The 57,671-nt window shown below is 63.3% G+C and carries 46 protein-coding genes and 4 tRNA genes (1 of these 50 running past the window's edge); 30 read left to right on the top strand and 20 right to left on the bottom strand.

The genetic code is table 11. The features are described from left to right. Nucleotides 1-2,359, bottom strand: the 5' portion of a protein-coding gene (locus KO538_RS23490; protein WP_219329809.1) for a di-heme oxidoredictase family protein. Its footprint begins 857 nt before the window's first position; 2,359 of the gene's 3,216 nt are visible here — the first part of the coding sequence; the start codon lies at nucleotides 2,357-2,359; its stop codon lies beyond the left edge, outside the window. A 317-nt stretch (nucleotides 2,360-2,676) separates the two neighbouring features. Between KO538_RS23490 and KO538_RS23485 the strand changes: the two genes are divergently transcribed. The 8 genes from KO538_RS23485 to KO538_RS23450 all read left to right on the top strand — a co-directional run bounded on the left by KO538_RS23485 (nucleotide 2,677) and on the right by KO538_RS23450 (nucleotide 15,814). Further along, nucleotides 2,677-4,017, top strand: coding sequence for a winged helix-turn-helix domain-containing protein (locus KO538_RS23485; RefSeq protein ID WP_257620535.1), 1,341 nt, complete (start codon nucleotides 2,677-2,679; stop codon nucleotides 4,015-4,017). Beyond that, a complete protein-coding gene (locus KO538_RS23480) occupies nucleotides 4,014-5,006 on the top strand; it encodes a DUF2804 domain-containing protein (RefSeq protein WP_219329808.1) in 993 nt (330 codons plus the stop codon). Before KO538_RS23485 ends, KO538_RS23480 begins: the two co-directional genes overlap by 4 nt. A 106-nt stretch (nucleotides 5,007-5,112) precedes the next feature. After that, nucleotides 5,113-7,779: a bifunctional acetate--CoA ligase family protein/GNAT family N-acetyltransferase gene (locus KO538_RS23475; RefSeq protein ID WP_072454757.1), complete on the top strand. Its 2,667-nt coding sequence runs from the start codon at nucleotides 5,113-5,115 to the stop codon at nucleotides 7,777-7,779. A gap of 115 nt (nucleotides 7,780-7,894) precedes the next feature. Further along, on the top strand, nucleotides 7,895-8,527 hold the full coding sequence (locus KO538_RS23470) for a hypothetical protein (protein ID WP_219329807.1): 633 nt from the start codon (nucleotides 7,895-7,897) through the stop codon (nucleotides 8,525-8,527). A gap of 202 nt (nucleotides 8,528-8,729) precedes the next feature. Then, complete coding sequence (locus tag KO538_RS23465) at nucleotides 8,730-11,309, top strand: DUF349 domain-containing protein (RefSeq protein WP_219329806.1); 2,580 nt, start codon at nucleotides 8,730-8,732, stop codon at nucleotides 11,307-11,309. Further along, on the top strand, nucleotides 11,306-11,779 hold the full coding sequence (gene moaE / locus KO538_RS23460; RefSeq protein ID WP_072454755.1) for a molybdopterin synthase catalytic subunit MoaE: 474 nt from the start codon (nucleotides 11,306-11,308) through the stop codon (nucleotides 11,777-11,779). The genes KO538_RS23465 and moaE overlap by 4 nt, the downstream gene beginning before the upstream one ends. Before the next feature lie 121 nt (nucleotides 11,780-11,900). Then, entirely contained in the window at nucleotides 11,901-14,507 is a 2,607-nt protein-coding gene (clpB, locus tag KO538_RS23455) for an ATP-dependent chaperone ClpB (protein ID WP_219329805.1), read from the top strand. A 185-nt stretch (nucleotides 14,508-14,692) separates the two neighbouring features. Next, nucleotides 14,693-15,814 (top strand): polyamine ABC transporter substrate-binding protein, encoded by a 1,122-nt coding sequence (locus tag KO538_RS23450; protein ID WP_034755057.1) that lies wholly within the window; start codon nucleotides 14,693-14,695, stop codon nucleotides 15,812-15,814. 84 nt (nucleotides 15,815-15,898) lie between these two features. On the opposite strand, the gene KO538_RS29515 is transcribed toward KO538_RS23450, so the two are convergent. From KO538_RS29515 to ppk1, 3 genes are all read right to left on the bottom strand, one after another. Further along, nucleotides 15,899-16,027 (bottom strand): hypothetical protein, encoded by a 129-nt coding sequence (locus tag KO538_RS29515; protein WP_256267160.1) that lies wholly within the window; start codon nucleotides 16,025-16,027, stop codon nucleotides 15,899-15,901. A 198-nt stretch (nucleotides 16,028-16,225) separates the two neighbouring features. Continuing rightward, entirely contained in the window at nucleotides 16,226-16,684 is a 459-nt protein-coding gene (gene sixA / locus KO538_RS23445) for a phosphohistidine phosphatase SixA (RefSeq protein ID WP_034755059.1), read from the bottom strand. A gap of 25 nt (nucleotides 16,685-16,709) precedes the next feature. Further along, complete coding sequence (ppk1, locus tag KO538_RS23440) at nucleotides 16,710-18,803, bottom strand: polyphosphate kinase 1 (RefSeq protein WP_219329804.1); 2,094 nt, start codon at nucleotides 18,801-18,803, stop codon at nucleotides 16,710-16,712. Nucleotides 18,804-19,074: 271 nt separating this feature from the next. On the opposite strand from ppk1, the gene pstS reads away from it, so the two are divergent. The 15 genes from pstS (at nucleotide 19,075) to KO538_RS23365 (ending at nucleotide 33,444) form a co-directional block, all read left to right on the top strand. Next, nucleotides 19,075-20,124, top strand: a complete 1,050-nt coding sequence (pstS, locus tag KO538_RS23435) for a phosphate ABC transporter substrate-binding protein PstS (protein ID WP_070304181.1) — start codon at nucleotides 19,075-19,077, stop codon at nucleotides 20,122-20,124. A 199-nt stretch (nucleotides 20,125-20,323) separates the two neighbouring features. Beyond that, nucleotides 20,324-21,295 (top strand): phosphate ABC transporter permease subunit PstC, encoded by a 972-nt coding sequence (gene pstC, locus KO538_RS23430; RefSeq protein WP_235194289.1) that lies wholly within the window; start codon nucleotides 20,324-20,326, stop codon nucleotides 21,293-21,295. Then, a complete protein-coding gene (pstA, locus tag KO538_RS23425) occupies nucleotides 21,292-22,179 on the top strand; it encodes a phosphate ABC transporter permease PstA (protein WP_034755067.1) in 888 nt (295 codons plus the stop codon). Before pstC ends, pstA begins: the two co-directional genes overlap by 4 nt. Nucleotides 22,180-22,217: 38 nt before the next feature. Next, nucleotides 22,218-23,000 carry a phosphate ABC transporter ATP-binding protein PstB gene (pstB, locus tag KO538_RS23420; protein WP_373631409.1) on the top strand — a complete coding sequence of 261 codons (783 nt, stop codon included), beginning with the start codon at nucleotides 22,218-22,220 and terminating at the stop codon, nucleotides 22,998-23,000. Nucleotides 23,001-23,042: 42 nt separating this feature from the next. Next, the gene (gene phoU / locus KO538_RS23415; RefSeq protein WP_034755071.1) at nucleotides 23,043-23,753 is read left to right on the top strand and encodes a phosphate signaling complex protein PhoU; all 711 of its coding nucleotides are present in this window, start codon (nucleotides 23,043-23,045) and stop codon (nucleotides 23,751-23,753) included. A gap of 5 nt (nucleotides 23,754-23,758) precedes the next feature. Next, nucleotides 23,759-24,448: a response regulator gene (locus tag KO538_RS23410; RefSeq protein ID WP_034755074.1), complete on the top strand. Its 690-nt coding sequence runs from the start codon at nucleotides 23,759-23,761 to the stop codon at nucleotides 24,446-24,448. Between the two features lie 11 nt (nucleotides 24,449-24,459). Then, a complete protein-coding gene (gene phoR / locus KO538_RS23405) occupies nucleotides 24,460-25,776 on the top strand; it encodes a phosphate regulon sensor histidine kinase PhoR (protein ID WP_034755076.1) in 1,317 nt (438 codons plus the stop codon). 77 nt (nucleotides 25,777-25,853) lie between these two features. Beyond that, a complete protein-coding gene (gene senA, locus KO538_RS23400) occupies nucleotides 25,854-27,050 on the top strand; it encodes a selenoneine synthase SenA (RefSeq protein WP_257620534.1) in 1,197 nt (398 codons plus the stop codon). A 35-nt stretch (nucleotides 27,051-27,085) separates the two neighbouring features. Then, nucleotides 27,086-29,032, top strand: coding sequence for a UvrD-helicase domain-containing protein (locus tag KO538_RS23395; RefSeq protein WP_219329803.1), 1,947 nt, complete (start codon nucleotides 27,086-27,088; stop codon nucleotides 29,030-29,032). Nucleotides 29,033-29,125: 93 nt separating this feature from the next. After that, nucleotides 29,126-30,040: an NAD-dependent epimerase/dehydratase family protein gene (locus tag KO538_RS23390; RefSeq protein WP_219329802.1), complete on the top strand. Its 915-nt coding sequence runs from the start codon at nucleotides 29,126-29,128 to the stop codon at nucleotides 30,038-30,040. Between the two features lie 108 nt (nucleotides 30,041-30,148). Continuing rightward, nucleotides 30,149-30,430: a hypothetical protein gene (locus tag KO538_RS23385; RefSeq protein ID WP_175560504.1), complete on the top strand. Its 282-nt coding sequence runs from the start codon at nucleotides 30,149-30,151 to the stop codon at nucleotides 30,428-30,430. A gap of 2 nt (nucleotides 30,431-30,432) precedes the next feature. Then, nucleotides 30,433-30,816, top strand: a complete 384-nt coding sequence (locus tag KO538_RS23380) for a LiaI-LiaF-like domain-containing protein (protein WP_034755139.1) — start codon at nucleotides 30,433-30,435, stop codon at nucleotides 30,814-30,816. Next, a complete protein-coding gene (locus KO538_RS23375) occupies nucleotides 30,806-31,621 on the top strand; it encodes a LiaI-LiaF-like domain-containing protein (protein WP_219329801.1) in 816 nt (271 codons plus the stop codon). Before KO538_RS23380 ends, KO538_RS23375 begins: the two co-directional genes overlap by 11 nt. Before the next feature lie 6 nt (nucleotides 31,622-31,627). Next, complete coding sequence (locus tag KO538_RS23370) at nucleotides 31,628-32,704, top strand: sensor histidine kinase (RefSeq protein ID WP_070304186.1); 1,077 nt, start codon at nucleotides 31,628-31,630, stop codon at nucleotides 32,702-32,704. 11 nt (nucleotides 32,705-32,715) lie between these two features. After that, nucleotides 32,716-33,444 carry a LytTR family DNA-binding domain-containing protein gene (locus tag KO538_RS23365; protein WP_070304187.1) on the top strand — a complete coding sequence of 243 codons (729 nt, stop codon included), beginning with the start codon at nucleotides 32,716-32,718 and terminating at the stop codon, nucleotides 33,442-33,444. Here the strand turns inward: KO538_RS23365 and KO538_RS23360 are convergent. The 3 genes from KO538_RS23360 to KO538_RS23350 form a co-directional block, all read right to left on the bottom strand. After that, on the bottom strand, nucleotides 33,430-35,694 hold the full coding sequence (locus KO538_RS23360) for an ATP-dependent DNA helicase (RefSeq protein WP_219329800.1): 2,265 nt from the start codon (nucleotides 35,692-35,694) through the stop codon (nucleotides 33,430-33,432). The two genes, KO538_RS23365 and KO538_RS23360, sit on opposite strands and share 15 nt — an antisense overlap. After that, a complete protein-coding gene (locus KO538_RS23355; RefSeq protein ID WP_219329799.1) occupies nucleotides 35,691-37,343 on the bottom strand; it encodes a VRR-NUC domain-containing protein in 1,653 nt (550 codons plus the stop codon). Before KO538_RS23355 ends, KO538_RS23360 begins: the two co-directional genes overlap by 4 nt. 86 nt (nucleotides 37,344-37,429) lie before the next feature. Further along, entirely contained in the window at nucleotides 37,430-38,134 is a 705-nt protein-coding gene (locus KO538_RS23350) for an SMI1/KNR4 family protein (RefSeq protein ID WP_070304190.1), read from the bottom strand. A gap of 156 nt (nucleotides 38,135-38,290) precedes the next feature. Here KO538_RS23350 and KO538_RS23345 point away from each other — a divergent pair, with 156 nt between their 5' ends. Beyond that, nucleotides 38,291-39,520: an MFS transporter gene (locus tag KO538_RS23345; protein ID WP_219329798.1), complete on the top strand. Its 1,230-nt coding sequence runs from the start codon at nucleotides 38,291-38,293 to the stop codon at nucleotides 39,518-39,520. Nucleotides 39,521-39,651: 131 nt separating this feature from the next. Here KO538_RS23345 and phaP read toward each other — a convergent pair whose 3' ends face one another. The 4 genes from phaP to KO538_RS23325 form a co-directional block, all read right to left on the bottom strand. Beyond that, the gene (phaP, locus tag KO538_RS23340; protein WP_070304192.1) at nucleotides 39,652-40,263 is read right to left on the bottom strand and encodes a TIGR01841 family phasin; all 612 of its coding nucleotides are present in this window, start codon (nucleotides 40,261-40,263) and stop codon (nucleotides 39,652-39,654) included. Nucleotides 40,264-40,371: 108 nt separating this feature from the next. Continuing rightward, nucleotides 40,372-40,566, bottom strand: coding sequence for a hypothetical protein (locus tag KO538_RS23335; protein ID WP_034755105.1), 195 nt, complete (start codon nucleotides 40,564-40,566; stop codon nucleotides 40,372-40,374). A gap of 46 nt (nucleotides 40,567-40,612) precedes the next feature. Then, nucleotides 40,613-42,853: an ATP-binding protein gene (locus tag KO538_RS23330; RefSeq protein WP_219329797.1), complete on the bottom strand. Its 2,241-nt coding sequence runs from the start codon at nucleotides 42,851-42,853 to the stop codon at nucleotides 40,613-40,615. 102 nt (nucleotides 42,854-42,955) lie between these two features. Further along, entirely contained in the window at nucleotides 42,956-43,384 is a 429-nt protein-coding gene (locus KO538_RS23325) for a helix-turn-helix domain-containing protein (protein WP_070304194.1), read from the bottom strand. A gap of 116 nt (nucleotides 43,385-43,500) precedes the next feature. Between KO538_RS23325 and KO538_RS23320 the strand changes: the two genes are divergently transcribed. Continuing rightward, nucleotides 43,501-44,352, top strand: a complete 852-nt coding sequence (locus KO538_RS23320; RefSeq protein WP_219329796.1) for an SDR family oxidoreductase — start codon at nucleotides 43,501-43,503, stop codon at nucleotides 44,350-44,352. 91 nt (nucleotides 44,353-44,443) lie between these two features. Here KO538_RS23320 and KO538_RS23315 read toward each other — a convergent pair. The 4 genes from KO538_RS23315 to KO538_RS23300 form a co-directional block, all read right to left on the bottom strand. Beyond that, nucleotides 44,444-44,528, bottom strand: a tRNA-Leu gene (locus KO538_RS23315). Nucleotides 44,529-44,603: 75 nt separating this feature from the next. Next, nucleotides 44,604-44,688: transfer RNA gene (locus KO538_RS23310), tRNA-Leu, on the bottom strand. A gap of 69 nt (nucleotides 44,689-44,757) precedes the next feature. Continuing rightward, nucleotides 44,758-44,842 (bottom strand) — tRNA-Leu (locus KO538_RS23305). Between the two features lie 301 nt (nucleotides 44,843-45,143). Beyond that, nucleotides 45,144-45,228, bottom strand: a tRNA-Leu gene (locus KO538_RS23300). 388 nt (nucleotides 45,229-45,616) lie between these two features. On the opposite strand from KO538_RS23300, the gene rnr reads away from it, so the two are divergent. From rnr to KO538_RS23280, 4 genes are all read left to right on the top strand, one after another. Next, on the top strand, nucleotides 45,617-48,178 hold the full coding sequence (gene rnr / locus KO538_RS23295; RefSeq protein ID WP_219329795.1) for a ribonuclease R: 2,562 nt from the start codon (nucleotides 45,617-45,619) through the stop codon (nucleotides 48,176-48,178). Between the two features lie 14 nt (nucleotides 48,179-48,192). Next, entirely contained in the window at nucleotides 48,193-48,936 is a 744-nt protein-coding gene (gene rlmB / locus KO538_RS23290) for a 23S rRNA (guanosine(2251)-2'-O)-methyltransferase RlmB (RefSeq protein ID WP_034756912.1), read from the top strand. A 194-nt stretch (nucleotides 48,937-49,130) separates the two neighbouring features. Further along, nucleotides 49,131-49,880, top strand: coding sequence for a serine O-acetyltransferase (gene cysE, locus KO538_RS23285; RefSeq protein WP_034784004.1), 750 nt, complete (start codon nucleotides 49,131-49,133; stop codon nucleotides 49,878-49,880). 10 nt (nucleotides 49,881-49,890) lie between these two features. Then, on the top strand, nucleotides 49,891-50,601 hold the full coding sequence (locus KO538_RS23280; RefSeq protein WP_219329794.1) for a YceH family protein: 711 nt from the start codon (nucleotides 49,891-49,893) through the stop codon (nucleotides 50,599-50,601). Between the two features lie 15 nt (nucleotides 50,602-50,616). On the opposite strand, the gene KO538_RS23275 is transcribed toward KO538_RS23280, so the two are convergent. Next, nucleotides 50,617-50,997 (bottom strand): tetratricopeptide repeat protein, encoded by a 381-nt coding sequence (locus tag KO538_RS23275; RefSeq protein ID WP_219329793.1) that lies wholly within the window; start codon nucleotides 50,995-50,997, stop codon nucleotides 50,617-50,619. Between the two features lie 312 nt (nucleotides 50,998-51,309). On the opposite strand from KO538_RS23275, the gene udk reads away from it, so the two are divergent. After that, complete coding sequence (gene udk / locus KO538_RS23270) at nucleotides 51,310-51,954, top strand: uridine kinase (protein ID WP_070303044.1); 645 nt, start codon at nucleotides 51,310-51,312, stop codon at nucleotides 51,952-51,954. 12 nt (nucleotides 51,955-51,966) lie between these two features. Here the strand turns inward: udk and KO538_RS23265 are convergent, their stop codons facing one another. From KO538_RS23265 to KO538_RS23250, 4 genes are all read right to left on the bottom strand, one after another. Continuing rightward, complete coding sequence (locus tag KO538_RS23265) at nucleotides 51,967-53,136, bottom strand: HlyD family type I secretion periplasmic adaptor subunit (protein WP_219329792.1); 1,170 nt, start codon at nucleotides 53,134-53,136, stop codon at nucleotides 51,967-51,969. After that, nucleotides 53,133-55,265 (bottom strand): ATP-binding cassette domain-containing protein, encoded by a 2,133-nt coding sequence (locus tag KO538_RS23260; protein ID WP_219329791.1) that lies wholly within the window; start codon nucleotides 55,263-55,265, stop codon nucleotides 53,133-53,135. The genes KO538_RS23265 and KO538_RS23260 overlap by 4 nt, the downstream gene beginning before the upstream one ends. Before the next feature lie 28 nt (nucleotides 55,266-55,293). Continuing rightward, on the bottom strand, nucleotides 55,294-56,565 hold the full coding sequence (locus tag KO538_RS23255; protein WP_219329790.1) for a TolC family protein: 1,272 nt from the start codon (nucleotides 56,563-56,565) through the stop codon (nucleotides 55,294-55,296). Nucleotides 56,566-56,701: 136 nt separating this feature from the next. Then, nucleotides 56,702-57,671 (bottom strand): hypothetical protein (locus KO538_RS23250; RefSeq protein ID WP_219329789.1); only part of this gene is annotated, 970 nt, incomplete at its 5' end.

The raw sequence follows: 57,671 nt of genomic DNA, 5'->3' as shown, positions 1-57,671 counted from the left end.
GCACGGGGCCTTCGAAGGCCAAGGTCGGCTTGCGCAGTTCGACCTGCGTGCCATCGGCCAGGGTACTCTTGCGTGTCGTAAAACCGCCCACGCTGACGCTGTTGCCCCAGTTTTGCGGCACGCCGGACGGCGACACGGCATTCATCTGGATCGCCGTGCCGTATTGCGGGTGCGGCACCTGCTGGCCCGCCGCATTGATGCTGGCGACGCGCACGGCCATCGTGTCGAGGCGCTGGTTCACGGCCATCGGCGCGGGGCTGCGGCCATTGTTGACGTGGCAGGCGATGCAGGCCGACTGGCCGTAGCGCTGTCCCTGCAGGCCGACGGCGGGCGCGTAGCGGTCGTTGCCGCCTTCGTTGTGGTCACCGGTGGTGAAGTTGGTGTGCACCAGGCGGCGGCCCTCGACAAAGCGCTGCATGTTCTGCATGCCGATGTTGTTGTGCGGCTGCTGGAACATGAACAGGGCGTTGTCCGAGTAGTTATACGACACGGAACCGAGGCCGCCGGACAGCGTTTCTTCCGGCAGGGGCACGCCATTGAGGCGCGGCTGCACGCCATACCACGGCCGCAGTCCCGCGCCCACCACATACGTCCATTCGTACGAGTAGTAGCGGATGCCGCCATCATCGCCTTTCGATGCCATTGACGCAGTGGTGGAAAACATCGATGGCGACACTTCGATGATGTCGCCAGCCGTCAGCGCGCGCGCCTTGACGTCGGTGCCATTCGGCATGCCGCCGGCATCGAGGCCGCCATGGCCCGGGTACTCCTTGATCAGCAAGGTGCAGGCGCCGTTGATGCCGTTGGCGTTCGTCAGCCTGTCGTTGGCCGGATAGGCCATCGGCTTGCAGACGGGGACGTTGCGGTCCACCAGTTCGCCGGGCGACATCCAGCCATAGCCCGTCACGCCGGGACGGTCGAAGCCGCGGAAGAAGGCCACGCCGCCGGACAGGAAATCGACGGTGGTGTACTGGTTGACGATCAGCGTAGGCTTGGTGACGCCGCGGACCTTGCTGTTGTCGATGATTTCCACGCCCCAGGTGCGGTTCTTGAAGTACTGCGGCACGAAAGTGAGGTAATTGCCCGGACCCTTGTCCTGCGGCAGGCCCGTGACGGGATCGACCGTTTCATTCGGACCGTAGCCGATCTCATTCCATTCCTCGCCCCGCTCGCGGCCATGGCGCGCCAGGCCGCGCGCGCCGAAGCGCGTCACCAGCGTGCCGTCGGCGAGCGTGAATTGCAGGCTTTCCAGCGGCTGCGCGGCGGCGGGCAGCGGCGTCCAGCCGGCGCCGTTGGCGGGGAATTTCAGCGCCGACGTCGCGGTCGACGGCAGGCTGTTGTCGCTACCCGGCGTCTTGAAGCTCACTTCCAGCAGCGAATAGCCATACTGCGTGGCGCGCGCCACGCCCTGCAGGCGGATGTAGCGGGCATGGATGCCCAGGTTGAAGAATTCCTCGGTGCCGCCGTGGCCATTGCTCACATAGCGCACTTGCGACCAGTTCTGCCCGTCGTCGGATACCTGTAGCGCGTATTGCTTGCCGTACGCGTTTTCCCACAGCAGTTTCATGTAGCCGACGGGCGTCTTCGCGCCGAAGTCGAACTGTATCCAGGCGCCGTCCTCGAACTTGCTGGCCCAGCGCGTGCCCGTCTTGCCGTCGATCGCCATGGCGGCCGACATGCCGGCGTTTTCCACGGGAGAGGAAGTGGCGGCCACGGGCGAGATGGCCACGCCGGGCTGGCCCGGATCGATGGTGACCGGGGGCGGTTCGGTGACGGGCGGCGTCACGGGCGGCAGTACGGGTGTGCCCGAAAATGCCTGGATTTCAAAGATGGAGTAGCCATACTGGCCCACGCGTTTGACGCCCTGCATGCGCAGGTAGCGTCCTTGCGCGTCGAACCCCGTGATGTCCTCGATGCCGCCCTTGCTGTCGCTGACGTTCTGGATGGTGGTCCAGTGCGTATTGTCGTCCGATACCTGCAGCAGGTAGGCGCTGGCGTGCGCGTTTTCCCAGGCGATATGCACGCGCGTGATGCGCTGCGAGATGCCGAAATCGAGGGTCAGGTATTCATTGTCGGAGAACGCGCTGCCCCAGCGCGTGCCGTCGTTGCGGTCGATCGCGGCGCTGGCCGACAGGTCGCCCCGTTCCGCCGAGCTGGCCGTGGCGGCGACTGGCGTCAGTGCCGTTTCGGCCGATGCCTGCGCCAGCAGGTGCTGGGCCATGGCGGGCGTGGCCGGCTTGTCGCTGCCACCGCCGCCGCATGCCGCCAGCAGCAGGGCCACGGCCAGCGGCAGGCGCCGCCTGGAAAAGTGGATAAAGCCGGCCTGGTGCTGCCGGGGCCGAAGCAGGGATGTGTGCATGCGATCTTCCTTGTTTTTATTGGTTATGCGAGATTGGTCAGACGGGCTACCTCCGCATCCCCGCCTATGGTGTTGCGCGTGCTTCACCGCCACGGCAGCGCCTTGCGGGGCAAAGATAGGGGAACAATTTAATTGCCTTATGGCAATATTATTCTTAAGTTATAGAAGCGCATGAGGCATGTCAAGAAGTCTCGTGCGCTTGTCATCAACTGTTCATATAGTCCGGTTTTTTTGCACTATGCTGGTGCGCAAGGTGAGTAAAAATGTGCGAAAGCATGAATAAAATTCAAGAAAAAAATGCATGGTGCGCGACGGGAATGCGGTATCTTCCTGAAATGCCTGCCGCCGACGCGTCCCCTTTTTTTGAGGAAGAACTGACCTTGCCGATTCCGCCCGCCGCACCGATACTCGCGCCCCTCTCCCTGGCCGCCGCGCGCGCCTTGCACCTGGCCGCACAGGGCTTGCTGCAGGCGCGGCGTAAAAAGGCCGTGAAGGCCGACGTGCTGGCCGCCATCCGCCAGATGGGCGTGCTGCAGATCGACACCATCCATGTGGTGGCGCGCAGCCCGTATCTGGTGCTGTGGAGCCGGCTGGGCGACTATCCGCAGCCGTGGCTCGAGCAATTGCTGGCCGAGGGCGCGCTGTTCGAATACTGGGCGCATGAAGCGTGCTTTGTGCCCATTGAAGACTATGGCTTGTACCGCCACCGCATGCTGGACCCGGCCGCCATGGGCTGGAAATACTCCGTCAAATGGATGGCCGAACAGGGCGAAGCCGTCGCTTCCGTGCTCGAACATATCCGCGCCAACGGCGCCGCGCGCTCGGCCGATTTTGAGCGCACGGATGGCCAGGCGGGCGGCTGGTGGAGCTGGAAGCCGGAAAAGCGCTCGCTCGAAGTCTTGTTTACCTCGGGCGTGCTGATGATCGCCAAGCGTCATCAGTTCCAGCGTTATTATGACCTGGCCGAACGGGTGCTGCCGGGCTGGCACGACGGCTTGCTGCCGCCGGAAGAACAGGTGCGCCGGCGCCTGCTGCTGGCCAGCGTGAAGGCGCTGGGCCTGGCGCGCGCCAGCTGGATCAGCGACTACTTCCGCACCAAACAGTCACGCGCCAGCCTGGCGCACGATTTGCAGGCGCTGGTGGACGAGGGCGCGCTGCTGCGCTGCACGGTCGATGGCTGGATGGACGCCGTGTACGTGCATGCCGATCACGCGGAACTGGCGTGTGCGGCGGCCGCCGGCAAGCTGGCACCCACCCTGACGACGATATTGTCGCCGTTCGACCCTGTCGTCTGGGACCGCCGCCGCGCCCTGGAATTGTTCGACTTCGACTACCGGCTCGAATGCTACACGCCCGCTGAAAAACGCCGCTACGGCTATTTCACCTTGCCGATCTTGCGCCGTGGCGCGCTCGTGGGACGCCTGGACGCCAAGGCGCACCGCGCGCAGGGGCGCTTCGAGATCAAGTCGCTGGCGCTGGAAGACGGCGTGCGCGTCAGTCCCCGCCTGGTGCAGGACGTGGCTGGCGCCGTGCGGCGCCTGGCGCTGTGGCATGCGTGTCCGCAGGTCGAGATAGCCCAGGCGCAGCCGGCCGCTTTTGGCGCGCTGCTGGCCGAGGCGCTGCACGACGGCGGCGCCGCCGCAAGGCAGGCCGCATGATGCTGCCGCCGGCTCCGCCCGCGCTGCTCGACGCCGACGGCCAGCCATGTTTCGGCCGCTATACGGGCCAGCTGGATGCTTTCGAATGGGCCGCGCTGGCGCCGCCGTACGCGCGCGGCGGCCTCTGGCGCCTGTTCCACCACAAGCGCTGGCATTACGTGGCCCTGTCGACACCGGCCGTGTTCTGCGGCGTGGCCATCGTCGACCTGGGCTGGACCAGCACGGCGTTCGCCTATGCCTTCGACCGCCATAAGGGCAAGATCGTGGCGACCTTTTCGCAGGATGGCGTGCCCGGCCTGTGCGCATCGGTGGCGCCGCATGCGGGCGCCAGCAGCCGTTTCCGTTTTTTGTCGCAAAAAATCAGCATCGAGGCCCAGCCCCAGCAGCGTTACCGTTTGCGGCTCGATTGCGGCCATTTCGGCATCGATGCGGAATGCGGCCCGCCCGTGGCGCCCGCCCTGCTGGCCATCGGCCCCGTGGGCGAGGGGGGCAGCGTGCATGCGACGCAAAAGTCGGGCGGCTTGCCCTTGTGGGGCACCGTGCGCTGCGGCGCCGTCGGCTACAGTTTGGACGACGGCGTGGCCAGCTTCGATTATTCGAACGGGCTGCTGGCGCGCGAGACGGAATGGCGCTGGGCTTCGGCGCACAGCCTGGACCTCGGTTTCAATCTGCAGGCCGGCTATTTCGGCGCGCATGAAAATGCGCTGTGGCTCGATGGCCAGCTGTATCCGCTGGGCCGCGCACATTTCGATTTCAATCCCGACAATCCGCTGGCGCCATGGCATGTGTGGACGGACGACGATTTGCTGGACCTGCACTTCAAGCCGGAAGGCGCGCGGCGCGAAGACAAGAACCTGTGGATCGCCGCCAGCCGCTACATCCAGCCCATCGGCACGTTCAGCGGCTGGGTGCGCACCAGCGCGGAGTCTCCCAAGCGCATCGTGGCGCAGCTGGCGGGCGTCACCGAAAGCCACCGTTCGCGCTGGTAGGCGCGTGATTTTTTGCGAAACGCGTGACAAGGTCAAGTTTTTTTGGCAACGCATCCTATACACTGGGACGTGACCATGCCGCTCCGGCAAACCATGAGGCCAGAACATGAGTATCCGTAATCTCGACAAGCTGTTCAAGCCGGCCTCGGTGGCCCTGATCGGCGCCACGGCGCGCGAGCGCAAGCTGGGCGCCATCGCCCTGTACAACCTGCTGGGCGGCGGCTACCAAGGAGAGATTTGGCCCGTCAATCCCAAGTACGACGAACTGATGGGCCTGAAATGCTACCGCAAGCTGGCGCACTTGCCGAAGGCGCCGGACCTGGCCATCATCTGCACGCCGCCCGCCACCATCACGGCCCTGATCCGCGAACTGGGCGCGCTGGGCACGCGCGCGGCCATCGTCATGACGTCGGGCCTCGATCCCGTGCGCGAACAGTCGCTGCGCCTGGCCATGCTGAAAGCGGCCAAGCCGCACCTGCTGCGCATCCTGGGGCCCAACAGCATGGGGCTGCTCGTGCCGAAACTGGGCTTGAACGCCAGCTTCGCCCATGTCGGCGCGACGAGCGGCAAGATCGCCTTCGTGTCGCAATCGGGCGCGCTGGTGTCGGGCGTGCTCGACTGGGCCAACGCGCACGGCGTGGGCTTTTCCAAGTTCATTTCGCTCGGCGCCAGCTACGACATCGATTTCGGCGACCTGCTCGACTACCTGGCCGGCGACATCGACACGGCCGCCATCCTGCTGTACATGGAAGATATCCAGGCCGCGCGCAAGTTCATGTCGGCCGCGCGGGCGGCCGCGCGCAGCAAACCCGTGATCGTCCTGAAAGCGGGGCGCGAGGCGGAAGGCGCGGCCATGGCGGCCTGGCACACGGGCGCGCTGGCCGGTTCCGATGCCGTCTATGACGCGGCCATCCGCCGCGCCGGCATGCTGCGCGTGTATTCGGCCGAAGAACTGTTCGACGCCGTGGAAACCCTCACGCACATCCGCTCGCAGCGCGGCGAGCGCCTGGCGATCCTGTGCAACGGCGGCGGCCTGGGCGTGATGGCGACCGACGCGCTGGTGAGCAGCGGGGGCAAGCTGGCCGAGCTGTCGCCCGATACCGTGATCGCGCTGGAAAAGGCGCTGCCACGGGGCTGGTCGCACGACAACCCCGTGGGCTTGCCCGGCGACGCGGCCGTGCAGCGCTATGCCGACGCCATCAAGCCGCTGCTCGACGAGCCGCAGGCGGACGCCTTGCTGCTGCTGCACGCGCCCACGGCCATGGTCTCGTCGATCGACATCGCCGAAGCCGTCACACCGCTGATCAAGGCGACCTCGCGCACGGTGCTGTCATGCCTGCTGGGCGGCACCACCGTGGCGCCCGCGCGCCAGGTCTTCAACCGGGCCGGCATTCCCACCTACGACACGCCGGAAAAGGCCGTGCATGGCTTCATGCAGATCGTGCAGTACCGGCGCAACCAGGAAACCCTGATGCAGGTGCCGGCGCAGCTGCCCATGTCGGCCACGCCGCGCCGCGCCAGGGTGCGCGAAATCGTCGCCGCCGCGCTGGCCGCTGGCCAGACGGTGCTCGGCGAATGCCGCTCGAAAGAGATTTTGGCTGCTTACGGCATTCCCGTCGCCACCACGCGCATGGCGGCCGACGTGGAAGAGGCGCTGGCCGTGGCGGCCGACATCGGCTATCCCGTCGCGCTGAAGATCCATTCGCCCGACATCGCCCACAAATCCGACGTGGGCGGCGTGGCGCTCGACCTCGACACGCCCGACATCCTGCGCACGGCCGCCGCCGCCATGCTCAAGCGCGTGCGCCGCATGCGGCCCGACGCGCTGATCGACGGCTTCACGGTGCAGCAGATGGCGCGCCGGCCGCAATCGCATGAACTGATCGTCGGCGTGACGACCGACGCCGCCTTCGGCCCCGTGATCCTCGTGGGGCAGGGCGGCATCGCCGTGGAAGTAACGGCCGATCACGCCATCGGCCTGCCACCGCTGAACATGGTGCTGGCGCGCGACATGCTGGCGCGCACGCGCGTGTCGAAACTGCTGGCCGGCTACCGCAACCAGCCGCCGGCCGACATCGACGCCATCTGCTACACCCTGATCCAGGTGGCCGAACTGGTGGCCGACATCGGCGAACTGGCCGAACTCGACATCAACCCGCTCGTGGCCGATGCCGATGGCGTGATCGCCCTCGACGCGCGCATCCGCTTGCAGCCGGGCCAGCAGCGCGACCGCCTGGCCATCCGCCCGTATCCGCAGGAACTGGAAGAGCAGGTGACGTGGATGGACCAGCCGATTCTGCTGCGCCCCATCCGCCCCGAGGATGCGCCGCAGCACATGGACCTGTTCCACGCGCTGGACCCGGACGACGTGCGCCTGCGCTTCTTTACATCCATGCGCGAGCTGCCCGTGTCGCAGCTGGCGCGCCTGACGCAGATCGATTACGACCGCGCCATGGCCTTCATTGCCACGCACACGGGGCCGGACGGCAAGCCGGAAACCCTGGGCGTGGTGCGCGCCGTGGCCGACCCGGATAACATCCACGCCGACTTCGCCATCGCCGTGCGCTCGGCCCTGAAAGGCAAGGGACTGGGCCACATCCTGTTTGAAAAGCTCGTCGATTATTTCCGCAGCCGCGGCACGGAAGCGCTGGTGGGCGAGGCCATGGCGCGCAACAAGGGTATGCAGCGGCTGGTGAAAAGCTTTGGCGGCGACGTCACGCCGTCGGAAGAGCCTGGCGTCGTCAACCTGCATATCGGCTTGCGCGCGCCGTAAAGAAAGCGCGGCTGGCCCGTCGCCGGTTTGTGCAGGATCAAACCGGCCGCTGTCGGTAGTCTTTACACTTTCACTTCCAGGATCAGATATCCAGCCCATTTTCGGGAGTGAGTGCATGCTTACGGCAACATATATATTGGTTTCCCTGTCGGTGGAACAGGCCAGCATCCGCATGAGTCTGCTGGCTTTTCAGAAATACATGCATGTGCAGCTGCGCCACCAAAGCCGGCTCAATCTGGCCCAGCTGCAGTATGCGGGCGACTGGCTGAGCCGGCTGTACCAGGGCGGCTACTGGCGCAAGGTGGAGATGTATCTGATCCCCGCCATCCGCCAGGCCGCGCCGCATGCGGACGGTTTGCTCAATGAGCTCAACGGTTTGAACCATGCGGCGCTGGAAAGCATCAACGTCGTGCAGCAGCGCGCGGGCGCCGCCATCGACCATTCCGAATCGCAGGCCGAGCAGCTGTGCGCGGCCATCGACGCCTTTTGCGCGGCCTTGCTGCAGCGCCTGGAAAAAGAAGAGCGCGAACTGTTCGCGCTGGCGCGCAAGGTCATCGTCGGCGAAACGTGGTTTGCCATCGCCTACCAGTTCCTCGCCCATGACGCGCGCGCGCAGGAAGCGCGCCGCGGCAAGGCGCAGGTGCTGCCCTTTGTTTTGCCGGCAGCCGGCGGCAGCGCCGAAACGATAGAGGATGGCACAGAGTCCGCGTCGCCCGTGCCGCCGCAGCCGCTGCGCGCGCAGGCTTGAACGGGGAGCGAGCGCACACCCCGTTCTCGCGCCTGCGCCGGGGGCGCCGCCCTGATTTTGCGCTGGCGCTCCCATGGGGGAAATGCTGTGTTACTCACTGTGCTAATCACTGTGTTACTCAATTGGTAACTTGTACATACCTGTCCGATGCAATACCCCGGGCTTTGTTATGATGGTGGTTTTGATCCACGCGAAACCCGTCATGTTCGAATTTCTCTTCAAGCGTTCTGCCAGCAAGACTGCCGCACCCGATCCTGCCGTGGCAGAACAGGCCGCCGCCTCGGCGCAGAGCGCATCGCGCCGCGCCGAACAGGTTGCGCGTGCCCATGCCGTGGCCGGCGACGAAGCCGCCGCTGCCGATTTCATCATGTCCAGCGAATTTGCCGATGCCCGCCTGATCGCGGCCGAACACGTCCATGCCTTGCCCTTGCTGGAAAAAGTCCACCACGCCATGCGCAACACGGACCGCCGCGTTGCCAAACTGATGCAGGGCCGCATCGACCTGATCCGCCACCAGGCAGCCGAGACGCAACGCGCCCAGGCCAGCATCGACACGGCACAGCGCCTGTTGAACGATGAAAAGCTGAGCCCGAACCAGGTTGCCGAGCTGGACCGCCAATGGCAAGTCATCAAGGCCACGCCCGAGCTGGCGACGGCGTTTGCCGCCGCGCGCGCCGCACTGGCCGCCCGCCTGGAAGCGCAAGTGGCGCTGCAGCGCGCCGTGATCGACGCCGTTGCCGCCACGCGCGCCTTGGCTGCCAGCGGCCAGTCCGCCGGCGAGCTGGCGCAGGCGCTGGCACGCCTCGACGCGGAACATGCGCAGCATGCGCAATCGCCCGAGCGTGCCTCCTTGCCGAAACACCTGGAAACCGATTTCATCCAGGCGCGCGAGCAGGCGCAGTCCGCCTTGCAAGCGCTGCAGCAGCACCAGGCCGTGTTCGACGCACGCCAGGCCGCGCTGGCAGAATGGCAGGCGCAGGACGCCGCCACTCTGGACGTGGATGTCTTGAAACGCGCTTGGCAAGCTTTGCCGCGCCTGCCCGAGTCGCCATTGTCCGACAGCTTGCAGCAGCAATTTGCGGCCGTGCTGGCCAGCGCGCCGGCGCCCGTGCACGCGGTGCCAGAGGCCGCAGCGGCCCATGCCGAGCCTGTACCTGTACCGCGCAAGCCGCGCCAGGAACACGCGCCCGTGTCGAAAGAAGCGACGGAGCAATTCTTCAAGGTGCTCGACGCCATGGAAGCGGCGCTGCAGGATGGCTTGCTGCACGTGGCTTCCGAACATGACAAGACTTTGCGCGACACCAAGCACGGCCGTTTGACGCCGGCGCAAGCGGACCGCCTGGCCCATGTGCGCGCAGAGTTTAAGCGCCTGGCCGACTGGGCGCGCTGGGGCGGCAACGTGTCGCGCGAGGAACTGGTCAAGGCGGGCGAGGAATTGCCGGCGCAGCAACTCCCAATGGCCGAGCTGGCCAAGAAAGTGGGCAGCCTGCGCGAGCGCTGGAAGTCGCTCGACACCTTGTCCGGTCCCGCACCGAAGTCCCTGTGGGAACGTTTCGACGCGGCCTGCAGCGTGGCCTATGCGCCGGCGGCCCAGCATTTCAAGCAGCTGGCCGAAGAGCGCCACGGCAATGCGGCCAAGGCCCAGGAATTGATCGCGGAAACGGCGGCCCTGGCGGCCGAGGAGAGTACCGACTGGAAACACGTCGCGTCCGCCTCGCAGCGCTTGCGCCAGGCGTGGACGCGCCTGGGCACCATCGACCGCAAGGAAAAGAAACGCCTGGACGCGGAATTTGGCGCCGCGCTGGACGCCCTGTCGAAGCCGCTCGATACGCAGCGCCAGATCGAGACGGCGCGCCGCGAACAATTGATCGTCGAAGTGGGCTTGCTCAAGCCGTCAGAGCGCAACACGGTCGACATGCTGAAAGCCTTGCAGGATAAATGGCAGGAACTGGCGAAAGCCCTGCCGCTCGAACGCCGCGCGGAACAGGCGCTGTGGCAGCGTTTCCGCGCCGCCTGCGACGACATCTTCGCCAAGCGCAAGGAAACGGCCCACGCGGCCGACCACGAGCGCCGCGAACACCTGCATGCGCGCGAAGCGCTGTGCGCCGCGCTGGAAACGGCCGTCGTGCCCGAGGGCGACGACAAGAGCCGCACCGCCTTCATCAACCACTTGCTGCGCGACACGCGCGCCGCATGGAACGCCACGGGTCCCGTGCCGCGCGCCAGCGAAGCGAAGATCGAGCAGCGCTACCAGGCGGCCGTCGCCGGCGTGCAGGCGCAGGCGGACGCCATCGCCGAACGGGCTGGCGCGGCCCAAGCCAACGCCTTGCGCGACAAGCTGCGATTGGTGCAATCGCTGGAAGTTTCACTGGCTGATGGCGCCGGCACCGATGCGCAAGCATGGAGCGAGCGCTGGAGCGCCTTGCCGCCGCTCGACGCACAATACGAACGCAGCCTGCAGCAGCGCTTTGCCGCCGCCCAGGCCGCGCTGGGCGAGGGCAGCGCCGCCTACGTGCGGCAATTGCAGGCCAACCAGGAGCGCTTGCTCGATGAAGTGTTGCGCCTGGAAATCGTCGCCGGCGTCGACAGCGGCGCCGAATTTGCCCGCGACCGCCTGAAAATGCAGGTGGAAGTGCTGCAATCGTCGCTGAAATCGGGCCAGAAGCCGCTCACGCAAGCGTCGCAGCTGATGCAGCTGTGCGCGATTGCCGCCGCCACCGATGCGCGCACGGCCAGCCGCATCGAAACCCTGCTGCGCCGTATCGGAGGCAACGTCAAATGAGTACCATCGTCCGCGTCCAGCAGGCTGATTTTGACTTGAGTCAAGAAATCGCACAATTGCGTGCAGGCAACCCCAAGGTGGGCGCCGTCGTCGGCTTCGTCGGCACGGTGCGCGACATGAACGAAGGACTGGACGTGGCCGCCATGGAACTCGAGCACTATCCGGGCATGACGGAAAAGTCCATCGTGGCCATCGTCGAGCAGGCGCGGGGCCGCTGGCCCCTGTCCGGCGCGCTTGTGATCCACCGTGTAGGTCCGCTGCTGCCGCAGGAGCAGATCGTGCTGGTGGCGGTCTCGTCCGCCCACCGGGGCGAGGCCTTCGCCGCCTGCGAATTCATCATCGACTACCTGAAGACGGAAGCGCCATTCTGGAAGAAGGAAGACACGCCCGAAGGGGCGCGCTGGGTCGATGCGCGCGACAGCGACGAGACGGCGTTAAACAAGTGGGCGGCAAAAGCAAGCGCCATTTGAATCGTACGGGTCCCGCACCGTAGCTTTTGCCCAAATGCATCGGTTTTCTGCTTTGTGTATGCTTGAAAAGTACTCTCTCACCCCAATTTGGTTAACAACTAATTAACCGGGAGCGCTTTTCATGCGACAAGACAAACTCACTACCAAATTACAGGAAGCCCTGGCCGATGCGCAAAGCTTGGCCGTGGGCAACGACAACCCCTATATCGAACCAGTCCATTTGCTGACGGCCCTGCTGAACCAGGACGACGGCGGTGCCCGCTCGCTGTTGCAGCGTGCCGGCGTCAACGTGGGCGGCCTGTCGAAAGCCCTGGGCGCCTCGATCGAACGCTTGCCCAAGGTATCGGGCACGGGCGGTGACGTGCAGGTCAGCCGCGAATTCGTGGCCTTGCTGAACCTGGCCGACAAGGAATCGCAAAAGGCGGGCGACCAGTTCGTGTCCAGCGAAATGGTCTTGCTGGCGATGACGGACGACAAGTCCGACTGCGGCAAGCTGGCGCGTGAAAACGGCCTGACCCGCAAGGCACTGGAAGCGGCCATCGACGCAGTGCGCGGTGGCAACAAGGTCGACTCGCAAGAGGCCGAAGGCCAGCGCGAAGCCCTGAAAAAATACACCTTGGACCTGACGGAGCGGGCGCGCAAGGGCAAGCTCGACCCTGTGATCGGCCGCGACGATGAAATCCGCCGCACCATCCAGATCCTGCAGCGCCGCAGCAAGAACAATCCCGTGCTGATCGGCGAACCGGGCGTGGGCAAGACGGCCATCGTTGAAGGCCTGGCGCAGCGCATCGTCAATGGCGAAGTGCCCGAGTCCCTGAAAGGCAAGCGCGTACTGTCGCTGGACATGGCCGCCTTGCTGGCCGGCGCGAAATTCCGCGGCGAGTTCGAGGAACGCCTGAAATCCGTGCTGAAAGAACTGGCCATGGATGAAGGGCAAACCATCGTCTTCATCGACGAGATGCACACCATGGTGGGCGCGGGCAAGGCCGAAGGTGCGATGGACGCGGGCAATATGCTGAAACCGGCGCTGGCGCGCGGCGAGCTCCATTGCGTGGGCGCGACGACCCTCGACGAATACCGCAAGTACATCGAGAAGGATGCCGCGCTGGAACGCCGTTTCCAGAAGGTGCTTGTCGACGAGCCGACCGTGGAAGCGACGATCGCCATCCTGCGCGGCTTGCAGGATAAATACGCGCTGCACCACAAGGTGGAGATCACGGACGCGGCCATCATCGCCGCCGCCGAGCTGTCGCACCGCTACATCACGGACCGCTTCCTGCCCGACAAGGCGATCGACCTGATCGACGAGGCGGCGGCGAAGATCAAGATCGAGATCGATTCGAAGCCGGAAGTGATGGACAAGCTGGAACGCCGCTTGATCCAGCTGAAAATCGAGCGCGAAGCCGTCAAGAAGGAAAAGGACGAAGCGTCGTTGCGCCGCCTGGGCCTGATCGAGGAAGAGATCGTCAAGCTGCAGCGCGAATACAATGACTTCGAGGAAATCCTGAAGGCGGAAAAAGCCGTGGTGCAAGGCAGCACGCACATCAAGGAAGAGATCGAAAACGTCAAGCTGCAGATGGAGCAGGCCACGCGCGAGAGCAACTGGCAGAAAGTGTCGGAGCTGCAGTACGGCAAGCTGCCGCAGCTGGAAGCCCAGCTTAAGCAGGCTGACAGCGGCATGCCGAAACTCGACCCCGACCAGCCGAAGCTGCTGCGCACGGAAGTGGGCGCCGAGGAAATCGCCGAAGTGGTGTCGCGCGCGACGGGCATACCCGTGTCGCGCATGATGCAGGGCGAACGCGACAAGCTCTTGCACATCGAAGAGAAGCTGCATGAGCGCGTCGTGGGCCAGGATGAAGCGATCACGGCCGTGGCTGACGCCATCCGCCGCTCGCGCGCCGGCTTGAGCGATCCGAACCGTCCGTATGGTTCGTTCATGTTCCTGGGGCCGACGGGCGTCGGCAAGACGGAATTGAGCAAGGCGCTGGCCACTTTCCTGTTCGATACGGAAGAATCGATGATCCGCATCGACATGAGCGAGTTCATGGAGAAGCATTCCGTGGCCCGTCTGATCGGCGCGCCACCAGGCTACGTGGGCTACGACGAGGGCGGCTACCTGACGGAAGCCGTGCGCCGCAAGCCGTACAGCGTGATCCTGCTCGACGAAGTGGAAAAGGCGCATGCCGACGTCTTCAACGTGCTGCTGCAAGTGCTCGACGACGGACGTATGACGGATGGCCAGGGCCGCACGGTGGACTTCAAGAATACCGTCATCATCATGACCTCGAACCTGGGTTCGCATAAAATCCAGGCGATGGAAAGCGATGATCCCGGTGTCGTGAAGCTGGCCGTGATGGCCGAGGTACGCTCGCACTTCCGTCCCGAGTTCGTCAACCGCATCGACGAAATCGTCGTGTTCCACGGCCTCGACGAGAAAAACATCGGCGCGATCGCGAAGATCCAGCTGAAGATTCTCGAAGAACGCCTGGCGCGCATGGACATGCAGCTGAGCCTGACCGACGCGGCCTTGCAGCAAATCGCCGAAGCGGGCTACGACCCGGTGTATGGCGCCCGTCCGCTGAAACGGGCGATCCAGCAGCAGATCGAAAATCCGCTGTCGAAGCTGATCCTGGAAGGCAAGTTCGGCCCGAAAGACGAGATCCGCATCGACGCCCAGAACGGCAACCTGGTGTTTGCGGGTGCGCAGGTGGGGCTGGATAAGGTGTAATTTTTACCCCAACGGCAAAGTGCCGGGGTCAGACCCGTCGGGTCTGACCCCAGTTTTACGCTGTGGGGTGTTGGCACAAGCTAACATCGGGATAATCTAAAGCAGGGGCGCGATCAGGCTAGACCTGATCGCGCCCTTCTTGCTATCATCGTCACTATTTTCTGACTAATTCCGGAGGCGGTACGATGGCAAACACATGGCAAGCAGGGCGGCGCATTGGAGTGGGATTGGCCTTGGCGGCGGCCGTACTGGCTTTGCCTGCGCACGCTCAGGCTCAGGAAGAGAAGGTCCTGAACATCTATAACTGGTCGGACTATATCGGCGACGATACGATCAAGAATTTTGAGAAGGAAACGGGCATCAAGGTGCGCTACGACGTTTTCGACAATAACGAAATCCTCAATGCGAAACTGGTGGCGGGCAAGTCCGGCTACGATATCGTCGTGCCGACGGCCCAGTGGGCGCGCCTGCAGATCGATGCGGGCCTGCTGCGTAAACTCGACAAGAGCAAGCTGACGAACCTGGGCAATCTGGACCCGAACCTGCAGGCCAAGCTGTCGAAGATCGACCCGAACAACGATTACCTGGTCGACTGGCTGTGGGGCTACACGACGGTGGGCATCAACGTCAACAAGGTCAAGGCCGCGCTGGGCGGCATGCCCATGCCCGACAACGCGTGGGAACTGATCTTCGATCCGAAATATGCAGCCAAGCTGAAATCGTGCGGCGTATCCTTCCTCGACTCGCCGTCGGAAGTGCTGCCGGCCGCCCTGCAATACCTGGGCAAGCCCGCGTACTCGAAAACGGCCGCCGATTACCAGGAGGCGGGCAAGGTGCTGCAGGCGATCCGTCCCTACGTGACCCTGTTCAGCTCCTCAGGCTACATCAATGACATGGCCAACGGCTCCGTCTGCGTGGCGCTGGGGTGGTCGGGCGACATCAATATCGCGCGCCAGCGCGCCATCGATGCGAAGAACGGCAACGTGATCCAGGTGCTGGTGCCGAAGACGGCCGCCTTGATGTTCGACACCATGGCCATCCCGGCCGACGCGCCGCACCCGAACAATGCGCACCTGTTCATCAACTATATTTTGCGCCCGCAAGTGCATGCCAGCCTGAGCAACAAGGTGTTTTATGCGAATCCGAATCTGGCCAGCATCAAATATGTGCGCAAGGACATCGGCGAGAACAAGGCCATCTTCCTGTCGGACGCCGACAAGCAGCGCATGGCCGCGCCTGAAGCGACCACGGCCGATATCCGCCGCTTGATGACGCGCATCTATACGAAGTTTAAAACGGGAGTGTAAGACGGGAGTATAAAAACGATGATGGCGCGAGGGACGGGCCTGTTTGGCCGTCGCTGGCGCCATGCGATAGTGCCGAGGTGAGCGCTACTCGTGATAGCGGTCCATCAGCTTATGGTGGCTGCCGCGCATTTCTTCGACCAGTTCAAAGGCGACAAAGCCGATGATGGCGGCGAAGATGGCGATGAAGAGAAAAACGAGGAAGGTAATTAACATGGTCTTTCAGCCGCCGTTGGACGGCTGTCCGCTGGGTTGCTCAATGTGCGGGAGCAGGGCTCTTGCACGTAGTTGATGCAATTAAACTCTAGCAGATCGGCAGCGCTTTACAAGGCTGCTGAGTTGCGAACGCCACTAGTATTTGTCCCAGCGCACTTTTTGCGCATTTCCCCGCATCGCCCCCTTATTTCACGACCCTTACTTCACCACCAGGTCATGCGCCATCACGGCCTTCAAATAGATGCTGACGGGGTCGCCTGGCTCGCGCTGCGAAAACCACCAGGCGCTGGCCTTGCGCATTTCCCATTCCTGTTCCTCGCCCGTCAGCAGCAGGGCGGCCGCCTGGCCCAGGGTGGGCTGGTGCCCGACGATGAGCACGGTTTCCTTGCCGCCGGGCCAGTTGGCCGCCTTCAGGATGTCTTCCGCCTCGGCACCGGGCGCCAGTTCCGGCATCAGCTTGAACTTGCGCCCCAGCGCCTCCGCCGTTTGCAGGGTGCGCAGGGCGGGGCTGACGAGGATGCGGCAATTTTCCGGTAGTTGCGAGGCCAGCCATTCCCCCATGCGGCGCGCCTGTTTCTGGCCTTTGACGGTCAGGGCGCGTTCGAGGTCGGGGACGCCCGGCTCGGCTTCTGCGTGTCGCCACAAGATGAGATCCATGCTGTACTCCTCTGTGTTGAATTGCCTATTCGCCGACCTCCGCGCCCGGCGTGCCCAGTGTGTGCATCAGGTATTGCTGGGCGCTGAACGGCGTTTGCTTGCCGCGCGGCTTGCGGCGTGCGTAATGACCGGTCGGCTCCAGTTCCCATGCATTTGTATTATCCTTCAAATACGGATTCAAGCCCTCGGCGATCACGCGCCGTTTCAGCGCCCGGTCAAGCACGGGGAACGCCACTTCCACCCTGCGGAACAGGTTGCGGCTCATCCAGTCGGCGCTGGCCAGGTAGACATCGTGCGCCAAGTCGTTGCGGAAGTAATAGATGCGGCTGTGTTCGAGGAAGCGGCCGATCACGGAGCGCACCTTGATGTTTTCCGACAGGCCAGGCACGCCCGGCTTCAGGGTGCAGGCGCCGCGCACGATCAGGTCGATCTTCACGCCATCGGTCGAGGCCGCATACAGGGCGCGGATCACGGATTCGTCGACCAGCGCGTTGACTTTCACGATGATGCGCCCGCGCCGGCCGGATCTGGCGATCTTCGCCTCGTTGCGGATGGCCTTGATGATCTCGCTTTGCAGGCCGAACGGCGCCAGCCACAAGTGGTTCAGGTTGTGCGGCTTGGTCAGGCTGGTCAGGTGGATGAAGACTTCATTGACTTCCACGGCCAGGTCCTGGTTCGCCGTCAGCAAACCGAAGTCCGTGTACAGCTTGGTCGTCGTCGGGTGATAGTTGCCGGTGCCCAAGTGGGCATAGAAGCGCAGCGCGCCTTCTTCGCGGCGGATGACGAGCGCTACCTTGGCATGGGTTTTCAGTCCCACGACGCCGTACACGACTTGTGCACCCGCCTGTTCCAGTTTGTCGGCCCAGTTGATATTGGCCTCTTCGTCGAAACGCGCCATCAATTCCACGATGACGGTCACTTCCTTGCCCATCTTCGCCGCCGTGATCAGCGACTCCATCAGGTCCGAGTTCATGCCCGTGCGGTAGATCGTCTGCTTGATGGCGACGACGGACGGATCGTAGGCAGCGCTGCGGATGAAGTCGATCACCGTCTGGAACGACTGGTAGGGGTGGTGCAGCAGGATGTCGTGCTTGCCCAGTGCGGCAAAGATGTCGTTGCCGATGGCTTTGTGGGCAAGGCCGGGGAAGAACGGCGGGAAGCGCAGCTCGGGCTGCTTGACGTGGTCGATCATTTCCGACAGGCGCACCAGATTGACGGGGCCGTTGACGCGGTACAGCCGGCTTTGATCCAGGCTGAACTGGTCGAGCAGGAATTGCGACAATTCTGGCGGGCAATTGCGCGCCACTTCCAGGCGCACCGAGGTGCCGAACTGGCGGCCGACCAGCTCGCCTTTCAGGGCCTGGCGCAGATTCTTGACTTCATCCTCGTCCACCCACAGGTCGCTGTCGCGCGTGACGCGGAACTGCGAATAGGCAATCACTTCGCGCCCGGCGAACAGGTCGGAAATGTGCGCATGGATGACGGAAGACAATAGACAGAAGGACACGCCATCGCCGGAAATCTCGTCCGGCAGCTTGATGACGCGCGGCAAGACGCGTGGCGCCTTGACGATGGCGATCGCCGTGCCGCGGCCGAACGCATCCTTGCCACTCAGCGAGACGATGAAATTGAGACTTTTATTGACTACTTGCGGGAACGGGTGGGCCGGGTCGAGGCCGATGGGCGTCAGCAGGGGGCGTACTTCGCGGTCGAAATACTGCTTGACCCACGCGCGCTGCGCCTCGTTGCGGTCGCTATCGCGCAGCAAATGCACGCCCGCTTCGCGCAGGGCCGGCAAGACTTCGCTATTTAATATCTCGTACTGGCGTTCCACCAGCGCATGGCATTCCTTGCCGATGCGCTCCAGGTTGGCCGCCAGGGCAGGGTGGCCGGCCAGCGAACCGCCGATGCTGCCGGCCGCCAGCAGGCTGGCCACGCGCACTTCGAAGAACTCATCCATATTGCTGCTGACGATGCACAGGTAGCGCAGGCGCTCAAGCAGCGGAATGTTCGGGTCTTCCGCCTGGGCCATCACGCGCCGGTTGAAAGTCAGTTGCGACAACTCGCGGTCAAGCAGGATGCCCGATTTGGTCACTTCCGTGTGCAGTTCAGGTTTCATATTCTTTTGTCTTTGCAGATAGTTAATTCTAGCCGTATTTCATCATGTATGACGCGTTGTGAGTGTAATCATGAAATATGACGTAAGCGTGACATAAGCTGTCATAAAGCGTCGCCGGTCCTGTCATTTTTCGCGCCGAAAATGGCAATCCCCGGGGCGTAGGCAATTATTTCAGGATTTTTTGGCCATGTCATAAAGCTGTCATATTCGCTTGCTAGACTGCGCAGCATTCAACCGGGACTTTGAGCCCCAACAACCCTGAGGACTTGATATGCAAATGAAGCAAATGTTCAAATTTATCGTCGTGGGTGCTTCGGCAGCGATGGCATTTTCTTCCGCTTCCGTCATGGCGGCAGATATGACAGGTGCTGGCGCAACCTTCCCGTACCCGATCTACGCCAAATGGGCTGAGACGTACAAAGCCAACACGGGCAATGGCCTGAACTACCAGTCCGTCGGTTCCGGCGCTGGCATCAAGCAAATCAAGGCAAAAACTGTTGAATTCGGCGCTTCGGACATGCCTTTGAAGGCGGAAGAGCTGGAAGAAGCGGGCCTGATGCAGTTCCCGGCCATCATGGGCGGCGTGGTCACGATCGTCAACCTGGACGGCGTAACCCCAGGCCAGCTGAAAATGACGGGTAAAGTCGTTGCCGACATCTACCTGGGCAAGATCACCAAGTGGAGCGCGCCTGAAATCGCCGCACTGAACAGTGGCGTCAAGCTGCCGGACACGGAAATCACCGTGGTGCACCGCGCCGACGGTTCGGGCACGTCGTTCCTGTTCACCGACTTCCTGTCGAAAACCAACCCGGAATTCAAATCGAAAATCGGCGCTGGCTCGGCTGTGAAATGGGCCGTGGGCGTGGGCGGCAAGGGTAACGAAGGCGTCGCCGCCAACGTGCAGCGTATCAAGGGTTCGATCGGCTACGTCGAGTGGGCTTACGCCAAGAAAAACAAGATGTCGCACACCCAGCTGCAAAACAAGGACGGCAACTTCCTGCAGCCTGACGACGAAAACTTCAAGGCAGCAGCCGCTTCGGCACCTTGGACGCAAACCCCAGGCTTCGGCGTGGTCCTGACCGACCAGGCTGGCAAGAACAGCTGGCCTATCACGGGCGTGTCGTTCATCCTGATGCACAAAGTCCAGGCTGACGCAGCCAAGGCCAAAGAAGTCCTGAAATTCTTCGACTGGGCCTACAAGAACGGTGGCGCCGCTGCCGTTGAACTGGACTACGTGCCGATGCCGGCATCGGTTGTGAAACTGGTGCAGGAATCGTGGAAAGCCAACCTGAAAGATTCTTCCGGCAAGTCGATCTACTAATCGCATAGCCTGAGTCATTCATCCTTGCCCCGCCAGCAGCACGGCGGGGCAGGGAGTTAGCCAGGACCGCCCGCAAGCCCTTGCAGGCGTTCCCGGCTAAAAGAGCACGATAAAAATAGCAGTACCTGCAGTACCACCCATATGGCACACTATGAGCGCACAATCTACCTCCTCCACGATCCCCATGCCAGGCGGCACCATGACCGATTCCATCAGTCACGCGCAAATGCTTTCCACCATGCGCAAGCAGCGCTTCCAGGATTTCATGTTCCACAAGGTGACGATGCTGTTCGCCCTGTCGGTGCTGATCGTCCTAGTCGGCATCATCATTTCGCTGATCATGGAATCGATACCGGCCTTCAAGACCTTCGGCCTGCATTTCATCGTGTCCGCGGAATGGGACCCCGTCAATGACCAGTACGGCGCCCTGATCCCCATCATCGGCACCCTGGTGACGTCGGTCATCGCCTTGCTGATCGCCTTTCCCGTCAGCTTCGGCATTGCCCTGTTTCTCACGGAAATCTGCCCGGCCTGGCTGCGCCGCCCGCTGGGCACGGCTGTCGAGCTGCTGGCCGGCGTGCCATCGATCATCTACGGCATCTGGGGCCTGTTCGTGTTCGCGCCCCTGTTTGCCGACCACGTCCAGCCCATCCTGAAAGCTACCCTCGGCAACGTGCCTGTCATCGGCCAGCTGTTCAGCGGCCCCATGATGGGCATCGGCCTGCTGACGGCCGGCCTGGTGCTGGCCATCATGATCATCCCCTTCATCGCTTCCGTGATGCGCGACGTGTTCGAGATCGTTCCTGCCGTGCTGAAGGAATCCGCTTACGGCCTGGGCTGCACGCGCTGGGAAGTGGTGCGCAAGATCGTCTTGCCATACACCAAGACCGGCGTCGTCGGCGGCGTCATGCTGGGCCTGGGCCGCGCGCTGGGCGAGACCATGGCCGTGACCTTCGTCATCGGCAATGCGAATAAACTGTCGTGGTCGCTGTTTGCCGCCGGTAACAGCATCACCTCCCTGCTGGCGAATGAATTTGGCGAAGCGCAATCGGCGCTGCACGTATCCTCGCTGTTCTCGCTGGCCCTGATCCTGTTCGTCATCACCTTTATCGTCTTATCCGCCGCCAAGCTGATGCTGGCTGGCATGTCCCGCAAGGAAGGCACGAAATGAGCCAAGTAAGCACTCTCGACGCTCCGGCCAAGCCGGCCATGAACCCTGTCTACCGCAAGCGTTTGCTGATGCACCGTGTCGGCATCGCCCTGTCGGTGGCCGCCATGGCCCTGGGCCTGGCCGTGCTCGTGTGGATTCTGTTCACCCTGGTGATCAAGGGTTTCGGCGCGCTGTCCATCGACCTGTTCACGCAAACGACGCCGGCTCCCGGCAGCGAAGGCGGCGGCTTGATCAATGCCATCGTCGGCAGCGCCCTGATGGTGGGCCTGGCCACCGTCGTCAGCACCCCGATCGGCATCCTGGCCGGCATCTACCTGGCCGAATACGGCGAAGAAAACAAGCTGGCGCAAGTGACGCGTTTTGTGACGGACATCATGCTGTCGGCGCCATCGATCGTCATCGGCCTGTTCGTGTATGCGCTGTACGTGGCCCACGTGAAACACTTCTCCGGTTACGCGGGCGCCATCGCGCTGTCGCTGATCGCCGTGCCCGTGGTCGTGCGCACGACGGACAATATGCTGCGTCTGGTGCCGAACAGCCTGCTGGAAGCCGCGTTTGCCCTCGGCGCGCCGCGCTGGAAAGTCGCTACCCTGGTGCGCTTGCGCGCCGTGAAGGCTGGCGTGATCACCGGCGTACTGCTGGCATTGGCCCGCATCGCCGGCGAAACGGCGCCGCTGCTGTTCACGGCCCTGAATAACCAGTTCCAAAGCTTCAACATGAATGCGCCGATGGCCAACTTGCCGTCCGTCATCGCATCGTTTGCGATGAGCCCGTACGACAACTGGCGCTCGCTGGCCTGGGGCGGCGCACTGCTGATCACCTTCAGCGTGCTGGCCTTGAATATCCTGTCGCGCACCGTGTTCAGCCAAAAAGTCCCTAATTAAACAGATACCGAGCGAAGCGAACCCATATGAATACGCAAATGAATCCAGCACAAGACCTGGCACCAAAGAAAAAAACCATCGAGATTTCGGGCCTGAACTTTTTTTACGGCAAAACGCAAAGCTTGCATAACGTCAACCTGGACATCCACGAGAAGAAGGTCACGGCCTTCATCGGCCCGTCCGGTTGCGGCAAGTCGACCCTGCTGCGTACGCTGAACCGCATGTATGACCTGTACCCGGGCCAGCGCGCGGAAGGCTCGATCCTGTACCGCGGCCGCAACGTGCTCGACGCGGACCAGGACGTCAACATGCTGCGCGCCAAGGTCGGCATGGTGTTCCAGAAGCCGACGCCGTTCCCCATGTCCGTCTACGACAACATCGCCTTCGGCGTGCGCCTGTATGAAGACCTGTCGAAGGGCGAGATGGACGAGCGCGTCGAGTGGGCCCTGAAAAAGGCGGCGCTGTGGGGCGAAGTCAAGGACAAGCTGACCAAGAGCGGCCTGTCGCTGTCGGGCGGCCAGCAGCAGCGCTTGTGCATCGCGCGCGGCGTGGCCGTCAAGCCTGACGTCTTGCTGCTCGATGAGCCGACCTCGGCGCTGGACCCGATCTCGACCTCGAAGGTGGAAGAACTGATCAGCGAACTGAAACAGGATTACACGATCGCCATCGTGACGCACAATATGCAGCAGGCGGCGCGCTGCTCCGACTACACGGCCTATATGTATCTGGGCGAGCTGGTGGAATTCGGCGAAACGGACCAGATCTTCATGAATCCGGCCCGCAAGGAAACGCAGGATTACATCACGGGCCGCTTCGGCTGATCCGCCCCGCGCATACACAACAACTGAATACGGAGAGACAGCATGATAGGCGAACATTCATCCAAGCAATACGACAACGAACTCGAAGCGATCCGCTCGAAAGTGCTGCTGATGGGCGGCATCGTTGAAACCCAGTTCCTCGACGCGATGACGTGTTTCCGCATCGGCAATGCCGAGCGCGCGGACCGCGTGATGCGCGAAGACGACGTCGTCAACCAGCTCGAAGTGTCGCTCGACGACGCGTGCAGCCACTTGATCGTGCGCCGCCAGCCGGCCGCCAACGACTTGCGCACCATCATGGCCACCATCAAGGTGATTACCGACCTCGAGCGCGTAGGCGACGAGGCGACCAAAATCGCCCGCGTGGCGAAGAATCTGCACAAGCGCGGCAACGGCGTCGTCAATCACTACGAGATGGTGCGCGGCATTGCCAATACGGCCACCGACATGCTGCACGACGCGCTCGACGCATTCGCGCGCAACGATGGCAAACAGGCATTACAATTAATTGCGCAAGACGCCATCATCGACCATGAGTTTCGGTCTATCATGCGCAACCTGATTACCTTTATGATGGAAGACCCGCGTACGATTTCGGCGGCGCTCGATACCCTGTGGGTGGCCAAGGCCATCGAACGGATCGGCGACCATGCGAAAAACATCGCCGAATACGTGATTTACGTGGTTGAAGGCAAGGACATCCGCCACACCAAGGTGGCTGCTCCCGCCATTTCCGAGGAGCTCCCTGAGTAAGCTTTATGGCATCTGATAAAACCACGGTATTGATTGTTGAAGATGAGCCGGCCATCGTTGAACTGGTGACCTATTCGCTGCGCGAATCCGGCTGGAATTGCTGTTCCGTACAAAACGTCGCCGATGCCTGGGAATTCATCCAGCACCGCACGCCGCACCTGATCCTGCTGGACTGGATGTTGCCGGATCAAACAGGCTTGCGCCTGCTGTCGCGCATCCGCGCCGACCGCAATTTCGCCGCCATCCCCGTCATCATGCTCACCGCCAAGAGCATGGAAGAAGACAAGCTGGCCGGCCTGAACAGCGGGGCCGACGATTACGTCACCAAGCCGTTCTCGCCGCGCGAGCTGCTGGCCCGCGCCAAGGCTCTCTTGCGACGCAAGAGTCCGGAACACGCGCAGGCGCCCATGCGCGCCGGCAACGTGGCCCTGGACCCCGTCAGCTGCACCGTGATGATGGATGAACAGAAGATCGATATCGGCCATGCCGAATACAAGCTGCTGAAATTCCTGCTGGCCCATCCGGAACGCGTGTTTTCGCGCAGCCAGCTGCTCGACAAGGTGTGGGGCGACCATGTGGTGATCGAGGAACGCACGGTCGATGTCCACGTATTGCGCTTGCGCAAAGCCTTGAAAGAGGCGGAAAGCCTGATCAAGACCGTGCGCAGCGTCGGCTACATGTTGTCTGAAAAATAAAGCTAGCCTCTATGAATCCGAAATTGCTGTTCTGGGTACCGGCCGCCTTGCGCATGGTGCTGGCGCTGCTGGGCGTGGCCGTCGTCTGGTATCTGTTTGGCGCCACGTATGCGCTGGGCATCGCCTTCGTGCTGATGGCCATGATGGTGTTCGTGCAGCTGTCGTATCTGTTCCAGCTGAGTAACTGGCTGGACAATCCGCAAAGCGCCAAGCTGCCCGACGGCTGGGGCGCCTGGACCAGCATTTTCGCGCGCCTGTACCGCATGCGCCGCGACGACGAGAAAAACCAGGCCGAGCTGACGGAATGGCTGGCGCGTTTCCGCCAGGCCATGCACCTGTTGCCCGATGGCGTTGTCATCATGGACGACGTGCTGTTCCTCGAATGGTGCAACCCGGCTGCCGAGAAACACCTGGGCCTCACGCACGAGCGCGACAAAGGCATGCGCGTGACCAACCTGATCCGCAGCCCCGAGTTCATGGATTACATCATCCTGGGCCGCTACGACCAGCCGCTGACGATCACCTTCCGCAACCGCAAGCTGATCGTGCAAATCATTCCATTCGAGAACCGCCGCCAGATCCTCGTCACGCACGATGTGACGGAGACGGAACGCATCGAAATGATGCGCCGCGACTTCATCGCCAACGCGTCGCACGAACTGCGCACGCCGCTCACCGTCATCGTCGGCTTCCTGGAAATCGCTTCCGCCGAGCTGGATCTGGACGCCACCACGCGCGCCTCCCACCTCAAGCTGATGACGGAGCAGGGCCACCGCATGCAGCATCTGATCGAGGACATGCTGACCCTGTCGCGCCTGGAGTCGGTCGACTACCCGCTGCGCCCCGAGCCCGTGGATATCAAGAAACTGATGCAGCAAGTCTTGCGCGACGCCAAGGGCTTGTCGGCAGGCAAGCATGAAGTGACGATGGAATGCGACGGCCCCGACGTGCTGGGCAGCTACGACGAGCTGTACAGCGCATTCGGCAACCTGGCGTCGAACGCCGTGCGCTACACGCCGGCGGGCGGCACCATCACCCTGCGCTGGCAGGATGGGCCGGCCGGACCGCAATTCATCGCGCAAGATACGGGCATCGGCATCAGCCAGGAGCATATCTCGCGCCTGACGGAACGTTTCTACCGCGTCGACAAGAGCCGTTCGCGCGAAACCCAGGGCACGGGACTGGGCCTGGCCATCGTCAAGCACGTGCTGCTGCGCCATGGCGGTACGCTGGCTATCCAGTCCGTGGCCGACAAGGGCAGCAGCTTCATCGTCAGCATGCCCAAGTCCGTCGTCACGCCGCTGCAGGGCGAGTTGCTGGTCAAGTAAGCGAGGGAAGGGGAGGACTTCTTCCCTGTTTCCTCTGCGACTAGTGCAAGGTTGGCATAAGTCGTTACAATCAGGCCATGACTTTAATCAACACCTCTTTTCGCCACGCCGGCGCGCAACAACTGGCCCAGTCGCTGCAGGCTGCGCGCCACACTACTTTATCGCTGTTCGACTGTTACGTTACTGCCGGCCTGGACGTGGTGGCCGGCATGCCCCGTCATCCGCGCCTCAATCCGCCCTTGTGGCAACTCGCACAGATCGCCTGGTTTGCCGAGTGGTTCATCCTGCGCGAAGCCGCTTCCAGCCATCCGGCCGACGCCATTTATAACTCGCTGCTGACGCGCGGCGACGACTTGTTCGACGCCAATATGGTGGCGCACCGCGCGCGCTGGAAGCTGGAACTGCCCAGCCCGGGCGCCGTGAAAACCTATTGCCGCGAAGTGCTCGACCGGGTGCTCGATAAACTGTCGCGCGAAGCGAATGTCGACAGCGCCCTGGCGCCGTACCGGCTGGCCTTGGCGCATGAAGACTTGTGTGGCGAGGAAATGCTGGCCGGCTTGCAATGGCTGGGCCTGGAAGCGCCGGAATTGCTGGCTGCCAGCCCGGCTTTGCCGCCAGGGGCGGGCGAGATCGCTTTTCCAGGTGGCACCATCGAACTGGGCTCGCCGCGCGGGGCCGGGTTTGCCTTCGACAATGAATCGCCGCCTTATGCCTGCTACGTGCCGCCGTTTTCCATCGATGCCTGCGCCGTATCGAACGCCCAGTTTGCCGATTTTGTCGCCGACGGCGGCTACCAGAACCGCCAGTTCTGGAGCGCGGCCGGCAGCGCCTGGCTGATGCAGCAGGAGCGCTCGTCGCCCCTGTACTGGCTGCGCGAAGCGACACAATGGCGCACCATGCGTTTCGGCCAGCGCACGACCTTGCCGCCGAATGAAGCCGTGCGCCATATCAACCTGTATGAAGCGCAGGCGTACTGCGCCTGGGCGGGGCGCCGCCTGGCGACCGAGGCGGAATGGGAGTATGCTGCGCTGTCCGGCCACCCGCGCTTCCACTGGGGCCAGGTGTGGGAGTGGACGGCGACGCCGTTCGAACCGTATCCGGGCTTTGCGGTCGATGCCTGGCGCGAATATTCGGCGCCGTATTTCATGCAGCACCAGGTGCTGCGCGGCGCCGCCTTCGCCACGCCGCCGCGCCTGCATTCGCCCCGCATGCGCGCTTTCCACGCGCCCGAACGGGGCGACGTCTTTGCCGGCCTGCGCACTTGCGCCTGGTAACGGCGCAGAGAGTAGCAACCATTTCAGGAATTCTTTTGAGTACAGATAACGCCCCGCAGTTCATTCCCAAACGCATCACGCCCACGCCGGAGCAGGTCGCCATCCAGACGGCGCAAAAGAAGGTGGTCTTGATCGACGCCAATGCCGGCGCGGCCAAGACGACGACCCTGGCCCTGCGCCTGGCCGAAGCGCTGCACCGGGGACGCGCGCCCGAACGCATGCTGGCCCTCGTCTTCACGGAAGCGGCGCGCGTGGCCCTGCGCCAGCGCCTGCTGGAAGTGGGTGTGCCGCTCGGTGTCGTCAAGCGCCTGACGGTCGACACCTTCGACGCCTTTGCCGCCAAGGTGCTGTTGCAGCTGGAAAACATGCAGGTGGCAGCCATGCGCAGCGATGAAGAGCTGCGCCCGATTGCCTGGGAAGCGCTGGAAGTCGTGTCGGAAAAATATGCTCACCGCTATCCGCTGGAAATCAACACGACGAACGGGGCCATCGCCGAATTCTTGAAATTGCAGCTGCGCACCAAGGCGCGCCTCGATTTCCAGAATCCTGACTTCGAGAGCAATTCCCTGGACGACAACCTGGAGCTGCTGGGCATGTCGCGCACGCATTACCTGTGGCTGCGCGAATATGAAGGCTTGCGCGGCGCCGACACGGGCGACATCCAGTTCCGCGCACCGTTCGACGCCACCTACGACCTCGTGCGCATGCTCGACGGCGACGAGCCGCTGCGCCAGCAATTGCCGGCCTTCCAGATCATCGTGGCCGATGAATTGCACGATTTGAATGAAGCGTCGTTCCGCCTGTTGACCATGCTGATACGCCGCGGCAACGCGTTTTTCTGCGGCGCCGGCGACAAGGATCAAGTCATTTACACGTGGTCGGGCGCCGACCACCGCTTCCTGCGCCAGCGCTTCGAGCAGGAATTCCCCACCTTGCAGCGCTTGCCATTGACGGCATCCTACCGCTACGGCCCGCAATTGGCGCAGGCCGTGGGCGTGCTGAAAAACAAGGCCAGCGTGTCGGCTCTCACGCGCGCCACCCACATCGAGCTGCTCGAATATGACCACGCGCAGCCGCAGGCGTGCAGCGCCCAGCTGATCGCCGCGCTCGAACACGCGCATGCGGGCACGACGGCCATTTTGCTGCGCGACCGCGACCAGGCCATCCGCGTGGAAACGGCGCTGTTCCAGAGCGGCATCGCGTATGGCCTGGTGGACATGAACAGCTATCTGCTGAGCCTGGAAGTGCTGATGCTGCGCGGCATGGTTGCCATCGCCCGCAAGGATTTGCATGCGATCAAGAGCGGCCCGCGCCGCGGCGAGATCCTCGAAGCCCTGGTGGCGTTCGCGGAAATCCCGTTTACACGCGCGGAGCTGCAGCAAGCCAAGGCCGACGTGGCCAACTATCCCGACTTGCTGGAAGGCTTCTTGACGAACCAGCTGGCCAAGTCGCAGAACCAGGACAAGGCGGCGCTGACCCTGGCCGCCGTCGATTATCTGCGTGCGCTGCCTCCCGATGCGCTGGCGGGTGACGCGCTGCAGCACATCTTTGGCTTGATGCAGCTGGAACAGACGGCGCGCCGCATCTACGTCGATCCGGCCCAGGCGCGGGTTGTCGCCCGCTCCCTGCACGGTTTTATCGCCGTGTGCAGCGAAGCGGGCGTGGCGCTGGGCGGCTTTGCCGGCTGGCTGGGCGAGATGGAAGAGGCCGTGACGGTCTCGACCGGCAAGGCCAAGCTGGTCATCGCCTGCATCGACCAGATCAAGGGCCTCGAATACAACCATGTGATCTTGCCCTACCTGGCCGTCGACGAATTCCCGCGCAGCAAGACCGACCCGCTGGAAGAGGAAAACCGTTTCTATGTGGCCGCCACGCGCGCGCGCGACAGGCTCACCTTGCTCACGCCGGAGGATCCCGCCTACCGGAGCCGTTACATCGCCGCCCTGCAGCTGAAACAGAAGATTGTTGCCTCAAAGTCATAGATCTTTTGCCGTGTGGCCGCTTTTTGCGAAAGACGAAAGCGGGCATACTGGACTGGTGTGATTGACAGCAATCTAACCAGACAGGAGTGAAGCATGAAGATTTTCTTGACAGGCGCGGCAGGTTTCATCGGCAGTTCCATCGCGGCGGGCCTCGTGAGCGCCGGCCACCAGGTGACGGGCCTCGTGCGCAAGCCAGAGCAGGTGGCCGAGCTGGCCACCATCGGTGTGTTGGGCGTGCACGGCGATTTGAACGACCGCGCATTGCTCATCGAGCAGGCGAAGGCGGCGGACGCCGTCATCAATGCGGCCAGCAGCGACCACCGGGGCGCCGTCGAGGCGATCCTTGAAGCGCTGGCCGGCACCAACAAGGTGTTTCTGCACACGAGCGGCTCGTCCATCGTGGGCGATGCGTCGGGCGGCGAGGGTACGGAACAGATTTACTTTGAAGACAAGCTGCCGGCACCGACGGCTGACAAGGCGGCCCGGGTCGCCATCGATGACCTGGTGCTGGCCAGCGCAGGCAAGGGCGTGCGCGCGAGCGTGCTGTGCAACACCCTGATCTACGGCCACGGCGCCTTGCCGCGCGACAGCGTGCAATTGCCCCGCTTATTGAAACAGGCGCGCAAGAGCGGCATCGTGCGCCACGTGGGGCCGGGCCGCAATAGTTGGTCCAACGTGCACGTCGACGATGTCGTCAGCCTGTATCTGCTGGCGCTGGAAAAGTCGCCGGCCGGCACGTTTTACTTCGTTGAATCGGGCGAAGCGGCTTTCCGCGACATGACGGCCGCCATCGCCACCGCACTGGACCTGGGACCTGCGCAGGACTGGCCGCTGCCGGAAGCGATTGCCGAATGGGGCTACGAGATGGCTTCCTACGGCCTCGGCTCCAACAGCCGCGTGCGCGGCGAGCGTGCACGCAAGCTGCTGGGCTGGCAGCCGCAGGGTCCGTCCGTGCTGGAGTGGATCGAGAACGATATGCTTAAGCCGCCGCACGCCACCGCCGGTTGATGCAGCTCAGCAAAACCGCACCAGTGTGCGCTAGCGAACGGTGCTGTTTTGCGATCGGGAGTATGATGGCTTTGCTTGGTTGAGACGCACTGCCGTGAAGTTGGCGGCATGTTCGATCTTCCAGCAGGTCAGCCGGTCGCCTCAAGGATCGGCACCAGATTTCCGCCGCCGGCGCCGTTTGCGCTCTGCGGCTGTGCACTGCAACTCCAGGTCGCGGTGTGTGCTGCGAACCCCTTCAAGGCCGGCCTAGCCGGTCTTTTTTTTGCCTGTTTTTGGCTGTTGTTTCTGCCGTTGCGCCATTCACCGCCACCTGTCCGCCATTCGCCGAAGCGCTGTTTTCGCGCGCCCGAAATCCGCGTATCTTTACGATCAACCAACTTCAAGGGGTGACCGTGAAACCTGAACCAGCGTATTACCGCCGTACCCAGCTGCTGTGGGGCGTGCTGCTGATCGCCATCGGCGCCATCATCCTGCTGGACCGGCTCGATGTGATCTATCTCCATGACTACTATGCACTATGGCATTATTGGCCAGTGATACTGGCCGTCTTCGGCCTCAACAAGCTGCTCACGCCCGTGTCCGCCAAGCAGGTGCTGAGCGGCCTGTGGCTGATCTTCTTCGCCGCCTGGTGGTATGTGTCGTATGAAGAACTGTGGAACTTGAATTTCTACAATAGCTGGCCCGCCTTGCTGATCGCCTGGGGCGTGGGCCTCGTGCTCGAACCGCTGTTGAACAAACATTTTATTGCCTACCGGGAGTCCGAGCATGAAAAATAGACCGCCGCTGCACTCGCCATCGCAGATCGTGCTGGGCGTCATCGTCATCGGCCTGGGGCTGCTGTTCCTGCTCGATAACCTCGGCTTCATCAATGTGCGCTATACCTTCCGCTTCTGGCCCACCATCCTCATCATTTTCGGCTTGCTGAAAATATCGCAAAGCCATTCCCGCTCCGGCTACATCGTCGGCGGCGTGATGGTCTTGCTGGGCCTGAGCTGGACCTTGAAAGCCATGGGCTTGTTCTATATCAACTGGAGCATGCTGTGGCCGCTGCTCATCATTGCCGCCGGCGTGGCCGTCGTGTCGAAATCCCTGCCTGGCGGGCGGCAGCGGCAGCGCCGCCGTCACTTTGCCGCGCCGCCCGATGCCAGCGCCGCGCCTGATGCATTCGGCCAGGCCCGCAATGGCGCCGTATCGCTCGACAAGGAAGTCGCTGGTGCCACTGCGGCGCCCGGTACCGGCGCCCAGGCGGACGACGACAGCATCATCGAAGTGACGGCCATCCTGGGCGGCTATGTGCGGCGCGTGTCGTCGCAGCGCTTCAGGGGCGGCGATATCAACGTCATCATGGCCGGCTGCGAAATCGACTTGCGCCAGGCATCGATCGAAGGCGAAGCCGTGCTCAACGTATTTGCCCTGTGCGGCGGCGTCACCATCAAGATCCCGCCCGACTGGAGCGTGGTCCTGCAGGGCACGCCCATCCTTGGCGGCTTCGAAGAAAAGACCATCGTGCCGCCGAACCAGAACAAGCGTTTGTACGTGACGGGCTACGCCATCATGGGCGGCCTGGAAATCCGCAACTAGGCGCGCATGTCCGGACCCTTGTCGAAGCGGCGCGGCGCCGTGGTGGTGTTCCTGGTCTGCATCGCGCTGGGCCTGGCCCTGGCCTCCATCTTGGCCAGGGTGGCGCACGCGCCCTGGCTCAATGCGATGCTGCTGGTGGTACCCGCCACGCTCGTGTATGCGATCGGCTCGGGGTTTTCCGCGTTTTATTTGTGCCGCGCCTATCCCTTGCACGCCCGCCATCCGTTCGCCATTGCCAGCGTGATGGGCGTGGCGGCCCTGTTCGCGGGCTTGCTGTGGGCGACCCTGCTGCAATTTTTGAACAGCGTCAGCCTGTTGACGGAACAGCACTGGCTGGGCGTGAACCTGACGCCATCGCTGCTGGCCCTGTTCTTCGGCCTGGGCGCGCTGCTGTATTGCCTGGCCGCCGCCGTCCATTATCTGCTGCTCGAATTCGTGCGTGCCAGGATGGCCGAGCAGCGAGGCCTGGAAGCGCAGCTGATGGCGCAGGAAGCGCAACTGCGCATGCTGCGCACGCAGATCGATCCGCATTTCCTGTTCAACAGTCTGAACTCCATCAGCGCCCTGACGTCTATCGATGCGGCGGGCGCGCGCCAGATGACGGTGCAACTGGCCAGTTTCTTTCGCCAGAGCCTGAGCCTGGAAGCGCACAAGCACATCACCGTGCAAGAGGAACTCGTGCTGATCCGCCACTTTCTCGCCATCGAACAAGTGCGTTTCGGCGCGCGCCTGCAGGTGGCGGAAAGCATCGACACTGCCGCGCTGGCGTGTCTGTTGCCGCCCATGCTGATACAGCCGCTCGTGGAAAATGCCGTCAAGCATGGTATCTGCGGCTTGACGGAGGGCGGCCTGATCGCCATCGAGGTCCGGCGCGCAGGCAGCTTGCTGCAGATCGCCGTGCGCAATCCCGTCGATGCGGATCAGGGGCCGGCGCGCGGCAACGGCGTGGGCCTGGAGAATGTGCGCCAGCGCCTGGCCGGTGCGTATGGCCACGAAGCGGGCGTGCATTGGGCGCGGCGCGGCGCGGCGTTTGAAGTAACGCTATCGATGCCGGCACAGACCGGCGACACGGAGGAAGCATGATGCAATCAAGAATGCGGGTGGCCATCGTCGATGACGAATTACTGGCGCGCAGCGTGCTGCGCGAATACCTGGCACGCCATGACGATATCGAGATCGTCGCCGAGTGCGCCAACGGCTTTGACGCCGTCAAGGCCATCGCGGAACTGGAACCGGAGCTGGTGTTCCTCGACATCCAGATGCCGCGCCTGGACGGTTTTGAAGTGGCCGAATTGATCGGCGCGAAGACAAAGTTGATCTTTGTCACGGCCTACGACCAGTACGCCTTGAAAGCGTTCGAATGCCATGCGCTCGACTATCTGCTCAAGCCGTTCAGCGAACAGCGCTTCGACCAGGCGCTGGCCCATGCGCGTGCCCACCGCAGCATGCCCGAGACTGTACAAACGCTGGTGCGCGAAGCGGCCACGCGCGCCGCGCCCCTCGACCGCGTGCTGATACGCGACGGCGCCAAGGTCCACGTCATCGCCAGCGCGCGCATCGACTACATCGAGGCGCAGGACGATTACATCAGCATCCGTTCCGAAGGCAAGTCCTATCTGAAAAGCCAGCGACTGTCGGAGCTGGAGACCCAGCTTGATCCCGCCAAGTTCCTGCGCGTGCACAGGTCGTATCTGCTCAATATTGACGGCATCCGCCGCATCGAGGCGGCAACGAAAGACAGCCACGTGGCCATCCTGCGCGATGACACGCGCATTCCCGTGAGCAAGGCGGGCTACCAGAAGCTGAAGTTACTGGTTGGCTAGCTGCACATCCCACCACGTGGGTAGCAGCTGGCGTATTTCCGGGCGCGAAAAACGGTCGTCGATCAGGTAGACGACGCCCTTGTCCGACTGCGTGCGGATCACCCGGCCTGCCGCCTGCACCACCTTTTGCATGCCCGGATACAGATACGTGTAGTCGTAGCCGGCGCCGAAGATGTCGCCCATGCGCTGGCGGATCTGCTCGTTGACGGGATTGATCTGCGGCAAACCCAGGGTGGCGATGAAGGCGCCGATCAGGCGCGCACCGGGCAAGTCGATGCCTTCGCCAAACGCGCCGCCGAGCACGGCAAAGCCGATGCCGCGCGTGTCCAGGCCGAAACGTCCGAGGAATTGCGCGCGGGCACTGTCATCCATGCGGCGCGGCTGTTGCCACAGGGGCACGTCCGGATAATGCTGGGCGAACAAGTGGGCCGTCTTTTCCATGTAGTCGAAGCTGCTGAAGAAGGCCAGGTAGTTGCCCGGCGTTTCCGCGTATTGCTTCGCCATCAGCTGGGCGATGGGCAGCAAGGAGGCGGCGCGGTGCTGGTAGCGCGTGGAAATCGTGTCGGCCACGCGCACGGACAATTGTTCCGCCTGGAATGGCGATTCCACGTCGACCCAGGCCGTGTCGGCCGGCATGCCCAGGGTGTCGCTGTAGTAATTCCACGGACTCAGGGTGGCGGAAAACAGGGCCGTGCTGTGGCTGGCCGCGAAGCGTTCCTTGAGAAACGGTGCCGGGACGATGTTGCGGATGCAGATGGTGGAACCCGTCTCCGTTTTGCTGACGTCGAATAGCGAATGTTCGCCGAAGCTTTCCGCCAGGCGGTTGATCAGCAGCACGTCGAAATAAAAGCGCTGCAAGTCTTCGTCCAGGGCCGTGGCATGTTCGGCCATGTAGTCGCCGATGGCCGTCGCCACGCCTTGCAGGGCGCCAAAGAATTTCTCGGGCAAGGCCGCATGCACGTGGTAATCGCCATCCTGCTCTTTCAACAAAGCCGTCCACTGGCGCGACAGGCGGTCGAGCGGCTTTTTCAAGGTGTCGGGCGCGAACTTGCGCAGCATCTTCAGGTCGATCTGCGCCAGTTCGGCGGTATACATGCTGCGCGCGCGCGACACCATATTGTGCGCTTCGTCGACCAGCACATTGACTTTCCAGTCGTGGGCCAGCGTCATGCCGTACAGCATGGCGCTGAGGTCGAAATAGTAATTGTAGTCGCCGATGACGACGTCACTCCAGCGCGCCAATTCCATGCCCAGGTAGTAGGGGCAAATACCTTGCTGCAAGGCGATGGCGCGCACGGCTTCCTTGTCGAGGATCAAACCGCTGGCCAGCGCCACTTCGCGCGCCAGTGGCAGGCGGTCGTAGAAACCCTTGGCCAGCGGGCACGATTCGCCATGGCAGGCTTTGTCCCGATGTTCGCAGGCGCTGGTCTTGGCGCTCAATTCCAGCACGCGCAAGGGCAGCAGCGGGGCGCTATCCTTGAGGATGGCGCAGGCGTCGAGAGCCATCTGGCGGCCGGGTACCTTGGCGGCCAGAAAAAACAGTTTATCGAGGCCATGCGCGGCCGTCGCTTTCAACATGGGGAACAGGCTGCCCACCGTCTTGCCAATGCCGGTCGGCGCCTGCGCCAGCAAGCCGCAGCCGCGGCTGCTGGCCTTGTACATGGCTTCGGCCAGCTGGCGCTGGCCCGGGCGAAAGTCCGCATGGGGAAAGGCCATGGCCGTGAGTTGTGCGTCGCGGCTGGCGCGGTGCGCCATTTCCTGCTCGGCCCAGTCGAGGAACAGCGCGCAATGCTGTTCGAAGAAGGTGCGCAGCGCCTCGGCCGTGCACTCCTCGTGCATGACGGTTTCCTTCTGGCTCACGATATCGAAATACACGAGCGCCACGCGCAGCATGGGCAAGTTCAGTTGCTGGCACAGCAAGTGGCCGTAGATGCGCGCCTGCGCCCAGTGCAACTGGCGATGGTTGGCGGGCATGGCGTCCAGTTCACCCCGGTAGGTCTTGATCTCTTCCAGCTGGCGCCGCGCCGGGTCGTAGCCATCGGCGCGGCCCCGCACGTGCAGGGGGCCGAAGTCGCCGCACAGGCTGATTTCACGCTGGTAATCATCATCGCGCCGGCCCGTCACGGTGGCGTGGCCGGCCATGCCTTCCTGCGCCGTGGGGGACGGTGTGAAACGCAAGTCCAGATCGCCCACCTTGGCCGTGAATTCGCACAGGGCGCGCACGGCGATGGTGTAAGTGTTGCGGCTCATGTGGCCGCCTGCCACTGCAGGTAGCACACGCTGACGGGCATGGCGTGTTCGGCGCAATACGCGATCCAGCGCAGCTGGTTGTCTTGCAGGCGGTCGCCGGGACCCTTGACTTCGATCATGCGGTAGCGCTGTTCCTGTGGCCAGAACTGGATCAGGTCGGGAAAGCCGCTGCGGTTGCTTTTGATGTCGAGCAAGATGCGCTCGAACGCCTTCTTCAGGTGGACTGCCGGGATGCAGGCCAGCGCCAGGTCCAGCAAGCCGTCGTCCAGCACCTCCCAGCTGACGAAGGGCGAGACGATGCCGTGCTTGGCGGCAAGCGTGGCGCGGATGGCCGCGTGGTAGCGGCCGTCGTCCAGTTGCGCCAGGCAGGCGGCAAAGTCCGTGCTGCGGCGCTGGTAAAAATCGGCGCTGTGCAAGTCGGCCGGGCCACGGTGGAACGGGTGGAAGAAGGCGCCCGGCATGGGCTTGAAGATGGCGGGCCAGCACAGCAGGCCGAACAGCGAGTTGATCAGGGTGTTTTCCACGTAATACACGGGCGCATCCTCCCGCATCAAATGCTGCTGCACCACGCCTTCCACGTAGCACGCCAGTTCCGGATAGGGCAGCAGCAGGTCGATGCGCTCCACGGCGGCGGCCGCATTGGCCGCCTGCTTCGCATGGCCCAGCTTGCGCCGCAAACGGGGCGCCATGCGCAGCAGCAATTGCTGTTCCGCCTCGCTTTCCGGCGCGGCCAGGGCGATCAGCAGGCGTTCGTAGGCCGCTTGCGGCTGCTCGTCTTTTTCCAGCACGCGGATGGCGCGGCCACGCGCGCCCGGATAGCGGCAATCGGCGTAGGCACGGTAGGCGGCCGGCCAGTCCTGGCATTTTTCCAGGTGCTGGGCGATCTGGAAGCGCAGCTTGTCGCGCCGGCTGGCCAGCCAGGTATTGTCCTCGGACAAGGGCAACGCAGCCAGTTCCTGCAGCACTTCGTCGGCCGGCACGCTGTCGTTGTAACGTTCGCGGCACTGGTGCAGCACTTCATAGTGCTCGATATCCTGGCGCGTGCGAAACCCGCGCGACTGCGGCGAGAATTCCACTTTTTCGTATTGATACACGCCAAGGTCGGACAGCACGAATTCCGACCAGTCCTGGTGATAGTTGCCAAAGTAAATCAGGCGCAGGCGGTCGCACAGCACTTGCAAGCCGATGCGGTACAGCACGTCGGTGCAGGCTGGATGCCAAGCGGAAAACGGTTTACTTTCCCCATGCTGCTCGCGCAAGGCGTCCAGCTGCTCGGCCTTGCGCGCCGCTTTCAGCGGGGCGGCGAGGGCGAAGGCCTGGACGATTTCTGCTTTCAGCAGCAGTTCGAACAGTTCATCGAGCGAGATCGCTGGATCAGCCTCGACCCAGCCCGTGGCCAGCAAGGGCAGGGCGGCCGCGCGCGCGTCGCCGATTTCCGGGTAATTGAGCTTGCTGGCGCGAAACAGGCAGCCCTTGCGCATGACGAGGCGCACGAACAGGGCGCGCGACGGCTGCGGCAGTGCGCTGAAGGCGGCGATGAACTGCGTTTCTTCAACGCTCAGCAGATCGGCGTAACGCGCGCTGATCCAGTTCAGCACGTCCTGGAAATTATCCAGATAGTACAGGGGATTTTCCAGGACTCTCAACATGGGGGGCAATAGGGCAAGGTGAACGGTTTTACTGTGTTTATATACAGTTTAAACCTTCAGCCGCCGCTTGCCCAGTGATTTTATGTTCAGTCAGCCGTGCTGTAGGCAAAATAGCTGTCGAACTTTTCACAGGGAATCAGTTCTGCGCGCAGGCTGGCCAGTTCTATATCGGTCAGCAATCCCCGATGCGTTTCCGTGCGTCCCTTCGGCAGCGCCACCTCGTAATCGATGATGTCCCTGGCCAGCAAGGCGTGCAACACTTCGGCTTGCCGCGCCGTCAGGTAGCGCGCGTGCGTGCCCAGGGTTTTTGCCAGTTGCTCCTTGAATGCTTCGTCGCTGACGTCGTTGTACGTATCCTGGTCCGCCATGCTGTTCAACAACATGTGAACCATGAAATCTTGCAGGTTTTTTGCCAGGTACTGGGCTTCATTCTCGTCATGCCACAGCAGCACGATGGGCATCTCGCCGTCTTGCTCGCTTGACGCGAAAAAGCAGTAGTGGTCGCCCGCACCCGTTTGCGCGAAAGGGATGAACTGGAAGGCGGGATCGATCTGCCGGTAATCGTCCGTATCCAGCAAGGTTTCCGCTTCCGCGGCGACGGCCTCGATGTTGAGCAATTCGAAATCATCCGCATGCAGCAGCAGGGTGGGCCGCTCCGTCAATGTGGGATAGACCAGCTTGTACCAGTCGGGGCCGTATTCGCCCACGGCCAGCATGCCGTCGCGCTCCAGCTGCCGATACAATGCGGGATAGGTGAAGCCGTGCTGCTGTTCAATTTCTGACAGTGTCATGTTTGCCCCGTTCAACGTGATTCGTGTGGGCATGATAGCCGAGGCCGTGCCTCGCACGCTTCACGGCAGCAACGATGGACATCATTAATAAACATTTAAGTTTGCTTATGTGGCATGGTCACGTATGCTTGCCAGACTAACATCCGCCGAACCCGCATGAAAAACATCATTCTGATTTCCGCCGCCTGTCTGCTGGCGCTGCTGTCGACCATCGGCGCCTCGCTGCCATATCCGATCCTGCCGCCCCTGTTCGCGGCCGAGGCGCCGAATGCCTTCAACAATTTCCTGGGCTTGCCGTCGAAATTGCTGTTCGGCCTGGCGTTGACCATTAACCCGCTGGGCTTGCTGATCGGCTCGGCCTTGCTGGGTCCCTTGTCGGACCGCTATGGCCGCCGTCCCTTGCTGATGCGTACGGCCGTGGGCGCCGCCATCGGCCACGCCATCACGGCCTGGGCGCTGGTGATCCAGTCCTACCCTCTGTTCATCGTGGCCCGTTTCATCACGGGTTTGCTGGAAGGGAACGGCGCCGTGGCGCGCGCCATGCTGGCCGACCAGTTGACGGGGCCGCTGCGCCTGCGCGCCATGTCGTGGCTGAACGGCGCGTTTTACCTGGGCTGGCTGGTGGGCCCGATCCTGGCGGGCGCGACCCTGCATTGGGGTGTGACGGTACCGTTCTGGATTGCCGCCGCCGCCCTGATGCTCGTCGCCGTGCTGGTGGCCGTGGGTTTACAGCGTGAAACGCCCTCGCTATTGACGACGTCGTGGTGGCAAGTGGCGCGCGACCGCCATTCGCTCAATTTGCTGCGCCATGAGGAACTGCGCACCCTGTTCATCGTGCAACTGGCGTTCACTTGCGGCGTGGCCAGTTTTTACGAGTTCTATCCGCTGTGGCTGGTCGAGACGGCCAATTACCATGCACAGGAGATTGCCTGGGTGAATGTGGGCCTGTGCGGCACGATGACCATCACGTCCTTGCTGGCGGGCGGTCCCAGCCGCCATGCGCCGCTGCTGCGGGCCTGCTGGTATGCGTGCGGCGTGGCGCTGGCTGTAGGGATCTTGGCGTTAGGTAATATCTGGGTGGGCATCGCCGCCATCGTGCTGTTCGGCATTCCGAATGCCCTGTACAACACGGTGATACAGGGCTGGTGCGCCGAGCGCTTCAGCGCACACGGACAGGGCGCCGTGATGGGTTTGCTGGCCACGACGTTTTGCATCGCCAACATCGTCGTCGCCCTCAGTGGTTCCGTGCTGACTCTGATCGATACGCGGCTGATCCTCGTCGCGGGTGCCTTGTCCGCCGCCTGGGCCGCGTGGCGCATGGCGGCCTGGCGCCGCCAGCTGGACGGCGCCGTCGAGGCGAAGGCATGCCAGGATTTCTGCAGCTAGGCTCAGGCTATTTCGGGGGGATGGGAGGGGGCGAATACCGGACCCTGCCGGTGGATTCTTGTAGGTGGTAGGTCGGATTAGCGCGCAAGCGCGTAATCCGACATCACCATTAACGCCAACAATGCGTAGGATTACTTTTTGGCAGCCTTCGGCTTGGCCGCCGGCGCTGCTTTTTCAGGCGCAGCAGTGGCACCGGTCGTGGCTTTTTCCGTGGCCTGCGCCACTTGCGCGCTGGCCTTGGCGATCTGCTCTTCGACGGTCTTCACGGCCTGTTTCGTGGCCTTGGTCACTTGCTCGTAGCCGAGGAAGGCATTGTCGATGGCGGCCTTGACGATGGCGACGGCGTTTTCCGAGCCTGGGGGCACGTTTTTCGTGACGTCGTAGATCAGGGCGCTCAGATTGCTTTTCGCTTCGGCCACGTGGGCTTCTGCGGCCGTGGTGAATTCCGTGTGGATTTCCTTGATGATGTCGTCGAGTTGCTGTTTATACGCTTTGGCGCCGGCCACGCCCGGTTGCAGCTGGGCAGCGGCGGCGGCCATGGCGGCCTTCGGATCCTTGGCCTGGCTGATTTCCTTGCCGGCGGCGATGCCATCCTCGATGCCGGACTTGGCGGTGGCCATGTTCAATGCCAGCACCTGTTCCACGCCTTGAACGGCCTTCGAGGTGAGGGTGTTGAAGGTCATCAGCTGGAATTCAAACAGGGCCTTGGTGGCCGTTGCGAATTGTTCGGGATTCGTAAACATGTGGTCTCCTCGGTTTGAATAGATACGTTCTTATCGTTCCATACTCTTTCGACGCCGCAATGCCATCGCTTGCAATCAAGCCGGTGCCCCCGTGTGGTCATGGCCCCATTATTTAACAAGCGCCGGTTTTTCGCAACGGCTATCTTTGTACGGTCCCGAGGCCAGTTCCCAGCCAAATCCCAGGGTCGATTGGGCGCACGACAGGGTGCCGTCGATCTTGCTGCGCCATTTGTACCAGGGGGCAGGTCCGGCCATTGCGCAGGCGCACACTGCCAGCAAGGCCGTGGCGATCAGGTATTTCATGGGTGCTCCGAAAGAATGCTTGCGGGCATTGTAGCGCGCTTGCCGTTCAGGGCGCGGGCGATTGCGGCGCCACGGCGGGCAGCTGCAGGGTGAAGGTGGTGCCGCTGGCGTCGCCCGTGCTGCTGGTGGCGTCGATATGGCCGCCCAGCACGCCCGTGATGATGTTGTGCGCCACATGCAGGCCCAGGCCCGAGCCACCGGAACCGAGCTTGGTCGTGAAGAAAGGGTCGTAGACGTGCACGAGATCGTCGGCGGCGATGCCCACGCCCGTGTCGGCGATGGACATGGTGATCGTCTTGCCGTCGTCGCTGCCGCGTGCCCTGATGTGAATGGCGCCGCCGCTGCGGCCCTCGAAGGCGTGGCGCAGGCAGTTTTCCAGCAGGTTGCTCAGCACCTGGCCCAGCGGACCCGGATAGCTATCCATGGCCAGGCCCTCGGGCACGTCCTGCGTCAGCGTCAAGCCGGCCGCCTTGAGCTGCGTGGACAGGGGCAGCATCAGCTCGGCCACGAACTGGCGCAGCAGGAAGTGGCGGCGCTGCGAGCTGGCGCGGTCGACGGCGATCTGTTTGAAGCTCGAGACGAGGTCGGCGGCGCGCTGCAGGTTGCGCAGCATGATGGCGTCGGCCTCGCTGGCCTGCGTCAGGTAGGCGCCCAGTTCGGAGCGGCGCAAGCCATCGAGGAAGCTGGCCTGGATTTCGCGCGTGCGTTCGGCCATCGTGGTGGCGACCACCAGGCCGTTGCCGATCGGCGTATTGAGTTCATGCGCGATGCCGGCCACCAGCGCACCGAGCGCGGCCAGCTTGTCGCGGCGCACCAGTTCTTCCTGCGTGATGGACAGGTTTTCCAGTGCGGCGGCCAATTCGCGGTTCGTCTGTTCCGAGTGTTCCTTGGCCTGCGTCAGGGCCGCCGTGCGTTCGGCCACCAGCTCTTCCAGGTGGGCGCGGTGGCGCTCCAGTTCGCGCTCGTGGCGCATGCGGCCAATCGCGATGCCTGCCAGGTCGGTCGCCGTGTCGATCAGCTCGAGGTCGCGCGCATCGGGCTTGCGCACCTCGCGGTAGTACATGGCGAAGGAACCGAGTACGGCGCCATCCTGGCCGAAGATGGGGCGCGACCAGCAGGCGCGCAAGCCGAACGGCGCGGCCAGTTCGCGGTAGGGCGCCCACAGCGGATCGCACATGATGTCGCTGACCACCACCGGTTCGCGCAGGAACATGGCCGTGCCGCAAGAACCCACGCCGGGGCCGATGGCCACGCCTTCGAGCAGGGCCATGTAGTCTGGCGGCAGACTGGGGCCGGCCGCGCTGTGCATGTGGACGCCGTCGTCGTCGAGCAGCATGATGGAGCAGAGCACGCCGCGCGACTGGCCTTCGATTAACAGCAGCAGCTGGTTCAGGGTCGGGATCAGCGGCGCGCCCTTGGCGACCATTTCCAGCAGGGCGCTCTGGCCCGAGCGCATCGCTTCGGCGAGGTTGCGTTCAGTCAAGTCGATGATGCGCGCATGCACGAGCTGGCGGCCCGGCACGGACAGGCGCATCAGCCGGATTTCGCAGGCGATCGGGCGGCTGTCGCGGTGGCAGCAGCTGGCGCGGAAGACGACGATCTTGCCTTGCAAGGTATCGCGGATCTTTTCTTCCAGCAGTTGCGGCGAGGCGCGGCCGTCACTCTGATGCTGGGGGAACAGCGGCTCCATGCCGCCTTGCAGCAGCTCGGCCAGCGGCATGCCGAATAATTCTTCGGCCAGATGGTTGGCGTCGATCAGCAGGCCGTTGTCGATATCGAACAGCAGCACGGCGTCGGGCGAGCCGGCCAGGATCGAGTGGTAATTGACTTCCAGCGTTTGCGGATGCAGGGGGCGCGGCGGCGTGGCCGCACGCGGCGCGGGCGCCTCGGCCTTGTGCAGCGCCAGTTCCATGAGGATTTTTTCCGCCACGTCGCGCGCGTTGAAGGGCATCTTGATGTAGTCGGAGGCGCCGGCGCCCACGCTGCGGCCCTGTTCCTCGGCGCTGGGCGTGGCTGACATCAGCAGCAGGGGCACGCTGTGGCGTCCGCCCGCATTGCGCAGGCGCATGCAGGTGGCGCCGATATTCGAGCCCGCCAGCGCCGCGTCGAGCAGGATCAGGTCCGTGCCGCCGGCCGCCAGTTCCACGCCTTCGTCGATATCGCCCGCCAGTCCCGTGCCCAGGTTATGCCTGTCCAGCACATACAGCAGTTCGCGCACATCGTTCGGCGAATTGCTGACCAACAGCACATTGGCCCGGTCGGTGATGGAAGAAATCAACTGGTTCATGGTGTCGCGCCCTTACGCGTTTCATGGGCCTAGTATTACATCAAGGCAAGTAGGAGTAAACGATAATTCTTGATGACTCAAGGCAATGCGGATGGGTCTCGTTCACGCGGCGTTTTGTGCCGCGGGCGCCGTTGCCAGGTCGGCGCGCGCCTGTTCGATGCGCGGGTAATTATCCTCGATCCAGTCGACCAGCACGGCCAGGCGTTCGGCCGCCTCGCGTCCCAATGGCGTGAGGCTGTATTCCACCTTGGGCGGTATCACCAGATACGCCTGGCGCAGCACGAAGCCGTCGCCCGCCAGCGCTTCCAGGGTTTGCGCCAGCATTTTTTCGCTGACGCCGCCCACTTCACGGCGCAGTTCGCTGAAGCGCCGCGTGCCGCTCAGCAGCAGTACCAGCACCAGCACGGCCCAGCGGCTGGTCAGGTGGCTGAGCACGGCGCGCGACGGGCAGGTGGCCGCCAGCAGGTGGGCGTCCTGGGTTTGCCGGGCGAGGGCGGCGCGCAGGCTGGCGCCGGGAGTGTCTGTGGACATGATAGTTGGCCTTGTTGAGGTGGATTGCATTCATACTTACCAAAAGGTACGTACTTACAATAAGTAAGTAATAGTCCTATTATAGGGTTTTACCACCCATGTACCAAGGAGAAATCATGATCGTCATCACCGGCGCCACAGGCAATCTGGGCCAGCACGTCATCGCCAGCCTGCTCAAGTCCGTTCCTGCAGCCAACATCATCGCCGCCGTGCGCAACCCGGCCAAGGCCGCCGACCTGGCCGCCCGGGGCGTGCAAGTGCGCCAGGCCGATTACAACGATGGCGCCAGCCTCGACGCGGCATTCAAGGGCGCGACGAAGATCTTGCTGATCTCGTCGAGCGAAGTGGGGCAGCGCGCGCAGCAGCACCAGAACGTCATCGATGCGGCCAAGCGCGCCGGCGTATCCCTGCTGGCCTACACCAGCGTCTTGCGCGCCGACACGTCGCCGCTGGGCCTGGCCGCCGAGCACGTGATCACGGAAGCGGCCATCCGCGCCTCCGGCCTGCCTTACAGTTTCCTGCGCAACGGCTGGTACCTGGAAAACCATACGGAACACCTGGCGCCCGTGCTCGAGCATGGCGTCGTGCTGGGTGCGGCGCAAAACGGGCGTTTCTCGTCCGCCGCGCGCGCCGACTACGCAGCGGCCGCCGCCGCCGTGCTGACGACGGCCCAGCCGCAAGCCATCTATGAACTGGCTGGCGACCAAGGGTTCACCCTGGCCGAGTACGCGGCCGAAGTGGCGCGCCAGTCGGGCAAGGCGATCATGTACAAGAATTTGCCGCAGGCGGATTTCAAGGCGGCGCTGGTGAGCGTGGGCGTGCCGGAAGGCTTTGCCGATCTGCTGGCCGACTCCGATGCGGGCACGGCCAAGGGTGGCCTGGAAGACCATGGCAAGCAATTGAGCGCGTTGATCGGCCGTCCGACGACGAGCCTGCTTGACGCCGTCAAGGCGGCGCTGGCGAAGTAAGGGGAGGGAGGATGCCGTGGCAGCACGGCATCCGGAAATGAAAAAAGCCGCAAACTCGTGAAAGTTTGCGGCTTTTTTGCGAATTAGGTAATGGTGCCCACGAAGGGACTCGAACCCCTACACCCGAAGGCACATGGACCTGAACCATGCGCGTCTACCAATTCCGCCACGTGGGCACTGATGCTGCTTGTTGCTTACTGCTATATCTCACTACTGTACTGCGGACTACAACGAAAACAACTCGTTGCTGGTGGTGCCCACGAAGGGACTCGAACCCCTACACCCGAAGGCACATGGACCTGAACCATGCGCGTCTACCAATTCCGCCACGTGGGCATTGTGCTGCTTGTTACTGCAATCTTACTACTTTTCTGCGGATCACAACGATGAACAACTCGTTGCTGGTGGTGCCCACGAAGGGACTCGAACCCCTACACCCGAAGGCACATGGACCTGAACCATGCGCGTCTACCAATTCCGCCACGTGGGCATTGTTACTGCTTGCTGCTTGTCGCTACGTGTTCTGCAGCGAGGACAAAATCATAAGGGCTGGCGCGCATTCGGTCAATCAACATTTTGCACTTTTCTTCAAGAAACATGTTTTTTCGCCTGAAAAGGGCTGTTCCCTATGAAGAAAGGCTGAGGCTGCCTATTTTTTCAGCGGTTTCCGCAGCTTTTTGTCCGCAGCCATGCCAAGTGAGTTGCTTGCCGGAAGGAGAGGGCTTTTCGCTGCGGAAATGAAAAAAGCCGCAAACTCGTGAAAGTTTGCGGCTCTTTTGCGAATTAGGTAATGGTGCCCACGAAGGGACTCGAACCCCTACACCCGAAGGCACATGGACCTGAACCATGCGCGTCTACCAATTCCGCCACGTGGGCACTGATGCTGCTATTACTACTTGTTGAAAAATAACTTCACAACAATTCTGCTATTATAGCGACTTGAAGAGTTTTGCGCCAGATGAGCTTTCGCTCCATACTGCACATCAACCCTGTACCGCTTTCCTGCAACTGCATTCCCGTGAAGGTTTGTCGCTGCAAGAGACCGAGATTATAGAGCAATATTTGCCGAAGTCAAATGCATTGCGCAGCTTTTCTCCTTTTTTTCATCGGCGGGGCACTTGTTCGGTTTCCGCTACGCTGTCCGTTAGGCAAACCAAGGCGTCCTCCGGTACACTACCGGACATCACCGTGTCAATATTGACGGTGATGTCATCGGTCTTTGTCTTCCGTTTGATCACTGTCAATAACAACTATAGAAATACTTTTGAGCCAAAATACCCACACCATCCCCAGCCGGGAGGACATTCTCGGCATATTCCGCAGCGTCAACGCGCCTCTCGACCCGCAGTCTCTCGGGAAAACGCTGCAAGTGCATGCCGATTCCATGGATGTCCTGGTCCGTCGCCTGAAGGCGATGGAGCGCGACGGCCAGCTCAAGTCTGACGCCAGCGGTGTTTTCAGCCTGGCCGACCAGAGTGCGCTTGTCGCCGGTCGCGTCACCAGCCACCGCGATGGCTTCGGCTTTGTCATTCCCGATGACGCCAGCGCCGACCTGTTCCTGCCTGAGAAAGAAATGCAGAAAGTACTGCATGGCGACAAGGTCATGGCCCGCATCGTCGGCACGGACCGCCGCGGCCGCCCCGAAGGCACGATCGTCGAAGTCACCTACCGCGCCAATACCCACGTCATCGGCCGTCTGATCCAGGAAAACGGTACCTGGGTCGTCGCGCCGGAAGACCAGCGCATCGGCCAGGACATTCTCGTCACCGGTTCGGTCGGCAAGGCAAAAGCCGGCCAGATCGTCAGCGTCGAGCTGACCGAGCAACCAATGCGCTTCAAGCAGCCGGTCGGCAAGATCGTCGAAGTGCTTGGCGCTTTGGATGATCCCGGCATGGAAATTGAAATTGCCGTGCGCAAATTCAACGTGCCGCACATCTTTTCCGCCGCCGCCCTCAAGCAAGCTGAAAAGCTGCCGTTCGAAGTACGCGCCGCCGACCTGAAAGACCGTGTCGACCTGCGCGACGTGCCGCTCGTTACCATCGACGGCGAAGATGCGCGCGATTTCGACGATGCCGTGTATTGCGAGCCCGTCAAGATCGGCCGTGCCAACTGCTTCCGCCTGATCGTGGCGATTGCCGACGTCAGCCATTACGTGAAACCGAACGACGCGCTCGATATCGACGCGCTCGAGCGCAGCACGTCCGTCTACTTCCCGCGCCGAGTGATCCCGATGCTGCCGGAAAAACTGTCGAACGGCCTGTGCTCGCTGAACCCGGCCGTCGACCGCTTGACCCTCGTCTGCGACGCTGTCGTCAGCGACAAGGGCGAGCTGAAGGCTTACCAGTTCTATCCGGCCGTCATCCATTCGGCCGCGCGCCTCACGTATGACGAAGTCGCTGCCGTGCTGGGCAACACCAAGGGACCCGAAGCGGCACGCCGCGCGGACATCCTGCCGCACCTGCAAAACCTGGAAGCCGTCTACCGCGCCTTGCTGAAAGCACGCACGGAGCGGGGTGCCATCGATTTCGAGACGACGGAAACGTATATCGTCTGCAATAGCGCGGGCAAGATCGAAAAGATCATTCCCCGCACGCGCAACGAAGCGCACAAGATCATCGAAGAGTGCATGCTGGCGGCCAACGTCTGCGCGGCCGATCTGTTGCTGCGTAACAAGCACCCAGGCACCTACCGCATTCACGCCAGCCCGACCAAGGAAAAGCTCACGCAAGTGCGCACTTTCCTGAAACAGGTTGGCCTGAACCTGACGGGCGGCGACACGCCATCGGCATCCGATTACCAGACCCTGATGCAGCAGATCAAGGAGCGTCCCGACGCGGCCCTGCTGCAAACGATGCTGCTGCGTTCGATGCAGCAAGCCGTCTACAGCCCGGACAATATCGGCCACTTCGGCCTGGCGTACGAGGCGTATGCGCACTTCACCAGCCCGATCCGCCGCTATCCCGATCTGCTGACGCACCGCGCCATCAAGGCCATTTTGCAAGGCAAGAAGTACGAGCCGAAGCTGTCCGAAAAGACCGTGCTGAATACGAACGTGTCGAACGCCACGCGCAAGCAGCAGGCGAAGGACAAGGCCGACGGCAAGCCGAAGAAGACGGATCTGACGATCTGGGACGCGCTGGGCGTGCATTGTTCGGCCAACGAGCGCCGCGCCGACGAAGCATCGCGCGACGTGGAAGCCTGGCTGAAGTGCTACTTCATGCAGGACAAGCTGGGCGAAGAGTTTACCGGCACGATCACCGGCGTGACTACCTTCGGCGTCTTCGTGCAGCTAGACACCCTGTTTGTCGAAGGCCTGGTGCACGTCACCGAGCTGGGTACCGATTACTTCCAGTACGACGATGCGCGCCATGAATTGCGCGGCGAACGTACGGGCAAGCGCTACCAGCTGACCGACCGTCTGACGGTGCAAGTGGCGCGTGTTGATCTGGAAACGCGCAAGATCGACCTGCGCCTGGTCACCGATGCGGAACTGGCGGGCGAAGAAGCGCCGGCCAAGCAAGCTGGCGGCAAGCGCAAGGGCGAAAAGAAATCGATGGTCAAGCCCGGTCCCGCGACCGAGCAGCGTCACGAGATCAAAACCAGCGTCAATGGCGGCGGTAACAATGGTGGCAAACCCGGCAAGGGTTCCGGCGGCCGTTCCAACGGCGCCAAGGCGCAAGCCAAGCCTGCAGCCAAGGAAGTCCCCAAGGCGGCAGCCCCCAAGGCCGCCGCGCCGAAGCGCAGCAAGAAACCAGCCGCGGCACCCGCTGCGGCGGCACCACGTGCAGCAAAAACTGTATCAAAATCAAGCAAGAACAAGCGATAAGCGATAGATAGATAATGAAGAATAAAATGATTTTCGGCTTCCACGCCGTCACCTCGCGTCTGCGTCATGAAGCGTCGTCCGTGGAAGAAATTTTCGTCGATGCCAGCCGCGTCGACGGCCGCATGAAGGACATGATCGCCGCCGCCAAGGCTGCCAACGTGCGCGTCATGCCCGTCGACTCGTCGCGTCTGGACAAGATCGTCGGCACGCGCCGTCACCAGGGCGTGATCGCGTTTGCCTCGCAACTGTCGCTGGCGCGCAATCTCGATGAGCTGCTGGACGCCATCGACGGCCCGCCGCTGCTGTTGATTCTTGACGGCATCACCGACCCGCACAACCTGGGCGCCTGCCTGCGCGTGGCCGACGGCGTCGGCGCACATGCCGTCATCGTGCCGAAGGACCGCGCCGTGGGCTTGAACGCCACGGCCGCCAAGGTCGCCAGCGGCGCCGCCGAAACCGTCCCGTACATCACGGTGACGAACCTGGCGCGCACCATGCGTGAACTGAAAGAGCGCGGCATCTGGCTGATCGGCACCTCGGACGACGGCGAAAAAGGCTTGTACGAAGCCGATTTCACGGGCCCGACGGCCCTCGTCATGGGTTCCGAAGGCGAAGGCATGCGGCGTTTGACGCGCGACACCTGCGACATCCTCGTCAGCATCCCGATGTTCGGCTCCGTCGAGAGTCTGAACGTGTCCGTGGCATCGGGCGTGTGTCTCTATGAAGCCCGCCGCCAGCGCATCGCGCTGGAAGCCTAAAAAACGTCCATGGCGGCGTTGCATTGCCTCGCCGTACATTCGTACTGTCTTCGGCAATGCGCCTTGCCCTGAACGTTTTGTAACGCTTCCAGAAAATCAGCCGCCGCCCTTGAGGCGGCGGTTGTTTATCTGCCTCTCCGGCAGCACGCCGCCGAATACGCTACCATTTGCGTTCCACCTTATCCATTTTCATTATGTTCCACCACCTGCGCGAAGACATCAACAGCATCATCGAACGTGACCCGGCCGCCCGCAATGGCTGGGAGGTGCTGACCTGTTATCCGGGTTTGCACGCCATCGTCATGCATGGCTGGGCGCACTGGTGCTGGACGCGGCACATGAAGTGGGTGGGGCGCTTCATTTCCTATATCGCCCGCATCATCACGGGCATCGAGATCCATCCGGGCGCGGTCATCGGCCGGCGCGTCTTCATCGACCATGGCTTCGGCGTGGTGATCGGCGAGACGGCCGTCGTCGGCGACGATTGCACCATCTACCAGGGCGTGACCTTGGGCGGCACGTCGCTGCACAGCGGCGCCAAGCGCCATCCGACCCTCGAGCGCGGCGTCATCGTCGGCGCCGGCGCGCAGGTGCTGGGCAGCTTCACCGTGGGCGAGTACGCCAAGGTGGGTTCGAACGCCGTGCTGCTCAAACCCGTGCCGTCCGGCGCCACGGCCGTGGGCAACCCCGCGCACATCGTGCAAAAGGATGTCAGCGCTTTGCGCGAGGGCAGCACGGCCCATTTGTTCGCCGCGTATGGCGTCACGCCCAACGGCGACGATCCGCTGTCGAAAGCGCTGCAAGGCCTGATCACGCACGCCGTGGCGCAGGAACAGCGCATCGAAACCATCCTCGCCACCCTGAAGGCGGCGGGCATCTGCTGCCAGGGCGTGCCCGAGTGTGATAAATTCGATTCCGAGCAAATGAACAAGCTGGTTGACTAAGGATACAGGCATGACTACAGACGTACACATAGCTGAAAACGCAGCAGAAAAAAGCAGCGACAATCCGAATCTGCTCGACCCGTTCGAGATCCGCGTACTGGCCGTGCTGGCGGAAAAGGAAGCGCTGACGCCGGACAGCTATCCGCTCTCGCTCAACGCGCTGACGAACGGCTGCAACCAGCTGTCCAGCCGCGACCCCGTCATGGCCCTGTCCGAAGAAACCGTCTACGACGTGCTGCAGCGCCTGATGCAGCGCAAGTTCGTCAACGGCATCACGCAGGCGGGCGCGCGGGTCGCCAAGTACGAACACCGCATGCGCATCAAGTGGTCGCTGGAACAGGACAAGCTGGCCATCCTGACGATCCTGATGCTGCGCGGCTTGCAGACGGCGGGCGAGATCCGCAGCCGCAGCGGCCGCGTACATGAATTCAAGTCCGTGGCGGAAGTGGAGTCGGGCCTGCAGTTCTTGATCGACAAATATCCGCCGCTGGTGGCCAAGCTGGCCGTCGCGCCCGGTGCCAAGGAACCGCGCTACGGCCACTTGCTGGGCGGCGAGGAAGCGCTGGCGCATACCGAGACGGCGGCAGGCTACGCCGGCGCCGTCAGCGCGCCGCAGCAGGGCAGCCGTGTCGCCCAGCTGGAGCAGGAAGTGCTGCAATTGCGCAGCGACTTCGATGGCCTGGCGGCGCAGTTCGAGGCGTTCCGCAAGCAGTTCGAATAATTTCCGGGCAAGCGCCTATTGGGCTTGCGGGTCGAAATAGGCGGTCCAGGTCAGGCTGGATGCGGCAAGGCCCTGTGCCTTGCCAAATTGCGCCATGGCCTTGCGCGGTTTTGCCAGTCCCGCCAGGGCCACCCCCAGGTTGTAATGGGTATGGCTGTCCGTCGAGCCCAGCGTGAGCGCCGTTTCCAGCACGTTGACGGCTTCCCTGTACTTGCCCTGGTCACACAGCACGGCGCCCAGGCAAGTGAGCAGGGCGGTATCTTGCCGATCCGTTTGCCGATCCGCTTGCAAGGCGCCGTGCAGCACGGTTTCCGCTGCCGCCATGTGCGCATCCCATTGCCCGGCATCGCCTTCGGCCAGTTTGATATATGCCTTGCTTGCGGCGATGGCGTCCATTGCCGTTAGCTGGGCCAGGCGGCGCAATTGCTTCCGTCTTCCAGGGCTTCACGGCCGATTTTCTCTATCAGTTGCCAAAATTTTTCTTCGTTCATTGTTCATTTCTCGTCAATGGTCAATCGATGCCGAAAGAGGTCAGGCATGCAATGCCGGCGCGCTGCGTCCCGTCTGCGCATCTTGAGCTTGTTTAGAATACCATCTTGCCAAACGTTCGCCTATCGGCCCCTTCTTCGGTTGGCGCGTACCTGCGTGACAGACCCGGCTTTGCCGCCGCGCCCTGTCGGTCAGCTCGCGTTTCCGGTATCATTCGGCATGAATAATATTTCCTTCCAACCGTTTGTTATTGGTGTCGCTGGCGGAAGCGGCAGTGGCAAGTCCACCGTATCCCAACAAGTGCTCGCGTCCTTCGGCGCCGACATGGTCTCGGTCGTGATGCAGGACGACTACTACTGCGACCAAACCCATCTCTCCCCTGAAGTCCGGCGCCAGCAGAATTACGACCATCCGCAGGCGTTCGAGTGGCCATTGCTGGTGCAGCACATCCAGGCCTTGCGCAATGGCGAAGCGATCGAGATGCCCGAGTACGACTTCACGCTGCACAACCGCTCCAACCGGACCATCCCCGTCAAGCCGGCGCCCGTGATCGTGATCGAAGGCCTGTTCGCCTTGTATGACGAAGACTTGCGCAACATGATGTCGCTGAAGATCTTTGTCGACACGGCTTCCGACGTGCGCTTCATCCGCCGCATGCAGCGCGATATCACGGAACGTGGCCGCTCGGTGGAAAGCGTCATCGAGCAGTATCTGGAAACCGTGCGCCCGATGCACAAGCAATTCATCGAGCCGACCAAGCGCAATGCCGATGTCATCTTGCCGCATGGCGCGAATGGCCCTGCAGTCGACATGATCACGGCCAAGGTGGCCAGCGTCATTGGCCGCCTGAAGCCTGCCGGTTAACAGCCCGCCAGCTTACCGCTCCCCCATCGATTCCGAGAACGTCTTGGTGATCGGTTTCGTCAGGTAGCGCAAGACCGTCTTGCGGCCCGTGTTGATTTCCACGGTGGCCGTCATGCCTGGCTGGATCAGGATAGGCTCGCCATTCTTGCCCATCAGATTGCGCCCGCTGGTCTTGATCTGTACGCGGTAGTACGGCTGCTCGTTGCCCTTGTTGTCTTCACTTAAGGTATCCGCGCTGATGTAGCTGACGGTGCCGCGCAGGCGCCCGTAGATGCCGTAGTCGTAGGCATCGAGTTTCACGGCCGTGGGCAGGCCCGGCTTGATGAAGGCGATGTCGGCCGGTTTGACTTTCGCCTCGATGATCAGGTCATCGTCCGTCGGCACGATCTGCAGGATTTCCTCGCCCGGCTTGGCCACGCCGCCCAGGGTAGTAAGGCGCACGTTGCGCACGATGCCGTCCGTGGGCGCGTAGATATCCGTCGAACCCAGCTGCTCCTTGCGCTGGGTCACTGTCTGCAGCACGCCGGCCAGGTCTTCCTGGGCTTTCACCAGATCCGTCTGGCTATCCTGCAGATATTTGTTGCGCCGATTGGTGATCTGCGCCTGGATGTCGACCACTTGCCGCCGCAGTTTCAGCACTTCGGCGCGGCTGACGTCTCCCGTTTCCAGCAGCGGCAGGTTCATTTCCAGTTCTTCCTTGATCAGCTTCATGGCGCTTTCCAGCGAGCCCACCTCCGCCTGCACGGCGCCCTGGCGCTTGCTGAACAGGGCCAGCTGGTTGGCGCGAAACTCCGGAAACGCCTGCAGTTCGGGCGGGAACTTCGGCGCGCCGCCAAACACCTCGGCTTGCAAACGCGCCACGGCCGCCTTCAGTCCCGCCGCCTTGGCCGTGCTTTCCAGGTAGCTTGTCTCGGCCCGCGTGCGGTCGAAGCGGGCCAGCAATGCTCCCTTTTTCACCACGCTGCCTTCGTGCACACGCAGTTCGGCCAGCACGCCGCCATCGGCCACCTGGATGATCTGGTTGCGCGAACTGGCGATCACCTGGCCGTTGGCGCGCGTGACCTGGTCCAGCTCCGCCCACGAAGCCCAGGCGATGATGCCGGCCAGTGCCGCCGTGCAGCTCCAGATCAGCACCCGTCCCCGTTTCGCTTCCTCTTTCGCTTCGACCTTGGCCAGTTTCATGCGACGGCTCCTTGCGCCACCGGCGCCGTTGCGGAACTGGGCACGGCCTGCGGCTTGCCCGACAGCTTGGCCAGGACAAAGTCGCGCGGGCCGTCGAGCAGCGCCCGTCCCGCCTGCAGCACCACCAGGCGGTCGAGCAGGGGCAAGAGGGCGTTCTTGTGCGTGGTGGCGACCATGGTCACGCCTTCGGCCGCCAGTTCTCCCAACAGTCCCACGATGCGCGCTTCCGTCTTCGCATCCATGGCGCCCGTCGGTTCATCGAGCAGCCAGATGCGCGGCTTGGCCAGCAGCAGGCGCGTGACGGCGATCAATTGCCGCTGGCCGCCAGACACGCCGCGCCCGCCTTCGGTGATGCCCAGCGCCAGGCCCCGTGGCTGGCCCAGTATCAGCTCGATCAGGCCCGTGCGCTTGGCCGCCGCGAGGATCGCTTCCTCGCCCGGGTCGGCCAGCCCCAATAACAGGTTGTCGCGCAGGGTGCCGCTGAACAGCCGCGTTTCCTGCGGCAGGTAGCCGACCATTTCGCGCACCACGGCCGGCGCCAGCAGGGCCATGTCGACGTCGCCCAGGTACACCTTGCCCTCGGCCGGCTGGTACAGGCCCGAGGCCAGTTTCAGCAGGGTGCTCTTGCCCGAGCCGATGGCGCCCACCAGGCCGACCCGTTCGCCGGGGAGGATGGCGAGATTTTCCACTTCCAGCGCCACCTTTTGCGCGCCGCCGTACGTAAAGCGGATGCGCTCGAAGCGCAATCCCGTATCGAGGCTGCGCGGCGTCAGCGCGAACTGCGCGGTGTCGGCCTCGTTGGGCAGGCTGATGACCTGTTCCAGGCCGTCGATCGAGGCGCGCGCATGCGCCCACTGCACCATCACGGCGGGCAGCTGCACGATGGGCATCAGGGCGCGGTTGCTGATGATGGTGCACGCCATCAGGGCGCCCATGGTCATCTGGTTCTCGGCCACGAACCACGCGCCCATGGAGATCAGCGCCACGTTGGTCAGCTGCTGGAAGGCGGCCGTGATGTTTTGCGACAGGGCCGCATAGTCGCGGATATTCTGTTCCGCGTGGCTGGTCTCGGCCACCAGTTCGGCCCAGCGCGCCTGCATCATCCATTCGGCGCTGCTGCCCTTGAGCGTTTCCACACCATCGACGGCTTCCACCAGCAAGCCTGCCTTGCGGTTGCTGGCGTTGAGGTTCTTGCGCGTATGGATCTGGATGGCGCGCTGGAACATCAGCCCGCACACGAGGGCCAGCGGCAGGGCCACCAGCGGCACCACCACGAGCCAGCCGCCGATGATGGTGATCATGGCGAGGAAAATCACGGCGAAGGGCACGTCCGTCAGCACGAACAGCGAGGTCGACGTGAGCACGCCACGCACCATTTCAAAGCCTTTGACCTGCGCCGCCAGGGTGCCGACGGAAGCGGGACGCGCCTCCATGCGGATGCCCAGCATGCGCTGGAAAAACCATTCGGACAATTCATGGTCGACGTCATTGCATGAGTGGTCGACGATGCGGCTGCGCACCTGCTTGAGGATGAATTCCAGGCCGATCGACAGCGCCACGCCCACCACCAGCACCCACAGGGTGCTGAAGCTCTGGTTCGGGATCACGCGGTCGTACACCTGCATGGAAAACAGCGAGGTGGCCATGGTCAGCAGGGTCACCAGCGCGGTGGCCAGCACGGCGTCGACAAACACGTTTTTCTTCAGCCACAGGGCCTTGCGCACCAGGCTTAGCGCTCCGGGGCGGGCGCCGCTTTTTTCGCTGCGGCGCGGCAGGCCCACGCAAGCTAAACCTGCCAGCGAGGCCAGTTGCAAGGCGCGGCCATCGATGCCTTCGCCGCGCCAGGCGCCGTCGGCGCCGCGCGACTGCAGCAAGCCCCAGCCCGTGCTGGGGCTGTAGACGGCGAATGGCAGTTCGCCCGGCGTCGGCTCGTGCAGCGGGCGCGCCGCGCCTTCCAGCCCGGCCGCCTGCCAGATGGCGGTAAGCACCATGGCGGGCGCGCCGCTGTCATCGATATCTTCGAGCTGGCGCTGCAGGTCGGCCAGGCGCGCGGCCGCCAGATGCTGGCCTGTCAGGCGGGCGGCCCGTTCGACGAGTGTCAGCAAGCCATGTTTGATGGAGGTATCCACGCTGTCTCCTTTGTGCATCATGTCGGTGTCAATTCGCGCGCGCCAGGCCCGGCGGCGCCGTGCGCCCGGCCAGGGTGCCTGTCTGCGCGGCCAGGCGCAGGCTGGCGGCAATCGCCTGCGCGCGCGTGTCTTCCAGCGAAAACCGCGCCTGGGTTGCTTCGCGCACGGCGTTGAGCACATCATTCCAGCTCTTGCGGCCGATCACGTACTGGCGGGCATACGATTCGAATACCTGCGTCGAGGTGGTGCTGGCCTCGCCCGCGTTGCCCAGGCGCTGGCGGCTTGCCTCGGCCTCGTTCCAGTCCAGGGTGAAACGCTCGCGCACCTCGCGTTCGGCCACGTCGTGCGCGGCGCGCGCGCCTTCGCGCCGGGCCACGGCGGCGTCCACGCCGGCCTTGGCCGACAAGCCGGCGCCCGGCTGCGCCTGCAGCACCAGCATGGCGCGCGCGCGGTTGTCGGCATTGATGCCGCCGCCCGTGGGCTTTTCCATGCGCAGCACCACCTTCGGCATGTAGGCCGAGCGCTGCATGGTGATCTCGGAATCGGCTGCCTGCGCCTCGAAATCGAGGCGCTGCAGGGTGGGGGAGTAGCCGATGGCCTGGCGCATGACCCGTTCCAGGCTGGCGTCGGGCAGCGGTTCGCCCACGCCGATGCCGGCGGCGGTGACGAGGCGCACGGGTTTGCCGGCCAGCTGCGACAGCTGCGCCAGCGCGTTTTCCTGCGCCTGGCGCGCATTCGACACGTCGTTGGCCGCCTGGTAGGCGCGCGATTCGGCCAGGCGCTGGTCCGTTTGCGAACTGACCGACTGCGCCACGCGGCGCTTGATCATGTCCAGCAGGCGCTGGTGCTCGGCCAGTCCCTCTTCGGCCGAGCGCATGCGCGCCGTCTGGCGCAGCGCTTCCGTGTAGGCGGCGATCACGCGCAGCGAGAGGGTCAGGCGTTCTTCCTCGATGGCCGCGCCGGCCGCGTCGACCCGGCTGCCGGCCGCATCGATGCCGGCGTCGATGCGCCCGCCGCTCCACAGCGGCTGCTCGAGGCGCACCACGCCGCCCGTGTCCTGCGAACCCGTGGGGACCTCGGCCGACAGGCTGGGGAAGCGCTGCCATTGCGCGCCATCGAGGTCGGCGCGCGCGGCAGCCTGCGCCGAACGCTTGCCCTGCACGGCGGGATGGCTTTGCAGCGCCTGCTGCAAGACCTGGTCGAAGCTCCAGGCGGTGCCGCCCTGGGCCTGGACGAAGGAGCTGATGGATGCCATGGCCATGGCCGCCAGCAAGGCCGCGCCACGTGGCAGTACAAACAATGCTGGGGAACCGCGTAATCTCATCCCGTATTTTTCCGGCACCAGGCCTGACGCATTTCTAGGTGTGGCGGGAGCGCCCGCTGTGCTGCGCTCCCGCCGCCGTGCCAGGCGCGGCGCCTGGCGTGGGTGCCCGGCTTCAGACGACGAAGTTGGCACCCGTCAGCTGCGTGATGTTCACGCCGCTGAGCAGCACCAGCGCCGTGTCGATGGCGTTGGCGTTGCTCAGGTCAGTCGAGTGATACACGGTCACGGCGCCGCTGTTTTGCGCATCGGCGATGACGATGTAGCCCTGTCCCGACAAGACGCTGTCGTCGGCCGCGATGGCGCTGGCCGCCGCGCCGATCGACACGGACGTGCCGTCGAAGATGAACAGGTTGTTGTTGCCAAAGTCCGTGCTCACGTTGACGCCCACGGCCACCGATGCCGTCAGGTCGGCGATGGCCGACATGTCGATCACGTCGCCGCCGGCGGCCGGCAATCCCGTGCTGAAGTCGGCTACCGTCAGCGGGTTGTGCAGGGCATTCTGGCTCAGCACGAACAGCTGGCTCGCGTCCGTCAGGTCGGCCTGGGCCTGGGCCGCCGCTGCCGCCGCGGCATCGGCATTCGCCGCCACCGTCAGCGAGCCTGCGTCCGTCAGGTCCGCCTGCGCCTGCGCCTGCAGGGCCGCGGCCGCGGCCGCATCGGCGGCCAGTTGCAGTGCGCTGGCGTCCGTCAGGGCGGCCGTCTGCGCCGCTGCCAGCGCTGCCGCCGTTGCCGCATCGGCGGCCTGCGTGAGCGCCACGGCATCGGTCTGGTCGGCGATCGCTTGCACGGCGGCGGCGTTGGCCGCATCCGCATTCGCCACGACGGCCAGCGCGCTGGCGTCGGTCTGCGCCGCGATGGCGTTCGCTTGCGCCAGTGCCGCGTCGGCTGCCTGCGCGTCGGCATTGGCCTGGGCCGCCGCCGCGTCGTCCGCCTGCGCGGCATCCGCATTGGCATGTGCTTGCGCCGCAGCCGCTGCCGCGCTGGCGGCGACCGCATCGTCCGCTTGCGCCGCTTGCAGGGCCGCCAGGGACGCGGCGGCCTGTGCCTGCGCCAGCGGCGCGGGGGGCGGGGGCGGCGCGGGG

Origin of the sequence: Janthinobacterium sp. NKUCC08_JDC (assembly GCF_019345575.1) — a bacterium.
In the GTDB taxonomy this organism is placed as follows: domain Bacteria; phylum Pseudomonadota; class Gammaproteobacteria; order Burkholderiales; family Burkholderiaceae_D; genus Janthinobacterium; species Janthinobacterium aestuarii.
The sequence above is the reverse complement of the archived record's forward strand: the minus strand, read 5'-3'. Positions and strand labels throughout refer to the sequence as shown.

What these genes read in the sequence shown, in the direction of transcription:
- KO538_RS23390 (WP_219329802.1), top strand. Translation starts at nt 29,126, where the DNA reads ATGAAGATTTTCTTGACAGGCGCGGCAGGTTTCATCGGCAGTTCCATC.
- KO538_RS23450 (WP_034755057.1), top strand. Translation starts at nt 14,693, where the DNA reads ATGGCAAACACATGGCAAGCAGGGCGGCGCATTGGAGTGGGATTGGCC.
- rlmB (WP_034756912.1), top strand. Translation starts at nt 48,193, where the DNA reads ATGAAGAATAAAATGATTTTCGGCTTCCACGCCGTCACCTCGCGTCTG.
- phoR (WP_034755076.1), top strand. Translation starts at nt 24,460, where the DNA reads ATGAATCCGAAATTGCTGTTCTGGGTACCGGCCGCCTTGCGCATGGTG.
- KO538_RS23350 (WP_070304190.1), bottom strand. Translation starts at nt 38,134, where the DNA reads ATGACACTGTCAGAAATTGAACAGCAGCACGGCTTCACCTATCCCGCA.
- moaE (WP_072454755.1), top strand. Translation starts at nt 11,306, where the DNA reads ATGAGTACCATCGTCCGCGTCCAGCAGGCTGATTTTGACTTGAGTCAA.
- phaP (WP_070304192.1), bottom strand. Translation starts at nt 40,263, where the DNA reads ATGTTTACGAATCCCGAACAATTCGCAACGGCCACCAAGGCCCTGTTT.
- KO538_RS29515 (WP_256267160.1), bottom strand. Translation starts at nt 16,027, where the DNA reads ATGTTAATTACCTTCCTCGTTTTTCTCTTCATCGCCATCTTCGCCGCC.
- KO538_RS23470 (WP_219329807.1), top strand. Translation starts at nt 7,895, where the DNA reads ATGCTTACGGCAACATATATATTGGTTTCCCTGTCGGTGGAACAGGCC.
- ppk1 (WP_219329804.1), bottom strand. Translation starts at nt 18,803, where the DNA reads ATGAAACCTGAACTGCACACGGAAGTGACCAAATCGGGCATCCTGCTT.
- KO538_RS23360 (WP_219329800.1), bottom strand. Translation starts at nt 35,694, where the DNA reads ATGAGCCGCAACACTTACACCATCGCCGTGCGCGCCCTGTGCGAATTC.
- KO538_RS23475 (WP_072454757.1), top strand. Translation starts at nt 5,113, where the DNA reads ATGAGTATCCGTAATCTCGACAAGCTGTTCAAGCCGGCCTCGGTGGCC.
- udk (WP_070303044.1), top strand. Translation starts at nt 51,310, where the DNA reads ATGAATAATATTTCCTTCCAACCGTTTGTTATTGGTGTCGCTGGCGGA.
- KO538_RS23385 (WP_175560504.1), top strand. Translation starts at nt 30,149, where the DNA reads ATGTTCGATCTTCCAGCAGGTCAGCCGGTCGCCTCAAGGATCGGCACC.
- pstA (WP_034755067.1), top strand. Translation starts at nt 21,292, where the DNA reads ATGAGCCAAGTAAGCACTCTCGACGCTCCGGCCAAGCCGGCCATGAAC.
- KO538_RS23485 (WP_257620535.1), top strand. Translation starts at nt 2,677, where the DNA reads ATGCGGTATCTTCCTGAAATGCCTGCCGCCGACGCGTCCCCTTTTTTT.
- pstS (WP_070304181.1), top strand. Translation starts at nt 19,075, where the DNA reads ATGCAAATGAAGCAAATGTTCAAATTTATCGTCGTGGGTGCTTCGGCA.
- senA (WP_257620534.1), top strand. Translation starts at nt 25,854, where the DNA reads ATGACTTTAATCAACACCTCTTTTCGCCACGCCGGCGCGCAACAACTG.
- KO538_RS23375 (WP_219329801.1), top strand. Translation starts at nt 30,806, where the DNA reads ATGAAAAATAGACCGCCGCTGCACTCGCCATCGCAGATCGTGCTGGGC.
- KO538_RS23320 (WP_219329796.1), top strand. Translation starts at nt 43,501, where the DNA reads ATGATCGTCATCACCGGCGCCACAGGCAATCTGGGCCAGCACGTCATC.
- KO538_RS23355 (WP_219329799.1), bottom strand. Translation starts at nt 37,343, where the DNA reads ATGTTGAGAGTCCTGGAAAATCCCCTGTACTATCTGGATAATTTCCAG.
- sixA (WP_034755059.1), bottom strand. Translation starts at nt 16,684, where the DNA reads ATGGATCTCATCTTGTGGCGACACGCAGAAGCCGAGCCGGGCGTCCCC.
- clpB (WP_219329805.1), top strand. Translation starts at nt 11,901, where the DNA reads ATGCGACAAGACAAACTCACTACCAAATTACAGGAAGCCCTGGCCGAT.
- KO538_RS23330 (WP_219329797.1), bottom strand. Translation starts at nt 42,853, where the DNA reads ATGAACCAGTTGATTTCTTCCATCACCGACCGGGCCAATGTGCTGTTG.
- KO538_RS23325 (WP_070304194.1), bottom strand. Translation starts at nt 43,384, where the DNA reads ATGTCCACAGACACTCCCGGCGCCAGCCTGCGCGCCGCCCTCGCCCGG.
- pstC (WP_235194289.1), top strand. Translation starts at nt 20,324, where the DNA reads ATGACCGATTCCATCAGTCACGCGCAAATGCTTTCCACCATGCGCAAG.
- pstB (WP_373631409.1), top strand. Translation starts at nt 22,218, where the DNA reads ATGAATCCAGCACAAGACCTGGCACCAAAGAAAAAAACCATCGAGATT.
- KO538_RS23365 (WP_070304187.1), top strand. Translation starts at nt 32,716, where the DNA reads ATGCGGGTGGCCATCGTCGATGACGAATTACTGGCGCGCAGCGTGCTG.
- KO538_RS23370 (WP_070304186.1), top strand. Translation starts at nt 31,628, where the DNA reads ATGTCCGGACCCTTGTCGAAGCGGCGCGGCGCCGTGGTGGTGTTCCTG.
- KO538_RS23265 (WP_219329792.1), bottom strand. Translation starts at nt 53,136, where the DNA reads ATGAAACTGGCCAAGGTCGAAGCGAAAGAGGAAGCGAAACGGGGACGG.
- KO538_RS23465 (WP_219329806.1), top strand. Translation starts at nt 8,730, where the DNA reads ATGTTCGAATTTCTCTTCAAGCGTTCTGCCAGCAAGACTGCCGCACCC.
- KO538_RS23275 (WP_219329793.1), bottom strand. Translation starts at nt 50,997, where the DNA reads ATGGACGCCATCGCCGCAAGCAAGGCATATATCAAACTGGCCGAAGGC.
- KO538_RS23345 (WP_219329798.1), top strand. Translation starts at nt 38,291, where the DNA reads ATGAAAAACATCATTCTGATTTCCGCCGCCTGTCTGCTGGCGCTGCTG.
- KO538_RS23410 (WP_034755074.1), top strand. Translation starts at nt 23,759, where the DNA reads ATGGCATCTGATAAAACCACGGTATTGATTGTTGAAGATGAGCCGGCC.
- KO538_RS23335 (WP_034755105.1), bottom strand. Translation starts at nt 40,566, where the DNA reads ATGAAATACCTGATCGCCACGGCCTTGCTGGCAGTGTGCGCCTGCGCA.
- KO538_RS23480 (WP_219329808.1), top strand. Translation starts at nt 4,014, where the DNA reads ATGATGCTGCCGCCGGCTCCGCCCGCGCTGCTCGACGCCGACGGCCAG.
- phoU (WP_034755071.1), top strand. Translation starts at nt 23,043, where the DNA reads ATGATAGGCGAACATTCATCCAAGCAATACGACAACGAACTCGAAGCG.
- KO538_RS23280 (WP_219329794.1), top strand. Translation starts at nt 49,891, where the DNA reads ATGACTACAGACGTACACATAGCTGAAAACGCAGCAGAAAAAAGCAGC.
- cysE (WP_034784004.1), top strand. Translation starts at nt 49,131, where the DNA reads ATGTTCCACCACCTGCGCGAAGACATCAACAGCATCATCGAACGTGAC.